Consider the following 57,671-nt stretch of genomic DNA (forward strand, 5'->3'; position numbering starts at 1 on the left):
AACGTAACACCGCAGGTAAAGAAATGCGCCCTGCAGTTAAGTTAGTCGATGCTAAAGGCAACGATGTGATGATCGCTGGTACTGAAATTCCAGCACAGTACTTCTTACCAGGTAACGCGATTATTAACCTTGAAGATGGTGCAGAAGTTGGTATTGGTGATGCGTTAGCACGTATTCCACAAGCATCGTCAAAAACTCGTGATATTACTGGTGGTCTGCCACGTGTAGCAGATTTATTTGAAGCGCGTAAGCCTAAGCTTCCAGCTATCTTAGCTGAGAAAACAGGTATTATTGCTTTCGGTAAAGAAACTAAAGGTAAAGTGCGTTTACTTATCACTCAACCAAGTGGTGAAGTATACGAAGAGATGATCCCTAAAATGCGTCAATTAAACGTGTTTGAAGGTGAATCTGTACTTAAAGGTGAAGTTATTGCCGATGGTCCAGAGTCTCCACATGATATCTTGCGTTTACGTGGTGTTGCACCAGTAGCTAACTACATTGTTAACGAAGTACAAGAAGTATACCGTTTACAAGGTGTTAAGATTAACGATAAACACATTGAAGTTATCGTACGTCAAATGATCCGCAAGTGTGAGATTTTAGACGCCGGTGATAGTAACTTCCTTAAAGGTGAAATCCTAGAAGTTGCGCGTGTGAATATCTCTAATCGTGAGTTAGAAGCTGAAGGCAAACAACCAGCTGAATACGAAATGCAAATGATGGGTATTACTAAAGCATCATTAGCAACTGAGTCATTCATCTCGGCGGCATCTTTCCAAGAAACGACGCGTGTACTTACGGAAGCAGCAGTAGCTGGTAAGAAAGACAAACTTCGTGGCTTGAAAGAGAATGTTATTGTTGGTCGCTTAATCCCAGCCGGTACAGGTTACTCTTATCATCAAGAACGCGCGCGTGCTAAAAACGCCGTTCCTGTTGAAGAAGTTACAGTATCAGCTGACGACGCAGCGCAAGCACTAACAGATGCTTTGAATGCAGATTTATCGTCATAGTATTGATAAATCGGTTAAGAGCAATGTTTAACCTGTCTAATGCGAGTAAAGCTTGACAGGTTAAAGCTTGACCTATAGAATTCCGCGACCCTATATTCCGTACATTTGTGTATTGAATCTAAGGTCGCGGATTTTCACGTTTATAAGGGTGTAAATTTCCCCATTGATTGGAATTTACACAAATTTAACTAATCGGGAGCTATTTAATGGCAACTATTAACCAATTAGTACGTAAACCACGTGTAAGACAAGTAACTAAAAGTAACGTACCAGCGTTACAAGCTTGTCCACAACGTCGTGGCGTATGTACTCGTGTGTATACAACTACACCAAAAAAACCTAACTCAGCATTACGTAAAGTTGCTCGTGTTCGTTTAACTAACGGCTTCGAAGTTACTTCATACATCGGTGGTGAAGGTCACAACTTACAAGAACATAGTGTTATCTTGATTCGTGGTGGTCGTGTTAAAGATTTACCGGGTGTGCGTTATCACACCGTTCGTGGCGCACTAGATTGTTCTGGCGTAAGCGATAGAAGACAAGGCCGTTCTAAATACGGTGCTAAACGACCTAAATCTTAAGTTTCCCTTTCTGTACTTATCAAAAGATAAGTAAAAGAATAGAAACGTTAAGTAAGGCCAAATAACATATTACATTTTGGGTTTATCCTGAATATAACGGAGAATTAAGATGCCAAGAAGACGCGTCGTAGGGCAACGTAAAATATTGCCAGATCCTAAGTTCCACAACGAACTTTTAGCAAAATTCATCAACATCCTTATGGTTGATGGTAAAAAATCTACTGCAGAAAAAATTGTTTACGGTGCATTAGACATTTTAACTGAGAAAAACACTGAGAAATCTCATCTTGAGTTATTCGAAACAGCGTTAGACAACATCCGCCCACAAGTGGAAGTAAAGTCTCGTCGTGTTGGTGGTTCTACTTACCAAGTTCCAGTTGAAGTTCGTCCAGTGCGTCGTAATGCTCTAGCCATGCGTTGGTTAGTTGAAGCAGCTCGTAAACGTGGTGAAAAATCAATGGCTCAGCGCCTAGCTAACGAAATGTTAGATGCGTCTGACAGCAAAGGTTCAGCGGTTAAGAAACGTGAAGACGTTCACCGTATGGCCGAAGCTAACAAAGCATTCGCTCACTACCGTTGGTAGATACTATTCACTAGCAAAAATTGCTAGTTGTATAGTAATAAGTGTAATGCCGTGGTTATCATCGAGTATCTGTAAAGATACAAAGTGATAGCCACAACTGTTTTATAATCTGGGAAAAAATTCTCAGAAAGAGGAAGAAATTGTGGCACGTATAACCCCTATTGAGCGTTACCGTAACATTGGTATTTGTGCTCATGTCGATGCCGGTAAAACGACAACAACAGAAAGGGTACTTTTCTATACTGGTCTTTCACATAAGATCGGTGAAGTTCATGATGGCGCAGCCACTATGGATTGGATGGAACAAGAGCAAGAGCGTGGTATAACCATAACCTCTGCGGCTACTACTTGTTTCTGGAAAGGGATGGAAGCACAATTTGAAGATCACCATATCAATATTATTGATACCCCTGGTCACGTAGATTTTACGATTGAAGTAGAACGTTCTTTACGTGTATTAGATGGTGCTGTACTAGTATTGTGTGCATCTTCAGGAGTTCAACCACAAACAGAAACTGTTTGGCGTCAAATGGAGAGATACTCTGTTCCACGTTTAGTTTTTGTTAATAAGATGGACCGTACAGGTGCAGACTTCTTAGCTGTTGTTGAGCAACTTAATTCTCGCTTGAAAGCCAATGCAGTACCTATTCATTTAGCAATTGGTGCTGAAGAAGACTTTACTGGTGTTATCGACTTAATAAAGATGAAAGCCATTAACTGGAACGAAAGTGACCAGGGAATGACCTTCACTTATGAAGATATTCCAGCAGAGATGCAAGAACAAGCCGACCATTGGCATGAAAACCTTGTCTCTGAAGCTGCAGAAGCCTCTGAAGAACTAATGGATAAATACCTTGAAGAAGGTGATTTGTCCGAAGCAGAAATAAAATCTGCGCTACGTACCCGTACGCTAAACAATGAAATTGTCCTTTGTTCTTGTGGCTCAGCTTTCAAAAATAAAGGCGTACAAGCAGTACTTGATGCTGTCATAGAATTTTTACCTGCACCAACAGATGTTGAAGCGATAAAAGGTATTAATAATGACAAAAACGAAACTGAAGGCTGTCGTGAAGCCGATGATAAAGCGCCATTTGCTGCTTTAGCATTTAAAATTGCGACAGACCCGTTTGTCGGTACATTAACGTTCTTTCGCGTATATTCAGGTGTAGTAAAAACTGGTGACAGTATATACAATCCTGTTAAAGGCAAAAAAGAGCGCTTAGGTCGTATTGTGCAAATGCACGCGAATGACCGCAAGGAAATTAAAGAAGTACGTGCAGGTGATATAGCTGCGGCTATTGGTCTTAAAGATGTCACCACAGGTGATACTTTATGTGATGCGAATCACGTGATCACACTTGAGCGCATGGAATTTCCTGAGCCAGTAATTTCTGTAGCAGTTGAGCCAAAAACTGTCGCAGCCCAAGAAAAAATGGGTATTGCGTTAGGTAAATTGGCCGCAGAAGACCCGTCATTTAGAGTAGTCTCTGATGAAGATACGGGTCAAACCATCATTTCTGGTATGGGGGAATTACACCTCGATATTTTAGTTGAACGCATGAAACGTGAATTTGGCGTTGAATGTAATGTCGGTAATCCACAAGTGGCTTATCGCGAGACCATACGTTCATCAGTAGAAGTGGAAGGTAAATTTGTTCGTCAATCAGGTGGTCGTGGTCAATTTGGTCATGTTTGGTTGAAATTGGAACCTTTACCTGAAGGTAAGGGTTTTGAGTTTGTTAACGAGATTGTTGGTGGTACGATTCCAAAAGAATTTATCCCCTCAATTGAAAAGGGCTGTAGAGAGCAAATGGACAGTGGTGTTTTAGCGGGTTACCCGTTATTAGACATCAAAGTCACACTCTATGACGGTTCTTTTCATGACGTTGACTCTAACGAAATGGCGTTTAAAGTCGCTGCATCAATAGGTTTTAGACAAGGTGTGCTAAAAGCATCTCCGGTAATTCTTGAACCAATGATGAAAGTCGAAGTTATTACGCCAGAAGCAAACATGGGTGATGTTGTCGGCGATTTAAATCGTCGCCGTGGCATGATCGATGGCATGGACGAAGGTCCAGCTGGTTCGAAGGTAGTGAATGCACTTGTGCCACTATCTGAAATGTTTGGTTACGCTACGGCATTACGTAGTGCAACTCAAGGTCGCGCATCATATGCAATGGAGTTTCAGCAATATAGCGAAGCACCAAAAGCAGTTGCCGACAAAATAATTGAATCTTAGTAAGGCTTTTTGAAAGTCTGGCTCGGTCTTTTGGCCGGGCTTTTAATAAACTTTAAGGTAATTGAAAAATGGCTAAAGCAAAATTTGAACGTAATAAACCGCACGTTAACGTTGGTACTATCGGTCACGTCGATCACGGTAAAACAACTTTAACAGCTGCTATCTCTGCAGTATTAACTAAAGTTCACGGTGGTGAAGTTAAAGATTTCGCACAAATCGATAATGCTCCTGAAGAGCGTGAGCGTGGTATTACTATTAATACTTCTCACATCGAATACGATACAGAAATCCGTCACTACGCCCACGTAGATTGTCCTGGCCATGCTGATTACATCAAAAACATGATCACGGGTGCTGCACAAATGGATGGCGCTATCTTAGTAGTTGCTGCTACAGATGGTCCTATGCCACAAACACGTGAGCACATCTTGTTATCACGTCAAGTTGGCGTTCCATACATCATCGTATTCATGAACAAATGTGACATGGTAGATGACGAAGAATTACTTGAACTAGTAGAAATGGAAGTTCGTGAACTTCTTTCTGAATATGACTTCCCAGGTGATGACTTACCGGTAATTCAAGGTTCAGCTCTTGGTGCTCTTCAAGGCGAAGAGAAATGGGAAGCGAAAATCATTGAACTTGCTGACCAATTAGATACATACATTCCAGAGCCAGAGCGTGCAATCGACGGTGCATTCATCATGCCTATCGAAGATGTATTCTCAATTTCAGGTCGTGGTACTGTTGTAACAGGTCGTGTTGAGCGTGGTATCGTTAAAGTTGGCGATTCAGTAGAAGTTGTTGGTATCCGTGATACTCAAACTTCAACATGTACTGGTGTTGAAATGTTCCGTAAGCTTCTTGACGAAGGTCGTGCTGGCGAGAACTGTGGTGTTCTTTTACGTGGTCTTAAGCGTGAAGACGTAGAACGTGGTCAAGTTTTATGTCAACCTGGTTCAATTTTACCTCACACTAAATTCGAATCAGAAGTATACGTGTTATCGAAAGATGAAGGTGGTCGTCATACTCCATTCTTCAAAGGATACCGTCCACAGTTTTACTTCCGTACAACAGATATCACAGGTGCTGTAGAGCTTCCTGAAGGTGTTGAAATGGTAATGCCAGGCGACAACTTAAAGTTTGTTGTAGAGCTTATCAACCCAGTAGCGATGGACGAAGGTTTACGCTTCGCTATCCGTGAAGGTGGTCGTACTGTTGGTGCTGGTGTTGTATCTAAAATTATTGCTTAATAATTTTTAGACACCAAACCTTAAAAAAGACGCTTCGGCGTCTTTTTTGTTTTCAGTAGAGCCAGTCTCAGAGCATATAGGACGAAGCTTGGCGTCGAGTTTTTGGTGCAGGTGGTGCTGGTGGTGCAGGTGTTGTATCGCTTTTACCTTAAAGGATGTATTGCTTAATAATTTTTAGACACCAAACCTTAAAAAAGACGCTTCGGCGTCTTTTTTGTTTTCAGCAGAGCCAGTTTCAGAGCTTATCCGACGAAGCTTGACGTTGTGTTGTTGGTTCTGTATCTGCTCTTAACCATTACATTGCTTAATGTTAATTCACATTAAAACAACGCTAGTAGAGTTAATGCTACGCTAGGCTTCGTCAGTAATGAATGTAACGCATTAGATGTTGTGCTTACATTAACGGAGTATTGCTAAATTTTTGCTTACGTAGCGTTCTAAAGAAATAAGGTTGGTGTGTTTTCTGTTAGAGCAAAAATTAAAATTTTAAAATGATATTCGATGACTTTCAGACAATAAAAAAGGATGCCGAAGCATCCTTTTATAAAAACACTAAAAGTAAGGGAATTACTTTTTAGCTTTAGCTGCTTGCAATTCTTTTACTTCTGCAATAACGGCTTCTGCTACGTTGTTTGGACATGGAGAGTAGTGAGAGAATTCCATAGAGAATTGACCACGACCTGATGTCATTGTACGTAATGATCCGATGTAACCGAACATTTCTGAAAGAGGCACATCAGCTTTAATGCGAACACCTGAAACACCCGCTTCTTGACCTGCGATCATGCCACGACGACGGTTTAAATCACCAATAACATCACCAACGTGATCATCAGGCGTAAACACATCAACTTTCATGATAGGTTCGATTAACTGAGCACCAGCTTTTGGAATTGACTGACGGAAAGCACCACGAGCAGCGAGTTCAAATGCAACAGCAGATGAATCGACAGCATGGAAACCACCATCGTATAATTCAACTTCAACGTCAAGTACAGGGAAACCAGCAAGAACACCAGTATCCATCATGCCTTTGAAGCCTTTCTCAATCGCTGGGAAGAATTCTTTTGGTACATTACCACCAACAACTTTTGATGAGAATGTAAAACCAGAATTTGGTTCACCTGGACGGATGATATAATCAATTTTACCAAATTGACCAGAACCACCAGATTGTTTCTTATGCGTATAGCTATCATCAATTTCTTGAGTAATAGTTTCACGGTAAGCAACTTGTGGTTTACCAACCGCTAATTCAACACCGTAAGAACGTTTTAGAATATCTACTTTGATATCTAGGTGAAGTTCACCCATACCAGATAAAATTGTTTCACCTGAATCTATGTCAGTTTCAACTTGGAATGTTGGATCTTCAGCAACCATTTTACCGATAGCAATACCCATTTTCTCAGTTGAACCTTTATCTTTAGGTGTTACAGAGATAGAGATTACTGGCTTAGGGAACACCATAGCTTCTAGGATGATTGGGTGCTTAGGATCACATAATGTGTGACCTGTCTGAACGTTACTTTTCATACCAACAATCGCGATGATATCACCAGCTTGTGCTGAAGTAAGTTCGTTACGGTCATCGGCTTGCATTTCACACATACGGCCAACACGTTCAGTTTTACCTGTTGCAGCGTTAAGTATGGTATCGCCTTTCTTCAATGTACCTGAATAGATACGTACGAAAGTTAAGGTACCAAAACGGTCATCAGTGATTTTGAATGCTAACGCTTTGAATGTTTCATCTGCAGAAACGATTGCGTATTCACCATTAGGCTCACCTTCTTCATCAGTAAGAGGTTGTGGGTCAACATCTGTAGGAGACGGTAAGTAATCAACAACGGCATCAAGTAATAATTGCATACCTTTGTTTTTGAATGCAGAACCACAGTATGTTGGGAAGAACATGATTTCACGTGTACCTTTACGGATACAGGCTTTTATTTGTTCATCAGTAGGTGTTAATTCACCTTCTAAGTATTCCATTAATAAATCTTCATCTGCTTCTAATGCAGTTTCGATTAATTGCTCACGATACATAGCTGCATCATCAACCATATCAGCTGGAATATCTTCAATTGTGTAGTTTTCTGGAAGACCGGTTTCGTCCCAGATGTAAGCTTTTTGAGTTAAAACGTCTACAACACCAACGAAGTCATCTTCTTCACCAATAGGTAAAGTCATAATAAGTGGGTGAGCACCTAGTACTTTTTTAACTTGATCAGTTACACGGTAAAAATTAGCACCTAAACGGTCTAATTTGTTAACGAAGATTAAACGAGATACTTTAGAGTCGTTTGCATAACGCCAGTTAGTTTCTGATTGTGGCTCAACACCACCAGAACCACAGAATACACCAACACCACCATCAAGTACTTTAAGTGAACGGTAAACTTCAACAGTGAAGTCAACGTGACCAGGAGTGTCAATTACGTTAAAACGGTGATCTTTCCAAAAACAGCTTACCGCAGCAGATTGTATAGTAATACCGCGCTCAGCTTCTTGTTCCATGAAGTCGGTAGTTGACTCACCATCATGTGTTTCGCCAGATTTATGGATCTGACCGGTTAATTTAAGGATACGTTCAGTTGTGGTGGTTTTACCAGCATCAACGTGAGCGAAGATACCAATATTTCTGTATTTAGATAAATCTGCCATTACGTTACTCTATTTATGAAAATGAATTGTTGAAATTTTGCGCGCGAGTATACCATTACTTAATTAAAATCGACATAAAAAATTTTTGAAGTTTGCTAATTTTAGCTAAACAAGGTGTAAAATTATACCTCAGAAGCTTATTTCGCCATTTTAAGTTAAATACTTCCAAAACATGAAATGCTTCACTGCTTATATTTTTACTGCTTATATATATGTTTTTTTTCTAGGTGTTTTTTATGCTTATATATAGGTATTTTTCTAGATGTTTTTTCTGCTTATATATAAGCATTAAAATAGACTTACAAACTAGGTCGTAAAACTGAAAATAATTGATGAATATATCGTTAATTTATCCCCTATTTATAAGGTTACTTTAACCGTATATACCGACCATAATAAAAGCCTGAAATAAACAGTTGAAATTACCAACAGTCTCTGTATAATTCGCCTCCACGTCGAGCTCGTCTCTTCGTGTTTATTCGTTAATTCATTAGTTTTTATTAATTAATAGTTAACATACAGCAGCTCCGATATGGAGTTGAATGGTAAATATAGCGATACTCCCCCCTTTTATATAAAAAGGTGATGGGCAGTATTTTGTTGTTCTTTAAAATGGGGATTTGTCTTAATGTCAAATCAAAGAATTCGCATTCGTTTGAAAGCGTTCGATCATCGTTTGATTGATCAATCAACAGCTGAAATCGTTGATACTGCTAAACGTACTGGCGCACAGGTTCGTGGTCCAATTCCACTTCCTACACGCAAAGAACGTTTCACTATCTTGACTTCACCACACGTTAACAAAGATGCACGTGATCAGTACGAAATTCGTACTCACAAACGCATGATTGATATCGTAGAACCAACTGAGAAGACTGTAGACGCATTAATGCGTTTAGATCTTGCAGCTGGTGTTGACGTTCAAATCAGCTTGGGTTAATAGGAGTTTTAACATGACTATAGGTCTAGTTGGACGTAAAGTGGGTATGACTCGCATCTTCTCTGAAGATGGCGTATCTACTCCTGTAACCGTCCTAGAAGTTGAAGCGAACCGTGTTGCTCAGGTTAAAACTGTTGACAACGATGGTTATTCAGCGCTTCAAGTTACTACGGGAAGCAAAAAAGCTAACCGTGTTAACAAGCCAACAGCCGGTCACTTTGCGAAAGCTGGTATCGAAGCAGGTCGTGGCCTGTGGGAATTCCGCTTAAATGCAAATGAAGGCGAAGGTCTTGTAACTGGCAGTGAAATCACTGTTGAGTTATTTAACGACACGAAATTAGTAGATGTTACTGGCACCTCAAAAGGTAAAGGTTTCCAAGGTGGTATTAAGCGTTGGAATTTCTCAATGCAAGATGCAACTCATGGTAACTCACTATCTCACCGTTCAAACGGTTCGATAGGTATGTGTCAAACACCAGGTCGTGTTTTCAAAGGCAAAAAAATGTCTGGTCACATGGGTGCTGCGAAAGTAACTACGCAAAACCTTGAATTGGTTCGTGTTGATGCAGAACGTAACTTGCTCCTTATTAAAGGTGCGGTTCCGGGTGCAATCAACGGTAGCGTAATCATCAAACCAGCTGTTAAAGCCTAGTCCAGGAGATTTGTGATGGAATTAGCATTAAAAGACGCTTCAGGCGCTCTTGAAGTTTCTGAAACAACTTTTGGACTTGAGTTTAATGAAGCTCTTGTACACCAAGTAGTAGTTGCTTATGCAGCTGGTGCTCGTGCTGGTACTCGTGCTCAGAAGACTCGTTCAGAAGTTAGTGGCGGTGGCGCAAAACCATGGCGTCAAAAAGGTACTGGCCGTGCACGTGCTGGTACTAGTCGTGGTCCAATCTGGCGTACAGGTGGCGTAACATTCGCTGCTAAGCCACAGGATCACAGCCAAAAAGTTAACCGTAAAATGTACCGTGGTGCGATTAAAAGCATCCTTTCTGAGTTAGTTCGTCAAGAACGCTTAGTTGTGGTAGAAAATTTTGCAGTTGAAACACCAAAAACTAAAGAATTAGTAGCTAAACTAAACGCTTTGGAGTTAAAAGACGTATTAATCGTTACTCCAGAAGTTGATGAGAACTTGTTTTTATCAGCACGCAACTTATACAAAGTTGACGTTCGCGATGTAGACGGTATTGACCCAGTTAGTTTAGTTGGTTTCGAAAAAGTTTTGATGACTGCGTCTGCAGTTAAGCAACTTGAGGAGATGTTAGGATGATAAACGAAGAACGTTTACTGAAAGTGCTTTTAGCACCAAACATTTCTGAGAAAAGCACTATGGCTTCTGAAGCAAACAACACTGTTGTTTTCAAAGTTGTTACTACTGCTACTAAAGCTGAAATCAAAGCTGCTGTTGAGAAACTTTTTGAAGTTTCAGTTGATGGTGTTCGCACATTAAATGTCAAAGGTAAAGTTAAACGTACTGGTGCTCGTTTTGGTCGCAGAAGCGATTGGAAAAAAGCATACGTTACACTTGCTGAAGGCAGCGACATCGACTTCGTCGGCGCGGAATCATAGGAGTTTACGAAAATGGCTATAGTTAAATGTAAACCTACTTCTCCGGGTCGTCGCCACGTTGTTAAAGTGGTCAACACGGAGTTGCATAAAGGTAAGCCTTACGCACCATTATTAGACACTAAGTCTAAGTCTGGTGGTCGTAACAATAATGGTCGCATTACTGTTCGTCACATTGGTGGTGGACATAAGCAGCATTACCGTATTGTTGACTTTAAGCGTAATAAAGATGGTATCCCTGCAAAAGTAGAACGTTTGGAATATGATCCAAACCGTAGTGCAAACATTGCACTAGTACTTTACGCAGATGGTGAACGTCGTTACATCTTAGCCCCTAAAGGCTTAAAAGCTGGAGATTCAATCCAGTCTGGTGTCGATGCTCCTATTAAAGCGGGTAACACTTTACCACTTCGCAACACGCCATTAGGTAGTGTTGTACACGCAATCGAACTTAAGCCAGGTAAAGGTGCTCAAATCGCACGTGCTGCTGGTACTTATGCTCAGTTAGTTGCGAAAGACGGTGCATATGTCACTTTACGTCTTCGTTCTGGCGAAATGCGTAAAATTGAGTCAGATTGTCGTGCTACTTTAGGTGAAATCGGCAACGCTGAACACATGCTTCGCTCTTTGGGTAAAGCTGGTGCTTCACGCTGGCGTGGTGTTCGCCCAACTGTTCGTGGTGTTGCCATGAACCCAGTTGACCATCCACATGGTGGTGGTGAAGGTAAAACATCAGGCGGTCGTCACCCGGTATCACCTTGGGGTGTACCAACTAAAGGTTACAAGACTCGTTCTAACAAGCGTACCGATAAATTTATCGTACGTCGTCGTACTAAGTAATAGTACTTATTAAATAAGAGGAATCACCATGCCACGTTCTCTCAAGAAAGGTCCATTTATAGACCTACACTTGTTGACGAAGGTAGAGACAGCGGTGGAAAGCGGGAATAAAAAGCCAATTAAGACTTGGTCCCGTCGTTCAATGATCATCCCTACGATGATCGGATTGACCATTGCCGTCCATAATGGCCGTCAACACGTACCTGTATTTGTAACTGATGAAATGATCGGACACAAATTAGGTGAATTTGCACCAACTCGTACTTACCGTGGCCATGTCGCGGACAAGAAAGCGAAGAGATAGGGGAAATAAGATGGAAGCTATTGCTACACATAAATTTGCCCGTGGCTCTGCACAAAAAGCACGTTTAGTTGTGGATCAAATCCGCGGCTTGCATGTTGAAAAAGCACTTGAAATCTTAACATTTAGCAATAAATCTGCTGCTGTTTTGGTTAAAAAAGTACTTGATTCAGCTATTGCTAATGCAGAACACAATGAAGGTGCAGACATTGATGAGCTTATCGTTAAAACTATTATGGTTGACGATGGCCCAACAATGAAACGTATTAAGCCTCGTGCGAAAGGTCGCGCGGATAGAATCCTTAAGCGTACAAGTCACATTACTGTGATTGTATCTGATAACTAGGAGATATTAGAATGGGTCAAAAAGTCCATCCAAATGGTATTCGCTTAGGTATCACGAAACCTTTCGCGTCTACTTGGTTTGCAAGTAACAAAGATTTCGCAGCTAATTTACACGGTGACCATTTGGTTCGTGAATATTTAACTGAAAAGCTTAAGCGTGCTTCATTATCAAAAATTGTAATTGAACGTCCAGCTAAATCTATCCGCGTTACAATTCACACGGCTCGTCCGGGTGTTGTAATCGGTAAGAAAGGCGAAGATGTTGAGAAACTACGTTTAGCAGTTTCTAAAATTGCTGGTGTTCCTGCTCAAATCAACATTGCTGAAGTGCGTAAACCAGAAATGGATTCGCAGCTTGTTGCTGACAGTATTGCTAGTCAATTAGAACGCCGTGTAATGTTCCGTCGTGCGATGAAACGTGCTGTACAAAATGCTATGCGTCTAGGCGCAAAGGGTATTAAAGTACAAGTAAGTGGTCGTTTGGGCGGTGCAGATATTGCACGAGCTGAATGGTATCGTGAAGGTCGTGTTCCATTACACACTTTACGAGCTGACATTGATTACTCAATTGCGCGTGCTGATACCACTTACGGTGTTATCGGTATTAAAGTATGGATCTTTAAAGGCGAAGTAATTGGCAACATGCCATTACAAGCAGAGCAACCAGCTGCTAAGCCTAAAAGAAAACCTAACCGCAAGACCAGTAAGTAGGGGAATAAGTAATGTTACAACCAAAACGTACTAAGTTCCGTAAGCAATTTAAAATGCGTAACCGCGGTCTTGCACAAGTAGGTAGTTCAGTAAGCTTCGGTACTTTCGGGTTAAAATCAATGGAACGTGGTCGTATGACTGCGCGTCAAATTGAAGCGGCTCGTCGAGCAATGACTCGTCACGTGAAGCGTCAAGGTAAAATCTGGATCCGTGTATTCCCTGATAAGCCAATTACTAAAAAACCTCTTGAGGTTCGTATGGGTAAAGGTAAAGGTTCAGTGGAATATTGGGTATGCCAAATTCTTCCTGGTCGTGTTCTTTATGAAATGGAAGGTGTTTCGGAAGAGATTGCACGCGAAGCGTTTGCTTTAGCAGCAGCTAAACTTCCGTTCAAAACAACTTTCGTAACTAGAACGGTGATGTAATGAAAGCTAGTGAATTGAAAGAAAAAAGCATTGAAGAGCTAAACGCTGAATTGCTTGAGTTGTTACGCGAACAGTTTAACTATCGCATGCAAGCAAGCACAGGCCAATTAGCACAAACTCATTTGCTAAGAACTGTACGCCGTAATATCGCGCGTGTGAAGACTATCATAACTGAGAAGGCAGGTAAGTAATGAGCGAAGCAAAAATTCGTACACTACAAGGTCGTGTCGTCAGTGACAAAATGGATAAGTCTATCACTGTCCTGATCGAACGACGTGTTAAACACCCAATGTACGGTAAGTACATGACGCGTTCAACTAAGTTGAAAGCGCATGATGAGACTAACCAATGTGCACCTGGTGATTTAGTAAGTATCCGTGAATGTGCACCAATTTCTAAGTCTAAATCTTGGACATTGGTAAGCGTATTAGAAAAAGCTTAATCGCTTAATCTAATTCACAATACTTCTTTGAAAAGGCTCTGCTTCGGCAGGGCCTTTTTTATTTCCGAAACAAAATTAATTAACGCTAACGCTATACCCTATATATGATACCAATCTCATTTATTATCTGATCATTTATACTGGTTAAAACGACCAATTACTGCGTTATTTATTTAATAATTAGAACAACTAGTTATTAAAATAAATGCCTTGTATTTGGCCATTTTTCCTACGGAGAAAATAGATCACCTAATTAATTAGATTGGTATTAGGTTAATTTTGCATTCATATTAAATTGTGAAATCGCGCTAAGATAACCGCCATATATAGATTGATTGTTTATTCAACACTCGCTCCATGCAAAGTGGTTAATTTTTAGCTAAATAAAGTATCACTTTTAAATGACTGGTGTTATAATCTCGCGCCCGCTCGTTGTGAGGGGGATTTAGAAGGCAGTGACGGGTCAAATTTCTGGCCTTGAATTTAATCTTTTATAAGATAATTTAGCGGAGACATATTAAATGATCCAAATGCAATCACAATTGAACGTAGCTGATAACAGCGGCGCTCGACGTGTACAATGTATAAAGGTTCTTGGTGGTTCGCACCGTCGCTACGCACGCATTGGTGACATCATTAAAATTGCAGTGAAGGAATCAAATCCTCGCGGCAAAGTTAAAAAAGGTGATGTCCTTACTGCAGTAGTGGTGCGCACTAAGAAAGGTGTTCGTCGTTCAGATGGTTCTACTATCCGTTTCGATGAAAATGCGGCTGTAATGTTAAATGCTAACTTACAACCAATTGGTACTCGTATTTTCGGTCCTGTGACTCGTGAACTTCGTAATGAAAAATTCATGAAAATTGTTTCACTTGCACCAGAAGTACTATAAGGAGTCACGATAATGGCATCTAAGATTCGTCGTGATGATGAAGTAATCGTACTTGCAGGCAAAGACAAGGGCAAAACTGGTAAAGTTACCAAAGTTCTTGTTGAAGACAGCAAAGTATTTGTTGAAGGTATTAACTTAATCAAGAAGCACACTAAGCCTGTACCACAGTTACAGCAGCCTGGTGGGATTGTTGAAAAAGAAGCACCTTTAAATGTATCCAACGTTGCGATTGTTAACCCAGCTACTGGCAAAGCAGATCGTGTTGGTTTTAGAGATGAAGACGGCAAAAAAGTTCGTTTCTTCAAATCTAACAACGAATTAATTTAATTGGAGTAAACGATGGCGAAACTGCATGATTTTTACAAAGATACAATTGTAACTGAACTTCAAAAGAAGTTTGAGTACAAAAGTGTCATGCAAGTCCCTCGGATTGAAAAGATCACCCTTAACATGGGTGTTGGTGAAGCTATTGCTGATAAAAAAGTACTAGAGCACGCCACAAATGATCTTACTGCAATCTCAGGTCAAAAACCTGTCACGACAGTAGCACGCAAATCAGTTGCGGGCTTTAAAATTCGTGAAGGCTACCCTATTGGCACGAAGGTAACTCTACGTGGCGAACGTATGTGGGAATTTTTAGAGCGTTTAATCTCTATTTCTATTCCTCGTATCCGTGATTTCCGTGGCTTAAATCCTAAGTCATTCGATGGTCGTGGTAACTACAGCATGGGCGTACGTGAGCAAATCATTTTCCCTGAAATCGAGTACGATAAAATCGATAAAATTCGCGGAATGGATATCACTATCACTACAAGTGCGAAGGACAACGAAGAAGGCCATGCATTATTGGCTGCCTTTAACTTCCCATTTAAGAAGAAGGTGTAGAGTTATGGCTAAAACGTCAATGAAAGCTCGTGAAGCTAAAAGAACCAAGTTAGTTGCACAATATGCTGAAAAGCGTAGTGCACTAAAAGCTATCATCTCTGGTGTTGATTCTTCTGAAGAAGAACGCTGGGATGCAGTATTGAAACTTCAAAGTTTACCTCGTGATTCGAGCAGTAGTCGTCAACGTAACCGTTGTAACATTACTGGCCGTCCACATGGTTTCTTACGTAAATTCGGTTTAAGCCGTATTAAATTACGTGAAACTATGATGCGCGGTGAAGTTCCAGGTCTTAAGAAAGCTAGTTGGTAATTCACGGGAGTAAATGGTTATGATGACTGATCCTATCGCGGACATGTTTACACGCATCCGCAACGGTCAATCTGCAGCAAAGACTGCAGTAAAAATGCCATCTTCTAAGGTAAAAGTTGCACTTGCCAACTTACTTAAAGAAGAAGGTTACATTTCAGAGTATTCAGTTTCAGGCGATGCAAAGCCTGAGTTAACTGTTGAATTGAAATATTTCGAAGGTAAAGAAGTAATTGAAGTGATCAAACGTGTTTCACGTCCAGGTCTTCGCGTATACAAAGGAGCTCAAGAGCTTCCTAAAGTATTAGCAGGCATGGGTATCGCTATTATTTCTACTTCTAAAGGTCTAATGACTGATCGCGCCGCTCGCAATGCGGGTCTTGGCGGTGAAGTTCTTGGTTTCGTAGAGTAAAGGAGCAGAATATGTCTCGTGTTGCAAAAGCACATGTCGCAGTCCCTGCAGGCGTTACTATTACGTTATCAGGTCAAGACATTACAGTTAAAGGTCCAATGGGCGAGTTGTCGCATACGATCCATAGCGATGTTGTTGTTTCTCAAGAAGAGAGCAATATTATCACTAATATCGTTGCTGAAGCTAAAGGCGCTTGGGCTCAAGCCGGTACTGTACGCTCTTTAATCAATAATATGGTTGAAGGTGTTAGTAAAGGTTTTGAAAAGAAATTATTGTTAAACGGTGTTGGTTACCGTGCTAAAGCTGCAGGTAAGAACTTAAACTTATCTTTAGGCTTTTCACATCCGGTTGACCACGCAATTCCTGAAGGAATTACTGTTGAAACTCCTAGCCAAACTGAAATCATACTGAAAGGTGCTGATAAACAGTTGGTCGGTCAAACAGCAGCGAACATTCGCGCATACCGTAAACCTGAGCCTTATAAAGGTAAAGGGATTCGTTATAGCGATGAGAATGTACGTCGTAAAGAAGCTAAGAAGAAGTAGGGTAATACTATGGATAAGAAAACATCTCGTTTGCGCAGAGCTAAACGCTCTCGTGCAAAAATTAGCGAGTTGGGTGCGAATCGTTTAGTTGTATTCCGTACTCCTCGTCATATTTACGCGCAATTGATCGCACCAACAGGTTCTGAAGTAATCGCAGCAGCGTCTACTTTAGACAAAGAAGTTAGTGCTCAGTTAGAAAAAACAGGTAACGTTGAAGCAGCTACGGCTGTAGGTAAGGCAATTGCAGAACGTGCAGTCGCTAAAGGCATCACTAGTGTTGCTTTTGACCGTTCAGGTTTCCGTTACCATGGTCGCGTGAAAGCGTTAGCAGATGCAGCTCGCGAAGCTGGTCTTCAGTTTTAGGGGTTGATAATGGCTAATCATAATCAAGAAAACTCACAACAAAGTGATATGGCTGAAAAGCTAATCGCAGTTAACCGTGTATCAAAAGTGGTTAAAGGTGGTCGTATTTTCAGTTTCACAGCACTTACCGTAGTTGGTGATGGCGCTGGTCGCGTTGGTTTTGGTTACGGTAAGGCGCGTGAAGTGCCTGCTGCAATCCAAAAAGCAATGGAAAAAGCACGTCGTAACTTAGTAACCGTTGATTTGAAGGGTACTACTCTTCAGCATGTCGTTATCGGCAAGCACTCTGGTTCAAAAGTTTACATGCAACCAGCTTCTGAAGGTACAGGCATAATCGCCGGTGGCGCTATGCGTGCAGTACTTGAAGTTGCAGGCGTACAGAACGTATTGTCAAAAGCATACGGTTCTACTAACCCAATAAACGTAGTTCGCGCTACTGTTTCTGCTCTTGCGAATATGCATTCGCCTGAAGCTGTTGCAGCAAAGCGTGGCAAAAGCGTTTCAGATATTCTGGGGTAATTGAGCATGGCTAAAACAGTTAAAATAACTCAGTTAAAAAGTTCTATCGGTCGTTTACCGAAGCATAGAGCTACATTAAAGGGTCTTGGTTTACGTCGTATCCGTCATACAGTAGAGTTAGAAGATACTCCATCTGTACGCGGTATGATTAATCAAGTATCTTATATGATTAAGGTGGAGGATTAATAATGCATTTAAATACTTTATCTCCTGCACCAGGGTCTAAGAAAGCCAAGAAACGCTGTGGGCGTGGTATTGGTTCTGGCATAGGTAAAACAGGCGGTCGTGGTCACAAAGGTCAGAAATCTCGTTCTGGCGGTAGTGTACGTCCTGGTTTCGAAGGTGGTCAAATGCCATTGAAACAACGTTTACCTAAGTTTGGTTTCACGTCACGTAAATCTTTAGTTCGCGCTGAAGTACGTTTACATGAACTAAACAACATCACAGGTGATGTTGTCGATATCTTTGCCCTTAAAGATGCTAACTTAATCACACGTAATATTGTTGCAGTGAAAATCATGCTTTCTGGTGAAATCACTCGTCCAATTACAGTACGTGGTTTAGGTGTTACTAAAGGCGCTCGTGCAGCTATTGAAGCTGCAGGCGGAAAAATCGAGGAATAGTACAGGTTATGGCTACACCAGGAATTGATAATAAAGCAAAGGGCGGATTGTCTGAGCTTAAACAAAGATTGTGGTTTGTATTCGGTGCACTTATCGTGCTTCGTTTGGGAACATTTGTGCCAATCCCTGGTATTGACGCCGCTGTATTAGCTCAGTTGTTTGAACAACAAAAGGGCACCATCGTAGAGATGTTTAACATGTTCTCTGGTGGTGCACTTGAGCGAGCCTCTGTATTGGCACTTGGTATTATGCCGTACATCTCAGCTTCAATCATAATGCAATTAATGACGGTCATGCACCCGAGAATGGCAGAATTGAAAAAAGAAGGTGAAGCTGGACGACGTAAAATCAGTCAATACACCCGCTACGGCACTTTAGTTCTAGCGACTGTACAATCAATTGCAATAGCAAGAAGTTTACCGGGGATGATGCCAGGTCTAGTAATGGACGCAGGTTTCGGATTCTACTTTGCTGCGGTAGTAAGTTTGGTTACTGGTACCATGTTTTTAATGTGGTTAGGTGAGCAAATTACTGAACGTGGTATTGGTAACGGTATCTCTATCTTGATATTCGCAGGTATAGTTGCTGGTATGCCGTCAGCTGTTGGTCAAACAGCAGAAGCGGCGCGTCAAGGTGAATTGCACTTATTAGTATTGTTGCTAATTGGCGTAATTATATTTGCTACGACTTTCTTTGTAGTATTTGTGGAACGTGGTCAACGACGTATTGTTGTTAACTATGCCAAACGTCAGCAAGGCCGTAAGGTTTTCGCTGCCCAAAGCACGCATTTACCACTGAAAGTTAATATGGCAGGTGTTATTCCACCAATTTTCGCTTCAAGTATTATCTTGTTTCCAGGCACGCTTGCGAGCTGGTTTGGTCAAGGTGAAGGTATGGTTGCTGATTTCCTACAAGAAGTATCAATTGCTATTTCTCCAGGACAGCCGCTATATGTCATGTTACTTGCAGCAGCGATAATATTTTTCTGTTTCTTTTACACGGCTCTTGTTTTCAATCCGCGTGAAACAGCAGATAACCTGAAAAAATCCGGTGCGTTTATTCCTGGGATCCGTCCTGGTGAGCAAACGTCAAAATATATAGATAAAGTGATGACTCGTTTAACCTTAGCTGGTGCGATGTATATTACCTTTATCTGTTTGGTACCTCAGTTTATTATCATGGCATGGGACGTTAATTTTTACTTTGGCGGAACATCACTACTTATTATTGTAGTTGTGATAATGGACTTTATGGCACAAGTACAGACCCATTTGATGTCTCATCAATATGACAATGTACTTAAGAAAGCAAACCTTAAGGGCTATGGTCGTTAGACTGAGTCATTAGGTAACGGAGTATATAAAATGAAAGTACGTGCATCCGTAAAAAAGATTTGTCGTAATTGTAAAGTTGTTAAACGTGCTGGTGTTGTTCGTGTAATTTGCGAAGAGCCAAAGCATAAGCAACGTCAAGGCTAAATCTTTAAGCAGTAGCATTATGCAGATAAGTCTGTATAATGCCGCTTCGATTTGCAAAGAAATGCGGCTGGTTGAGTATCCTAACGGGCTTTTCAACTGGTAAATTTTAATTTAAAAATAGGAGATGTGTTTAGTGGCCCGTATCGCTGGCATTAACATCCCTGATCGTAAGCATGCAGTAATCGCCATTACTGCGATCTTCGGTATCGGAGCAACACGTGCGAAAGCAATTTGTGTTGCAACTGGTATTGCAGAGTCAACTAAGATCAGTGAATTGGACGAAGCTCAAATTGATTTGCTTCGTGCAGAAGTGGATAAATACACCGTAGAAGGTGATTTACGCCGTGAAGTTTCAATGAACATTAAACGTCTTATGGATTTAGGTTGTTACCGTGGCATTCGCCACCGTCGCAGTCTTCCTTTACGTGGTCAACGCACTAAAACTAATGCGCGCACCCGTAAAGGTCCTCGTAAGCCAATTAAGAAGTAAGAGGAACTAGACAATGGCTAAAACACCTGTACGTACGCGTAAACGCGTAAAAAAACAAGTTGCTGACGGCATGGCTCATATCCATGCATCTTTCAACAACACAATCGTAACTCTTACAGATCGTCAAGGTAACGCCTTATCATGGGCGACTGCTGGTGGTTCAGGTTTCCGTGGTTCACGTAAATCTACTCCATTTGCTGCGCAAGTAGCTGCAGATCGTGCTGGTAAAGCTGCACAAGAGTTTGGCTTGAAGAATATTGAAGTGTTCGTTAAAGGTCCGGGTCCAGGTCGTGAATCTGCTATCCGTGCTTTAAATGCTGCTGGTTTTAAAATCACCAACATTACTGACGTTACACCTATTCCTCATAATGGTTGTCGTCCTCCTAAGAAACGTCGCGTTTAATCGTACTTTTTTTAGGATAGTTGGAGAAAGAAAATGGCTAGATATTTAGGTCCTAAGTTAAAGCTTAGTCGCCGCGAAGGTACAGATTTGTTCCTTAAAAGCGGTGTTAGAGCAATTGACACTAAATGTAAAATCGAAACAATACCAGGTCAACATGGCGCCCGTCGCGGTCGTTTATCTGACTACGGTATTCAACTTCGTGAAAAACAAAAAGTTCGTCGTATATATGGCGTACTAGAAAAACAATTCCGCAACTACTATAAAGAAGCGGCTCGTCTAAAAGGCAATACAGGTGAAAACTTGTTGCAACTTTTAGAGAAACGTCTTGATAACGTAGTATACCGTATGGGCTATGCAAGCACTCGTGCTGAAGCTCGTCAACTAGTTAGCCATAAAGCTATCGTAGTTAACGGTGTTGTTGTTAATATTCCATCTTTCACTGTTAAAGCCGAAGATGTAGTTTCTGTACGTGAAAAGTCTAAAACTCAAGCGCGTATTATCGCTGCTTTAGAATTAGCTGAGCAACGTGAGAAGCCAGTTTGGGTTGAAGTAGATAACAAGAAACTTGAAGGTGTTTTCAAACGCGTTCCTGATCGTTCTGACTTGTCTGCCGAAATTAATGAACAGTTGATTGTTGAACTTTACTCTAAGTAAAGTTGCACTTTAAGAGAGGACATAATGCAGGGTTCTGTAACCGAATTCCTTAGACCACGATTGGTAGATATTGAAACTATTAGTGCTACTCGTGCTAAAGTAACTTTAGAGCCATTAGAGCGTGGTTTTGGTCACACTTTAGGTAATGCGTTACGCCGCATTCTTTTATCTTCAATGCCGGGTTGTGCTGTAACTGAAGTTGAAATTGACGGTGTACTTCATGAGTACAGCAGTAAAGAAGGTGTGCAAGAAGACATCATCGAAATACTGTTAAACCTTAAGGGACTAGCTATAAGTTTAGAAGGCAAAAATGAAGCTGTTCTTACCTTAACTAAGTCCGGTGAAGGCCCTGTAACGGCTGCCGATATCCAACATGACGGTGATGTAGAAATTGCAAACCCAACTCATGTAATCTGTCATTTGACAGGTGATGGCTCTATCAGTATGCGTATAAAGGTTGAAATGGGACGTGGTTATGTTCCAGCTTCTGCCCGACGTGATGCCGAGGAAGAAGATCGTGCAATCGGACGTTTGTTAGTTGATGCTTCATTCAGTCCTGTTGTAAGAATTGCCTATGATGTTGATTCTGCACGTGTTGAACAGCGTACAGATTTGGACAAACTGGTCTTAGACATGGAAACTAACGGTACGTTAGATCCTGAAGAAGCAATTCGTCGCGCTTCAACAATTTTAGCTGAACAGCTAGATGCGTTTGTAGAGCTTCGTGATGTAACTGAAGTTGAACCAAAAGAGGAAAAACCACTGTTTGATCCTATTTTGCTTCGTCCTGTTGATGACCTTGAACTTACTGTTCGTTCAGCAAACTGCCTAAAAGCAGAAGCAATTCAATATATTGGCGATTTAGTACAGCGTGCTGAAGTTGAGCTTCTTAAAACACCTAATTTAGGTAAGAAGTCTTTAACTGAAATCAAAGACGTTTTGGCGTCTCGTGGTTTGTCTCTAGGTATGCGCCTAGAAAACTGGCCACCTGAAAGCATAGCTGATAACGACTAAGTCGATCATCGTTTTTTTAATAGTTGAGAGAAGGATTAACTTATGCGCCATCGTAAAAGCGGTCGCCAGTTAAACCGTAATAGCAGTCATCGTAAAGCGATGTTCCGCAATATGGCAAGCTCTTTAGTAAAGCACGGTTTGATTAAAACGACTGTAGCTAAAGCTAAAGAACTACGTATGGTCGTAGAGCCATTGATTACATTGGCTAAGACCGACAGTGTTGCAAATCGCCGTTTAGCGTTTGCTCGTACACAAGATAAAGAAGTAGTAGGTATTTTATTCAACGAACTTGGTGCACGTTACCAAGAACGTCCAGGTGGATATACTCGCATTTTAAAATGTGGTTTCCGTACTGGTGATAAAGCTCCTATGGCTTACGTTGAACTTGTAGACCGCCCAGCAGTTGAAGAAGCCGCTGAAGTAGTTGAAGAAGTTAACGCAGAAGCATAATTTAGTACTTGTACTAAATTAATTCTGACGGAATTGAAAGCGGAGCTTAGGCTCCGCTTTTTTGTTTTTATAAATGCCGTTGTTATAACAACATCAGCTAAAAGCTTGACCCTTCTAGTAATACCTCGTATAACAATTGTCCATCTATAATAAGGTTGAACCACTATGTCGTCACGCAATCCTATCATCGCTGTAACCGGTTCATCTGGTGCAGGTACATCAACGACAACAGAATCGTTTGAGCATATCTTTCGAACCCTGGGGATAACTTCCGCCACGGTAGAGGGAGACAGCTTTCATCGATACTCACGTCAAGAAATGGATATGGAAAAGCGTAAAGCAAAAGAGCAACAGCTTAAAATAAGCTACTTTGGCGATGCAGCTAATGATTTCGACGCCTTAGAAAAACTGTTTAAAGATTACTCTGAAACAGGTAAAGGTAAAATGCGACGTTATTTGCATACCTTTGATGAAGCCGTTCCTTATAATCAAATGCCCGGTACTTTTACTCCATGGGAGGAGTTAGGTGAAGGGACTGACTTGTTGTTCTATGAGGGGTTACACGGCGGTGTTGTTACTGAAAAAAATGATGTTGCAAAGCATGTTGACCTACTTATTGGCATGGTGCCGATTGTAAACTTAGAATGGATACAAAAAATAATACGTGACACCGATAAACGGGGCCATAGTCGCGAAGCCGTTACACAAAGCATCGTTAGGAGTATGGAAGATTATATCTCTTTCATCACACCACAATTTTCACGTACCCACATAAATTTCCAACGCGTACCCACTGTCGATACGTCTAATCCTTTTAGTGCTAAAGCGATACCGACGTTAGATGAAAGTTTTGTCGTAATTCGTTGCAGAGAATCAAGTCAATTAGATTTTCCTTATTATCTGAGCATGATTGATGGCTCATTTATGTCTCGAATGAACACTTTAGTTGTGCCTGGCGGTAAAATGGGCTTGGCGATGGAACTATTACTTACGCCGTTAATTAAAGACTTAATGTTAAGAAAGAATGAAGCGAACAAGCAATTAGATTGGATGAGTGATTTGTAGATGTAGACCAATGCTATATTTATTTTATTGTCACTTCTCTTGTCGTCCTCTTTCTTATCTCCCTGTGAAATATAATCTTATTTAGCTACAGGGAGGAAATAATAAGTAAAGAATGAGGTGAAATTTTAACATTGCAGTGAAGTGGGTATAAAAGTCAATTAATGCGGCCAGTGAATAAGCGTCATTACTTGTGGTTTGCTGTTTAATCGCCGCTAGGGTAATCAGATCGTTACCCCACCATTAGAACGATAAGAAATTATTTATATTTCAATAATCTCGAAATCATGAGTAATTTGAACAGACTTATTAAGCATCAATGCAACAGAACAATATTTATCAGCAGACAAGCTTACTGCACGTTCGACATGTTTTGCACTTATGCCTTCTCCTTCAACTACGAAGTGCAGATGTATATCTGAAAATAATTTAGGGACTGAATCGACACGTTTAGCTTCAATCTCTACTTTGCAGCCTTTAATTTTTTGGCGAGCTTTTTCCAATATGCTGACCACATCAACTGAAGAACACCCCCCTAAAGATATTAATACACTTTCTAGTGGGCTAGGTGCCAAAGCACCGGCGTTTGCATCTAATACAATCGTGTGGCCACTTTCAGAGGTACCCAAAAACATTTCTTCGCCGATCCATTTAACCTGAGCTTTCATTAATACTTTCCTGTGTTCGAATGTAAAGTCAATTTTAGCCATATATAACGACATTAGCTAGTAGTGAAAATGAAGCTTGATGATCAGCAAAAATAGCGGTTTGAGCTAACAGCAATATCAGTAAATATGAAGTCGACTTAAAAAGTGAAAAATAGCTAATTGTACGGGATATATTTACTAAATATTATTCATGACAATATCTTTCTTATTATCTAGTACTCACAATCACTACTTTGATAATGCCTAATAAATAACCTTGTAGTTAACCAATCAACTGACATAAATATTTAGATAATTAATCAGCTGCTTAACGGACATTAATCAGCTTACAATAGAAAAGACTCATCATTTATTATTTGTCAATAAAAGGATGGAAAATCTTTATATTTCACTGTAAATTTATCGCAACAATAATTATTTTATATTTCAAAATTAAAGGTGAAACAGTTGCGTCTCAATAAATATTTCCGGTTACACACTCTAGCTATCGCTATTAGCACATCAATTCCTTGCGTATCAACATTTGCAGCTACCGCAGAAGTTGTTGATGAAAATATAGAGTCAATTGCAATACTTGGCTCTCGTGTCTCAAGTCGAACGGCAACTGAATCAAGCTCACCTATTGATATTATTTCTAGTGAGTCATTAACTAAAGGTGGCTTTAGTGAATTAGGTCAAAGCCTGCAAGCAATGGCTCCGTCATTTAATTTCAGTCGAACACAAGTTTCTGATGGTTCCGATTTATTCAGGCCTGCAACTCTTCGTGGATTACAGCCTGATCAGACTCTTGTATTAGTTAACGGTAAACGTCGCCACAATCAAGCGATATTTGGCTTAAATGGTACGGTTGGGGCTGGTGCTGCCGGCACTGATATGAACTCTATCCCGATGTCAGCGCTTAAGAATGTGCAAATATTACGTGACGGTGCTGCTGCGCAATATGGCTCGGATGCTATAGCGGGTGTTATTAACCTTGAACTTAAAGATACGACCAATGTTACCTCAGGCTTTATTCAAACCGGTGCTACAGGAGAAGGTGATGGTGACGTTTTAGCGGCAGGCTTAAATACCGGCTTTGATTTAGGTAACGATGGTGGCTTTATTAATTTAACGGCAGAATATAGAGATTACGACGGCACCAACCGTGCACAAAGAGATACAGGTGGCGGATCAAACACAGCACCAGGCACATTATCTGAAAATGTTCGCTGGGGTCAAGGAAACGCTGAATCTACATTTAAGTCATTCTTTTATAATGCAATGATACCATTAGACGGCATGGAACTTTATGCTTTTGGTGGTTATTCAAATAGAACCGCATTAGGTAATGGTTTTTACCGTAGCTTTAATGAAGCTGAGAAGAATGTGCCGCAAGTATATCCTGACGGTTTCTTACCGCAAATCGATAATGAAGCTCAAGACATATCGACAGCCGTAGGCCTTAGGGGAGAAATTAATAACGACTGGAGTTATGATGTATCAGCCACCTATGGTGAAAATGAATATGACTTCTATTCTCAAAATACTATCAACGCTTCTTATGCTGCAGAATACCTTTCAAACAACCCTTCAGCAAGTGAGCAAGATATTGCCTCTAATTCTGGCCCGATAGCGGGGTATTCTGGTGGTTTTAGATACGATCAATTAACTTTTAATGCCGATATTTCAGGTTCAATTGATATTGATCATGGCGAAAACTTATTTGTATCTTTTGGTGCTGAATATCGCAAAGAGAATTACGAAATAGTTGCTGGTGAAGAAGCTTCTTATGCTTGTGGTGCAAGTAATAGTCCTACTTCTTTCCCTTCGGTAATCGACAGTGATGTCTTCGCGGGCTGTGGTTTCCAAGCCTATCCTGGTTTACGACCAAACGCAGCTAACGATGCAGATCGAAACAGCTATGCACTTTACCTTGATCTTGAAAAGCAAATAACTGAGCAATGGAACTTAGGCGCAGCTTTACGTTTCGAAGATTTCTCAGATGCGGGCAGTAAATTAATTGGTAAACTATCTTCACGTTATGAGCTTACCGACAGTTTGGCAATAAGAGGCGCACTTTCTACAGGCTTTAGAGCACCGTCACTTCAGCAAAGTGCCTATACTGCCTATACAACTAACTTAGGCGAAGGTGGCGTTTTACTATCGTCATTCACCGCAACAGCAGGTTCAGCATTTCCAGCAGCGTTAGGTGTACAGGGGTTGAACCTTGAAACTTCAAAAAACATAAGCTTAGGCTTGGTTTACGATGTTAACAGTGCATTGTCAGTTTCTTTAGATGCTTACAGAGTGAAAATTGATGACCGTATTACATTAGGCAGCTTACAAAATGCCGATGACGTATCTTTTAACCCTGAGGCAGTAGCGGCGCTAAACGCTACAGGTGCGGTGCAAGGTAACTATTTCTCAAACGCAGTTAACTCAACTACACAAGGGCTAGATGTTGTTATTACCTATCAAACAGAGCTACTAGCAGGAAACTTAGACGTAACGCTTGCAGGAAATTTAAATGAGACTGAAATTGATAGTGTCAACTCACCTGACGGTATTCCAGAAAGTGTCGCGCTAGACGATTTACAGCGAAGCTTCCTAACCGACGGACAACCGAAACAACGTGCTACGTTGACTTTTGACTATACGAGAGAAGCATGGAGTGGTGTAGTAAGAGCAAATTACTATGGTGAAACTGACATTATCTATTTTGGTAATGATCATATCGGGTTACCGGGGTTTTTATCTCCAACGGGGAGTTTTAAGCCAACCAGTGTTCTTGAGTCAGCGGTTCTTATTGACGTTAATTTAGCGTATCAACTTTCCGATAATTTACAGCTATCTGCCGGCATAAATAATCTATTTGATAAAACACCCGATGAGCTTGGTGAAGATGAAGCGTTAGACTTTATTACCAATGGTGCTTTTAAATATCCGGTAAGAGCGTTACCTTATGGCTTTGATGGCATGACGTATTACGCCCGAATAAACTTTAGTTTTTAATCTCTAAAGCTATAATTCATTCATCTTAAAGCACTACTTGGTAGTGCTTTTTTTATTTTAAAACTAGAAAAATAAGCTATGAAGGTTTGGCTCGAGCAAATTGTATAAATATAATGAGGAAGGTGGCCCACCCGACAGGACTTGAACCTGTGACCTCACGCTTCGGAGGCGTGAACTCTATCCAGCTGAGCTACGGGTGGTAATTGTCTTGAGGTCTAATATCGTGTAAATCGTGTAAAGAAAATTCCAATACTTGCAAAATAACGCGAAAAATTAGCAAGCCTATATTTTCTATCCCTTGTAGAAGTTTAGCTATCTGGCTGAACACGACAAGAAATCGAAAAGATTTAAGCGCGGCAAATACTATAGATTATCGCTGTTTATGTCTAGAAGATTACAGAATTTATTCCTTAAAGCGTTAACTTGTTAATAATTTCATCAAATTAGCGGTAAATACAGCATTAATCTCTTGGTATAACAATGAGTTTGGAGGGTTATTTTAGTGTCACTACAAGCTAGTTAGTTTAATTTATTGTCAGCTCAATTAGGGAAAAAGATGTACTTTCATCATGAAGATGCCTAAAGTAAAGGCTATAATATCTTTTATCTCAACACCCTATAAGTAAACACTTGGCTATGAAATTATTCTCGATTGTATTTACCATTCTACTTATCTCAATGGCTAAACAGGCATTGGCTCAATCATACGATACCGAAGTTGTCAGTGCGGAGCTGTATAGCGACACAATACAAAGAACCGGTAAACTCGATTATAAACGGACCTTAAGCCTTGCTTTTAAAAGTAGCGGTTACTTAACATTACTCAGTGTTGACGAGGGAGAACAGTTTAAGAAAGGGCAACTGTTAGCTTCGCTGGATATTACTGAATTAGAACAGCAAAAAAATTCTCTTAACGCACAATTGACTCAAGCTAAGCGTGAATTAAAACGCATTAGCCAGTTAATGGATAAAAATCTAGCGTCTGAACGTGATATGGACACTGCTTCTACGCAATTAGAAATTATCCAGGCTGATTACCAAGTTGCGGTTTACAATTTAAAAAAAGCGCAAATATATGCACCATTTACAGGTGTAGTTTTGTCCCGAAACACCGAACTTGGCGAATTACAAAACCCAGGACAAGAAGCCCTGAAGATCGCCAAACTTGAGTGGGTAATCAAAGTAGCATTAACCGGTCAAGAAGTTAGCGATGTTAAATTAAATCAAAAAGTCAGCGTTTCACTCAGTCATATTGGGCCTATTCAAGGCGTTATTAGTAAAATTCCGGCTATGGCTAGTACAAGCAGTAATTTATTTATTATTGAGGTTTTATTGCCAAAAACTAATATCACTGCCGGTATGATCGCAGGGCAACTTGCGAGTGTTAGTATTGCTTCAGAAAGTAATAAATTTGTTTATCGTTTGCCGATTGCTGCACTGGTTGCTATTGACGATACAGGTAAGGCCATTGTTATTGCACAATCACATAATAATGCGGTTTTTGAACAGCACAGTTTTGAAGTGTTTCAGTTAGACAATAATTATGTGTACTTAAAAGCAAATCGCGATGACCAACCGTTGAAAATAATTACCAAAGGTTGGCAAAACTATTCAGTGGCTGGGAATTAGTCATTATGCATCTCCCTCGCATTGCAATAAAAAATGCCCAGTTTACCTTTACCATTGTTGTACTTTTAGTACTGGTTGGCATTGTTTCATATTTCCACATGCCGCGTTCTGAAGACCCTCAATTTGATATTCCCATTACCTTGCTCGAAATTATCTATCCCGGGGCCTCACCAACAGACATCGAAACATTAGTGGTTGATCCACTTGAAGAAGAATTCGCTGAGATTGAAGGCATTAAAAAAGTTGAGTCGCAAATTAAAAATGGTGGTGCCCGCATTGAGGTGACATTTTTATATGGCAGTAATCCTAATGCGGCTTACAACGAGGTTAAGCAGGCGGTATCAACGGTAAAACCCACCTTACCTGAAGGTGTGCAAGACGTATTAGTGTTAAAAGCGACCCCAACCAGTGTTGCTATTATTCAGTTGGCGCTTTGGAGTGAAACAACTGACTATAAGAGTATGGAGTTTTATTCGAAACAGCTCGAAAAACGTTTGGAAGCTATTGAAGCAGTAAAAAAAGCTGATATTTGGGGTTATCCTACACAAGTGGTCGCCGTAGATCTAAATCTCGCGATGTTGAAACATTATGGTATCAGTATCGCAACCGTTAATGCCTTACTGCAAAAACGGGCTATTAACATTACTCCAGGTTTTGTTGACGCTAATATTCGACGATTTAACGTTAAAACTAGTGGTAACTTTCAACATATCGACGAGCTTAACAATACGGTCGTGTTTGCTAACGAAAGCGCCGTTATTCGTTTAAAAGACGTCGCGCAGGTGAGCTTTTCTAACAGAGAACCTAGTTACTTGGCGTACTACGATGGTAAGGCAGTTATATTTTTGACAGTCGAGCAAAGATCGAATACCAATATATTTGCGCTTACTGAAGCTATTGACACAGAAATTTCAGCGTTTAAACAGACGCTGCCAGACACCATTAAAATCGCGACACTTTTTAAACAATCAGACGGGGTTGAAAACCGCGTTAACGGCTTTTTTGATAACTTATGGCAAGGCTTAGTGCTTGTGGGAATAATGTCGCTAATATTCCTAGGAATACGCGAAGCTATTGTCGTTATTATCGCTATCCCCTTATCTTTCTTAGTGGCGATAGGTTGGTTAGACTTCGCAGGTTTTGGGTTGCAACAAATGTCTATCGTAGGTTTAATTATCGCGTTGGGTTTATTGGTTGATAATGCCATTGTCGTGACAGAAAGTATTCATCGAGAGAAGAAAAATACCGCTAATTTGGCTGATGCCGCAGCATCTGGCACCAGTAAAGTGGGTTGGGCTATTACCAGTGGCACAGTCACCACCATGCTAGCTTTTTTACCTATGTTGATGTTAGCGAGCGACACGGGTGACTTTGTACGCTCTATGCCAGTAACGGTTGTATTGGTACTACTCGCATCATTATTGATCGCATTAACACTAACGCCATTACTGGCCAGCAAGTTTTTTAGCCAAAAACCCAGTAAAGTAAAAGCGCTACAACATTATGCCAATATATTTGCAGAGCGTCATTATGTGCGCTGGCTAGGTCGCTTAATGAGCGCGAAAATTATCATGTTAGTGATCGCCTTTATTGCCTTATTTGCTATGGCTTCTCTCTTTGGGCAGGTAGGCGTTAGTTTATTCCCTAAAGCCGAGAAAGCCATGTTACTCATTGACGTAGAAACACCGGCTAACTCATCATTAGATTATACTCACGATGTTATGCAATCGATGACAGAGTTTATCGAAACACAACCCTATGTTGATAAAATTGCCCTTAACGTTGGTAACTCTAATCCTCGTATTTATTACAACGAAATACCTAAAAGGGGTGTAGCCAGTTATGGTCAAGTGCTATTGGTCTTAAAAGACTATGAGGAAAAAGAAGTTAATAGTTTAGTTACAGCCTTACGTAACGAGTTTTCAACATGGCATCAAGCAAAAGTTACCGTGAAAGAATTTACCCAAGGCCCAGTAACAGACCAACCAATTACCGTGAGATTAATCAGCGAGTCGTTAGCTGATCTTGAGCGTGTTGCGGGCGATTTACAAACGAAAATGTCATCAATTTCAGGTGCTATTAATTTAGATAATCCGATTGGTATCGCTAATACTGAACTGGCATTAGCGATAGATTACGATAAAGCGGCTCTGTCTGGCGTGGATATAAATCAGTTAGATAATAGTATACAAACAGCACTTTCAGGGACATTTGTTGGTCAATTTAATGATAGTAATGGTGAAAACTATCCTATTCTAGTACGTCGACCTAAAAGTGATTTATCTAGTCTTTCCGATATCACTATTGTTAATCAACAAGGCGAGAATATACCTTTAGGGCAATTTGTAGAGATAAAACTACAGAAAGGGCGAACAGACTTCTTTCATTATCAAAAACTACGCATGGCAAGGGTCTCAGCTGATGCTGGACAGGGTTATTCTGTGCAAGAAATAACTAGCGAAGTGGTGAATTACCTTGATAACTACTCATTACCAGCAGGTATGTATTACATTTTAGGTGGCGAAGAAGAATCTAGACAAGAATCTTTTGCCGGTCTGTCGCAAATTATGCTGATAACAGCGATTGGTATTTTTGCCATTTTAGTTTTGCAATTTAAATCATTTTTACAGCCATTAATCATTTTTACTTCCATACCTTTTGCAATGTCTGGCGCGGTATTTGGCTTGTTTTTAACCGGCTTATCATTTTCAATGATGGCTTTTATTGGTTTAATCAGCCTGTTTGGTATTGTGGTTAATAACGCTATTATTTTAATCGACACCACTAATCGAAATTTAGCGATGGGACTCGATAAAAAGCAAGCTATTTTAACCGCCAGTTCCACGCGCTTCACCCCGATATTATTAACAACTATTACAACTATTGGTGGCTTACTACCATTAACACTTTTTGGTGGTAGCTTATGGCAGCCGTTAGGTGTGGTTATTATTTCTGGTTTATGTATCTCGGCTATCGCGAGTTTTATTATTGTGCCAATACTTACCGAGCTCTTTACAAAAACAGATAATTCAGAAATTATAAAAGAATAAATTATGGATTTTATTGGCTTAATAGGCTTTTCTTTAGCCGTTGCGGTATATACCTTATTTGCATTGCTGATTATTGCTGCCCGTAATCGTAGCTTAGTTGCACGTGCAGTATTATTTTGTACTTTAGTCACGTTAACCAGTAATTTAATCGCAGCCCTGCAAATTAATTTAGGTTTTAGCCTACAATGGGCGATGTTTGCAGATGGCTTTAAAATTGCCTGTTGGTCGTTATTAATTATTCTCTTTAATACTGAGCATCGCAACTTTAAAGCGCTAATCAGTAATTACTATGTTCGTCAATATATCAGTGTTTGGTCATTGCTAATGTTGGTCTGTTGGTTGGCAAGTTACTGGTTAGATTCTGCCTACGAATACATATTTCTACTATTTATCGTACTTAATTTATGGATGTTGGTATTGCTTGAACAGCTTTATCGTAATGCTGACTTGCAAGTGCGTTGGGCTATTTGGCCCTTAGTCGTCGCGCTTGCGAGTGTCGCAATTTTTGATTTTGTACTTTACGCACAAGCCACTATGGTTGACGGTATTGATTTTGACTTTTGGTTTAGTCGCGGTTACCTAGCGTTACTTGTTGCGCCACTTTTATTGATCAGTATACGCCGTATAAAAAATGGCGAAGTGCGTGTTTTTGTCTCTCGCAATGTTGTCTTTTATAGCTCAATGTTGATGATAGCAGGCGCTTACTTACTCCTTATGTCTTTTACTGGCTATGTTATTAATTATCTTGGTGGCGAGTGGGGAGACTTAGTCAGCATTGGCTTCCTAATGCTCAGTGGCATAGTACTTGGTGTCTTACTTATTACAGAATCTTTACGCCGTCGCGTTAAGGTGTTTATAGCAAAAAACTTTTTTGCTAATAAATACGAATATCGTGATGAGTGGTTAAATCTCATTGAAAAAATTGAAACTACCAGCGGTGAAAGCCATTATCAAATGGCAACGCAAATTATGATGTCTAAAGTTGAGGCCTCTCGTGGTGCAATAGTTAAAAAATTCTCTAGCCAACATTATCAACTTCAATATAGTCATGGGCTTGATATCGATGAAGCGCTAGAAGAGTACTTACTAGAGGTTGGATTATTCTGCCACAAGAAAGGCTGGATTGTTGATGTAAATGAATACCAAACTTCACCTATGCTTTATCCTGACTTAACCTTAAATATTGATTTATTTCGGGCGAAAAACATTCAAATTATAGTGCCTATATTTATCGGTAAAGCTTTTTATGGGTTATTTTTGCTTGCAGATGAAAATGAACTCAAACGGTTGAATTGGGAAGACAGAGATTTACTATTTGCCATATCCAAACAACTGGGTAACTTTATTTCGCTATATGAAGCAACTGATAAATTAAGTGAGTCAAAGCAGTTTGACGCCTTTAACCGTATGTCAGCATTTTTGGTGCACGATTTAAAAAATGTGCAGGCGCAATTAGCACTAATTACCGCTAATGCAACAAAACATCGCAATAACCCTGAATTCATTGATGATGTTTTTGAAACGGTTGAATCAGCAACCCAAAGGTTAGAAAAAGTGCTGTCGCAACTGCGACAAAAGCAAGTGGAGCAGTCTTCGCATAGCCAAACAGATTTAACCTTAAGCATTAAAAAAGTTGTCGAACAATGTAATGTCAGACTTCCTAGAGTTGAATTAGCGCATCAAGGTGATTGTATTACTTTCATTGATAGCGAGTCTTTTCAATCCGTTATGCATCATTTAATACAAAATGCACAAGAAGCAACAGCCAATGATGGGTGGATAAAAGTTTCCCTAATCGAGAAAAAACGTACCATTAGAATTATTATTGCAGATAATGGCTGTGGAATGAGTGAAGAATTTATCAAAAACCGTTTGTTTAAACCTTTTGATACTACTAAAGGTAATGCGGGTATGGGTATTGGCGTATTCGAAGCCAAGCAATTCCTTGAAAACATGGCGGGTATAATTAAAGTTACAAGTACACCTAAACAAGGTACAGTTTTTACTATAGATCTGCCATTAAGAGCAGCAGGCGCAATCAGCGGTCAAGATTTACTATAAGGGTTCAATAAGTATGGAAAAGTTGTTAATCGTAGATGACGATAAAGGTATCCAAAAGCAATTAAAATGGAGCTTATCTGATTACGACGTAGTACTCGCAGGTGATCGTGAAACTGCCCTTGCTGCGGTTCGCCGTCATGAACCTAAAGTTATTACCTTAGATTTAGGGCTGCCGCCAGACGAAGCAAATGCTTCTGAAGGGCTCGCCGCTCTACAGGAAATTTTAACTATCGCACCACATACAAAAGTGATTGTAATAACCGGTAATGATGACCGCACAAATGCGTTAGCGGCAATTTCTGCTGGCGCATATGATTTTTATCAAAAGCCGATTGAAACTGACGTTATAAATGTCATTGTTGCACGGGCATTTAGTGTTGCCGCAATTGAAGAAGAAAATCGTAAAATGCGCGCTGTTGCGGGCAGTGATATTGGTATAATCGGTAACAGTGAAAGCATTGAGCGCTTGAGAATGATGGTAAAGCGTATTGCCCCAACGGGGATTACAGCTTTGCTGTTAGGGGAAAGTGGTACAGGTAAAGAAGTAACTGCTAATGCGGTGCATTTAGCTAGCGATCGTAAAAAGAAACCCTTTATTGCCATAAACTGTGCATCTATTCCTGAAACATTATTAGAAAGTGAATTATTTGGATTCGAGAAGGGGGCTTTTACCGGCGCGCACCGTACCACCAAAGGCAAGATTGAATGTGCAGAAGGCGGCACATTATTTCTAGATGAAATTGGCGATATGCCTTATAGCCTACAAGCAAAATTGTTACGTTTCTTACAAGAAAAAAGCATCGAACGTCTGGGCGGGCGACAAGAAATTTTAGTTGACGTGAGGGTTGTCTGCGCAACAAACCAAAACCTTGAACAAATGGTCGCGGATAAAACCTTCCGTGAAGATTTATTTTATCGTGTCAGTGAAATAACCTTAAACATCCCGCCATTGAGAGATCGAGACGAAGACGTGATTATCCTTTCTCAGTACTTTCTCCAACATTATGCTATAGAGTATAAGCGTAACGTTAAAAGCTTCTCTGAAGACGCATTAAGCGCCATTAAGAGCCATAAGTGGCCAGGTAATATACGTGAGTTACAAAATAAAGTGAAAAGCTCGGTGATTATGACTACAGGCACACAGGTAACCGCAATAGACTTAGGCTTCTTAGAACATCAAGATAAAAGCTTTGAACTGTCATTGAATTTACGTGTAGTGCGCGAACAAGCTGAATCAATCGCTATCCAAAAAGCCTATGCACTATCAGAAGGTAATATGTCAAAAGCAGCTGATTTACTGGGTGTGACTAGACCTACGCTCTATTCATTAATAGAAAAGTACGAGTTAAAAATTAATGCATAAATCTTAATGCAGGAATATTAATCCGCAAAAATTAAGCTTGTTCGAATCCCACACAAAAAACCGCCGTCATGGCGGTTTTTACTTTTCAATAGGGGGATTAACTGACAAAACCAGGCCATTTTAGGTGCAAGGAGTACCCTAAAGATTGCTATGTATGACAGTTGCTGCTTATTTCTATTGTAGGTCGGCCTTCAGGCCGTCAACAGATATGGATGCGATGATTTTTGTAGGTCGGCATTTATGCCGTCAATGTTAAGGCTAAAGCCCTACCTAGCATGTAATCTTCGTGTATCTATGCTGTAAACGGTTAAATTTCATTTAACATGATGGACTGAAGTCCAACCTACAAAGGGCTGCGTTCAAATGGGCTGCGGTGATATTGTAGGTCGGCATTTATGCCGTCAATGTTAAGGCTAAAGCCCAACCTAGCATGTAATCTTCGTGTATCTATGCTGTAAACGGTTAAATTTCATTTAACTTGATGGACTAAAGTCCAACCTACAAAGGGCTGCCAATGAGCTGCGGTGGTTTTTGTAGGTCGGCCTTCAGGCCGTCAACAGATATGGATGCGATGATTTTTGTAGGTCGGCATTTATGCCGTCAATGTTAATCTAAAGCCTACCTAGCATATAATCTGTGCGTATCTATGCTGTAAACGGTTAAATTTCATTTAACTTGATGGACTAAAGTCCAACCTACAAAGGGCTGCCAATGAGCTGCGGTGGTTTTTGTAGGTCGGCATTTATGCCGTCAATGTTAAGGTTAAAGCCTACCTAGCATCTAATCTTCGTGTATCTATGCTGTAAACGGTTAAATTTCATTTAACTTGATGGACTAAAGTCCAACCTACAAAGGGCTGCCAATGAGCTGCGGTGATTTTGTAGGTCGGCATTTATGCCGTCAATGTTAAGGCTAAAACCTTACCTACTATCTAATCTGTGTGGTAAAGCTTTGGCCGATGGGCGTATTATTTTTCGGTGCTCTGATCTGTTTCGGTATAGATACGGCTTTTATGTTTCAGCATTTTATCGACATAACGGGCCATTTTAATTTTTTGTTTAATATTACCTTCCAGTATTTCTTCAATTTCTCGTAATATTTCTTTAATGCTTTCAACTTTTTCAGCAGAATTTACCACCACTTGGTTTGGTTCGGTACTGGCCAATTCTGCAGTATTTAACGATCCGGTAAGCTCTACTTGCATCTCTTCTGCAACTTCGTTAATCGCATCGGTATCAATATTTTTGAGCTCTTCTAAAAAGCCAAACAATAGTAATCTATCGACAAAAATATTAATTTTGCGCGGAACACCTAGCGTTTTATCATAGATTAGGTCAAATGCAGCATTGGAAAATAAATCTTCTTTAATACAACCTGCTTGGTGCAATCTATGATTTATATATTCTTTAACTTCTTCTTTAGATAAAGGTTTTAAATGTGCAGAAGCGATAATACGTTGGCGAAATTGCTCCATGTTAGGAGCCTGTATTATACCTTTTAATTCTTCTTGACCGAGCAAAAAACTCTGAATTAACGGTTTATTATCTAGCTGAAAATTAGATAACATACGTAACTCTTCCACCGTTTCACTAGGGAGATTTTGCGCTTCATCAACAATTAATAACGCTCTTTTACCTTGTTGATGTAACTGAATAAGAAATTTTTCAATACCTTGTAATAAATCGGCTTTGCTATTCCCCACAACAGTAATATTAAACTCTGAAACTACTAATTCTAGTAACTCTTGCGGGTTAAGTTTGGTCGTAACAAGCTGCGCGGCTACGATACTTTTATCGGCTAAGTTATTTAATAAATTGCGCGCGATAGTTGTTTTACCGGTACCAATAGGGCCCGTTACCACAATAAAACCTTCGCCTTGATCTAAACCATACTGCAGATAAGACAGAGCCCTTTGATGATGGCTCGATGCAAAAAAGAATCTCGGGTCAGGACTTAACTGAAAGGGTCTTTCTTTAAAACCATAATAATTTTCATACATACTGCTAAAAGCCTTTGGTGATTTTGGCGCTAATGCGGTTTTCTTGGTAATTTAGAAGCGCGTTATCAGAGCCTCTGTTTAAATGGCTCAATGCTAAGTTGAAAGACAATTCACTATTTATCGATCTGTCATAGCTCAACTGATAACGTCGATAACGATCAGTTCGCTCGAATTCAGTATTAATTTGCAAACTAGTTTCAGTATAACTTAAGTCGAAACTAACATTAGACCGACCACTTACTTTCCGTTTAACGTTGAAACTTGCGCCACTTAATTGATCCTCGATACCACTGTCGATATTTTCTCTATTTTGCTGGTTTGTGTTAATGCTAATCGTGGTGCGGGGTAGTGCAAGTGTTGAATTCCAGCTAAAGGTTTTATTCAATGAATAAACGTTATCTTCTGCCAGGGTAAAATCTTGTATCGGTAATACTAGAAAACCAGGGCTATTTGGGTCATTAGAGTTGTTTAATGAAATGCTAGTATCATCCGTAATAATACATTCTTCAAGCTGGGTAATATTATTGGGACACAAATATAAACCAACAACATTCAGAACAAAGTTATTTCGAGTAAACGCCTGAACATCTTCTACATAACTCACCGTATTAGTTAAGCGTCTATTTCTATGGCTAAAGTCAAGTCCATAACTCGTGCCATAAAAGCGTTCAGAAATGTTGGCTGAAAGCTTAGTACGAGGAGACGGTTGCCATTGAACAGAGGCATCTACATAAGGTTTTTGTTCATCATTGTCCACATCTAACTTATCGCCAATCGGCTTGTTATACGACGCATCTAAGCGAAGTCTTGGTGAAATTAACCATCGTACCCCTAAACCGTAAGAATTTGACTCTAAAGAACGATTTGAATTATTTATAGCACCATTATTATCTTCGTTATAGTAACGTACAAAAGGATTGAAATTATAGTCACTAATTAAACCAAATATAGCTTCACTTTGACTTTGCTCGCTATTGAGGCCATTATTTTTTTGCTCTTGATAGCTATGTTGCAACTCCCAAAACATATGTCTGGCACCAGTACCATTTGTACTGCTTAGTTGCATAATTATACTATCTCGATTACCGATATCATCTTCAGAGTTAGTTTGTCTAAAACCCAGTGACGAGTTAATAATATAAACACTATTGTTAATATTATATTCAAGACCACCGTTATAGGTTTCTACTTGCACGGTATCCCCAGAAACAATATCAGCTAAAGCGTTTCTACTGCGATTGCGTGATTGATTTGAGATATTCATCCCCGCAAAAGCAACAATACCATTAGGCCAAAGTTCGAGTCGTAAATCACTCGCTAAGGTATGATAGTCATTATCAAGTTCATGGTTATGACTATATAACGCATAAGTACTTTGAGATGAAAAATTAAATACTGCCTGCTGAGCTTTATAGGTGGTAGCTAGATTTAATCCAGCTTGAGTCACCAAGCTAGATTCTTCATTGACAGCTGTTAACCCAACGTTATCAGAATAGGTTTCATTAACGGTAATGCTGGGATCAAATTGCCAATCACCTGCAAAAGCGAAATTAGAGCAAATCAATACAAGACAAACGGCACTGAGTTTAGTCTTTTGTGCCATACCCATAGCCGTAGTAGCCATACAAATCCTTATGAGATCTTATTGCTTTATTAAGTACTAGCCCCAACGCTAAATTTTCATTGAGGTGCTCAGTGGCTGCTTGTATATCAGCAATCGTAGTTTTTGACTCCTCAACAACAATCAGTGCTTGGCCCATTAAATTCGCCAATACTAATGTTTCTGTTGCACCAATCAGCGGCGGACAATCAAAAATTACAATGCGATCAGGGTAACGGTTAGCTAACTCATTAGCAAAGGTTGCCATTTTCTCGCTGGCTAATAATTCGTTAGATAAATGATGCGGCTTGCCTGCAGGGATTAGTTTAAGTTTATCGATGTCAGTATCGTAAATTATGTCGCTGACTTGTTCTGAGTCACCTAATAAATAGTCGATAATACCAGGGTTTTCTTGAACACCTAGCTCACGTACTACACTCGGACGTAATACATCGGCATCAATAAGTAATACAGTTTTATCTTGCTCCAAAGCAATGCTTAAAGCTAAGTTGATCGCAACAAAGGTTTTACCTTCATTGGGTTTAGCACTACTCACCATAATTAAATTACTATGATGAAGTGTTTTAGCCGCATTTCCGAATGCATTATTAAGGAGTTTACGCTTAATTTGCCTGAACTCGTCTTTGATACTGTGTCGGGTGCCATTATCAATTAAATAACCACGCTCGGATAAACTTTTCTTATCAAGTGTTAATGCCGTCTTGGGAGCGACATCCGCAATATTATTTTTAACTTGCTGTTGCCCAGAGGTTTGGTCAGAAGTACCCGTATTTTGAGTGTTTTTCTGCTGTTGTTTAGCTAGCGCTTTTTCAATGATGCTCATAAGTTATAAAACCCCTCTAATCGGCGCTAATATCACATTGGGCGCTATGGCATAAAGCATGAAAAAAGCCAACATTATCAATAATAAACTATTAGAAATAATAAAAAATATTGTTTTTCTTCTATGCCAACGCTTCAGGCCAAGATTTTCAGTCGCTGATACGATACCAAAGACAGGAATCCCTGTTATTTTTGATACCTGACTACTAGAAGTCACCACAGGATTAACTTGGCTAAATAATAATGAAAGGGCAACGCCAACACCAAAAGCAAAGACAGTTGAGCCAAGTAAAAATAGTACGCGTTTTGGCCCAGCTGGCTCGGTAGAAGCTCTTGGCGGATCAATAACTCTAAATTGAATTGGATTCGTTGTCTCATCGGCTTGTTGTGCTAATTGCGCGGTTTCCTGACGATTGAGTAACTCTTCATATTTCTTTTTAGTAATTTCATAACCGCGATTAAGCGAGGTTAACTCAGCTTCAATTTCCGGCAGTATATGAATTTTACTTTCTAGTTCATTAACTTGTTTACGATAATTTTTCACTCTCACCGTGGTTGAGGCAACTAAATTTTCTAATTGGTTTACTTGTATCTGTAATTGTTGAATAACAGGGTTTTGGCTAGTTGAGAGTTTATTGTTATCACTGCCATTGGTGGCGTTTAAATATTCACTAATCTCTTGGGAACGTTGATTATTCAAGTGTTCAAGTCTACGTTTAACTTCTTTTACGTCGGGGTGCATTTCGGTGTAACGCAACTGTAGCGAATCTAAATTGGCTTCTAATTCGGCAATACGCTCGTCATAAGTGGTTTGAATACTATTAGAGTTCATAATGTTATTTTGCGCATTATCGTTACTAGACGGCGATGAACTCAATTGTGCTTTTGCAGACTCTAATTGCGTTTCTTGTTCTAGTAAATTTAGCTCAGTAATTTTTAGCTGTTCTTTAACAATATTTAACTTTTGATAATAGCCGCCATATTGGCCTGGTAAAACACCGCTATATCTTTGTTTAAATTCAGTTAATCTAGACTCAGAAGCTAATAAACGATTTTCGTAGTCTTTAATTTGTGTGCTTATAAACTTCTGGGCAGAATTAGAATCACTACGATTTTCCCCCAGAGTATTTTCAATAAATACCGTTAAGGCTGCGTTAACTACATTTTTCGCCATTTCAGGATCTTTATGCTGGTAAGTAATGGTAAATATATTATCGTGTCGACCGCCAGTTTTTCTTATAATTATATTAGATTTTAAGCCATTAATTAATGACTCATAAGCTTCAGGGGTGCTAGCCCGCACGTCAAGGTCGGTCATACGGGTAATTCGCTCTAAATTTGGGCGACTTAGCAGCGTTTTAATCATTAGTCGAATTTGCACTTCAGGATTGGTCTTAACCGTTAAGCCTTTTAACAAAGGACCAAGGACAGACTGAGTGTCAACGTATATTCGGGCATCAGACTCATAGACATTATCGAGTTGGGAAATATAAATCCAGGCAAAAGGGCATATTAACCAAGTCGATATAATAATAAAGCGGCGCTTAAGCCAAATGCCTTTAAGATAATCTACAATTTGTTCTATAATTTCTTGCATTCCTGACCTCTAAAACAGGTAAAAAAAGGTATTACGTTTAAAACCATGTTTCAGGTATTACAATAATATCGCCAGGTAATACATCAACATTAGCTAATATTTCCCCATTTTTTATTAAGTCTTCAATAAATATGTTGTACTGCTTTTGCAGACCATTTTCGATTCGCACCAGTAGTGCACCGTTACCATTAGCAAACTCGGTTAAACCACCCACACGGATCATTACGTCTAATAATGTCATATGTTGAATATAGTTTACCGATTGGGGTTGAGCGGCTTCACCAATAATACGTATTTGCTCACTAAAAGGCCCGACAAAATTATTTACCGTTACCGTTACTACTGGATCGCGTAAATAAGTTGCCAATATTACTTCAATTGAGCGAGCAAGTTCTGTTGGTGTTTTCCCTGAGACAGGTATATCTTCTACCAGTGAAGTGGTTATCATACCGTCTGGGCGAACGACAAACGTGCCTGAAACTTCAGGGTTGCGCCAAACAAAAATATTGACCACATCGCCGGCACCTATTAAATATTTGTATGAATCAACATCAACAGTATTCGACTGATGAAGCTTAGCAGTGGGTAATGTAGATGAGCTACATCCAGTTACAATATAGCCCAGCGCAAGAAATAAAATTGCTTTTAATGTAGTAGTCATGCGTTTTTCCATGGTATTAACCTTCTTATTTACAACTGTTTTTTGTATAAGCTATCAGATTGTATTTGATTTTTACATTTGATGCACATTATTTAATTTCTGTAAATAGATTGTAATTGTAGTATTTTAAATAGTCTAATGTTTACATTTACCTGTTAATCAATTCTAATATACAACTAAAATAATAAAAGTATCTAATGCTTGTCTATTTTTCTCACCAGAAAGGAATTTTCTAACCTTATGTCTAGCCCTAAATTTCGTGATTTATCTGCGGGTAGCAAGTCTTTAGTGTTAATCGAGTTTGTCTGCTTTGCTGGCGCACTTCTGCTGAGTTTGTATTTTAATAGTTTTTTACATTTTGTTGAACATGATACTCAGGCTATCGCATTAAACGTTTTGTTTATTCACGCGGTAGTTTTTGCGTTAATTGTACAGCTATCATGTTTGGCAATGGGGCTTTATGACTCAAAACTTAGAGAAAACTTGCGCGGAGTATTCAGACGATTACTGGTGTCGGTAGCTATCGGCTTTTTCATCGTTTCATTACTAAACCCTATTTATGGCTCAGGCGCATTAGCTATTGAGTTACTGGCTACGGCATCTTTAATTAGTTTGTTTATGGTGAGTGGTGTTCGGTATATTACCCTTCAAATAGATTTTTTTGGTTTAAATAAACGTAATATTCTAGTATTAGGCGCAGGAGAGCGCGCCTCAATTATAGAAAAACGCATGCGACGTGATGTCGACCGACAAGGCTTTTTCATGCACGGCTTTGTTGTTATGAACGGCGATGCCGACCATGGCATAGTTAACGAAAATAGAATCACTTTAGACAGTTCTTTAGTCAATTACGCATTAGAACACCAAATTGACGAAATTGTGGTCGCTAACGATGAGCGTCGCGAAAATCTTCCTGTTGACGAACTTTTTGCCTGTAAAATTCGGGGAGTTGAAATAACTGAAATTCTCGACTTTATTGAGCGTGAAACGGGTCAAATTGCGGTAAATTTAATTTACCCAAGCTGGGTGATATATTCAAATGGTTTTGCTTCATCTAACCATTTGCGGAATACCTTAGATTGGGTGTTTAATGCTACTATGGGGTTTTTCTTATTTCTCGTTACATGGCCTGTAATGCTGATCACCGCGCTTTTAATTAAGCTTGAAGATGGTTTAAAAGCGCCAATTTTTTATTCTCAAGAGCGTGTTGGCTTAGATGGTCAAGCTTTTAATATTATCAAATTTAGAAGTATGAGAATTGATGCGGAAAAAAATGGTGCACAAATGGCATCGAAAAATGACGACAGAACAACAAGAATAGGTAAAGCTATTCGTAAATACCGCATTGACGAGTTACCGCAAATTTATAATGTAATGTTAGGTGACATGGGCTTTGTTGGCCCTCGTCCTGAGCGTCCAGAATTTGTCCAACAATTAATTAAGAATATCCCCTATTTCAACGAACGCCATAACGTTAAACCCGGCTTAACAGGTTGGGCTCAATTGAAATATCCATACGGTGCAACAGAAAAAGATTCGCTAGAAAAGCTGAAATACGACCTATATTACATAAAGCACCGCAGCTTTATGTTGGATTTACTAATTTTAATAAGAACCGTAGAAATAGTGTTATTCGGCAAAGGCCGTTAGTACTTTATTGACCTATCTTTATTAAATTCAAGCGTCCATTCGCTTGAATTTAAATTAATCCCCACCGATAAATAATCAACCATAGGCCTAATGTAGGTTGGACGTTAGTCCATCAAGCTTAATGTCTGTCTGTTTAGCCGCTTAACTGCTGACGGGCTGAAGCCCGACCTACAAAAAAATCAGTCTAACGCTGCATTATTTCCGCGACACCCTTGTAGGTTGGACTTTAGTCCATCAAGCTAAATGTCTGACTGTTTAGCCGCTTAACTGCTGACGGGCTGAAGCCCGACCTACAAAAAAATCAGCCTAACGCTGCATTATTTCCGCGACACCCCTTGTAGGTTGGACTTTAGTCTGAGGAATCCCCACAAGTTTAAGAAGTAAGCGCTTGATATCTGGTAAAATGTTAATCACCACAAAAAACAAATATACCAAATACAAGCGCTATGCCTTCATTATCAGACTTATTCACCTTTGATTCAAACACTTTAGATCCTAGAATTACAAAATCTCTTTTTACTGCTGCTGATAGTCTCATCAATGGTGCGGCATTGACCTTAACCTCGATGGGAAGACACGCTGCTAGCTTGCAGGGTAAATCAGAAAAACACGCGATAAAACGTATCGATAGACTGCTTGGGAGTCAGCCTTTATATCAGAATAGGCAGTCATTTTACCAGGACATTGCACGGCTGTTTATTACGACACCCCACCCACTTATTCATGTGGACTGGTCCACCGTCTACAACTATAACTTCGTCATGCTCAGAGCCGCCATTTCTATTGGAGGACGTGCAGTTACGATCTATGAGGAAGTTCATCCTGAAAGTAAACACACGAACCACCAAGTACACTTGAACTTCATTGCTAATTTAAAAAAGATATTACCTGAAGATATTCAGCCTATTATATGCACGGATGCGGGCTTTAAAATCCCGTGGTTTAAAGCGATCGAGGCTCAGCAATGGTACTGGCTTGCAAGGACAAGAGGCACTGTAAAATGCCAACGTCAAGGTGAAAGCGATTGGCATTATGTGAGCAAATGTCACCATCTTGCGCTCTCTATAGCAAGTGAGCTCAAAGGCGTAATCTTATCAAAGGCTCATCAATTTGTTTGTCGTGGTGTCTTATTCAAAGGACGAAAGATGTATCGCCATAAGCTTAATCGAAAGGGCGTAACCACAAAATGTAAAACCAATATAAAGAGTTCAAAGTCAGCTAAAGAGCCTTGGTTCTTAGTATCTAATTTACCTAGAAATACATTTAAACCGCAGCATTTAGTGAATATGTATAAACGAAGAATGGCCATTGAAGAATCCTTTAGAGACTGTAAAAATGAATACTATGGCTTAGGCTTGTCTCGTAGTTTAAGCCGTTCAGTAGAAAGGCTGCAGGTTATTTTACTGTTAAGTATGATGGTTCAATTTTATCTATATTGTGTAGGCAAGGCAGCGGAATCAGCAGGCTATCATCGGCAATTCCAAGCAAACTCGGTGAAAACTAAGCGTGTGCTATCTTATGGGTATTTAGCGCTAAGGATCCTACAACATAAGCGGTATTATATATCGGATAAGATGATAATCAGTGCAATGAAGGCACTGATTCATGAAAGTTTATATTGAGAAACTTGTGGGGATCTCTCAGACTTTAGTCCATCAAGCTAAATGTCTGACTGTTTAGCCGCTTAACTGCTGACGGGCTGAAGCCCGACCTACAAAAAAATCAGCCTAACGCTGCATTATTTCCGCGACACCCCTTGTAGGTTGGACTTTAGTCCATCAGGTTAAATGAAATTTAACTGTTTTAGCTATTATCGCATAATGACAAAAATGATATCTGTTGCGGGTGTTTTTTGGTCCATGAACTTGCTTGCTTGTACGCTTAACTGCTGACGGGCTGAAGCCCGACCTACAAAAAAAATCAGCCTAACGCTGCATTATTTCCGCGACAGCCCTTGTAGGTTGGACTTTAGTCCATCAGGTTAAATGAAATTTAACTGTTTTAGCTATTATCGCATAATGACAAAAATGATATCTGTTGCGGGTATTTTTTTGTCCATGAACTTGCTTGTACGCTTAGCGGTTGACGGGCTGAAGCCCGACCTACAAAAAAATCAGCCTAACGCTGCATTATTTCCGTGACAGCCCTTTTAGGTTGGACTTTAGTCGACCTACAAATGAATCGCCCATAAAAGTATTTTGGCTTGAATACTGATTTACTCTCTACTTCTACTCTTTAAGAAGTGGACTCCATAACCTAACAATAGTGTTGTGGAGCAGAGCCATTTTTTAACTTTACGCCGACAGATAGCAACTGTAAGCTCAAAGGTATTGAGCTCAATTAAAGTGTTGGCGCGTTTAGACACAACTCCATAAACTTCACTTCATTAAACGGCTCAGAAATAGAAAATCGTCCTAATTGAAACTTATTGGCGCTTACTTGTTGGTTGATAAAATAACAGAAGGAGAAAGCAAGTTGATAGCCTTGGCTTTCTATTTCGTCAAACATATATTTGTTATATGTTGACGCATTACCAACAGGGTAAGAAATGGAAAGTACTTTGTTAGTTAGTTTTTCTTCTAACAACATCTTCGCATGAGATAATTCATGTGACAGTTCTTTTGCACTTAAGCTAGAAAATATACGATGCGAATGCGAATGGGCACCAATAGTCATACCGGCAGAATCCATTTCTGCTATATTGTCCCAGCTCAAAAACTCACTTACATAGTCTGATAATACTAAGCCCGTTTTCTTACGTAATTCTATTAATTGCGCCTCTATAGGTGTCGATGACGACTTAAATTGACTCAGCACCTCTCGAATACCTTTGTTAATCGGTTTTGCTGATAATATGATTGTTTTATTCCACGAAGACAGCCTAAGTTCATTTAAATTAGACTGTTTTATATGCCATGCAATTTCATCCCACCAAGGGATTACTTTTGATTCGATCAGCCCTGTAGCGACAAAGAAAGTTGCCGGAATATTCATTGCGCTTAAAATAGGGAAAGCTAATTCGTAGTTATCTAAATAACCATCATCAAAGGTTATGTACGCAAGTTTTTTGTCAACTACTTGGTCATTATTTACTAATTCAATAAACTGTTTTTGATCGATAATTTCAAAATTATTTTTAATAAAATAAAGGTGTTTTTCTAAGTCGCCCTCACTACATGAGAATACATTAGGATCGTACTTACACTTTTCAGCGTCACCTATACGATGGAAATTAAAGCAATAAACGCCATTTTTACGGTAATGCCATAATGTTTTTGTCATCCCTAGATGACGAAAAACTCTAGTTTTAACTTTATTAAATAACATGAGCTACTTCGCAATAAAACTAGGTTTAGGTAAAATATAATCACGATATTGATGAGGAGAACCAATCTCATTGGCTTCAGCTGCTTTAATCATGTTGAACATTTCCCTACTATTAACGTAATGCAATTGGTGGCGCTCACCATCGTTATATTTGGCCTCTAAATAAGAAAACATATCATCGACAGGTTTCCCTAATAGCACGTCCATATCCCTTTCTTGTGTACCATGTGTGTGCACTTTAATAAAAACCCATTCAGGCTTGCCTTTGACATGCACATTTGCCTCTACCCACAAATCAACACGCTTTTCAGTTGGCTCCATACCTTTTCGAATATCAGAGTTTTCAATTTGTGGAAAAATACCTTTTTTTAATTTTTTCCAGTTCAACATCAATGGGCCATTTACCATCATCAGATCGCCCCAAGGGCTTCCTCCCACCGCAACATCAACCCCAGTGTTATGAGATTTAGGCTTAAGTGCATCATCTTTGGCGTAATATATGCTATTAATGGTTTTTGGTTGTGTCTCATGAGGGGCTGAAGGGTAAGTGAAGTCGGCGTAACAACCTGTTTCTTTTAAGACAATAAGTTCGTCGTTCACACCGCAAAGTTTGCCATTATGGCCTGAATTATCTAATGTCCAATTACCGTGGATAAAGCCATACATTAATTGCCCTGTATCCGGGTGATGTGACAAAGCACCATGATCATTATGTAAAACATGGCAAAACTGGGTAATAGAGGCTCTTAGATTATCAGAGGTATCATTATCATGATGTAAGTGTACTTCTATTTCACCAAAACCTTCACGGCACAATTTAGCAATTTTATCTAAATGTTCGACACGATATTCTTCCTCTGGGTAGAAAAAGGTATGCTGAGGGTGTATGCCGTTCGCGTCAACGTGTTTACTTGCCATTGCCGGATACTCTGCGCACCATCGGTCAACTCGGCTACGCTCAATATCAATGCTATCTGGCTTACCCCATTGTGGTTCGTAATGATCAACAAAGGAAAAAATAACATGTTTGGTAATTGCTGCATTGCTCACAGGCTTGTTGATTTGCTGCTTAATATATTGTGGTAGCCACTCCTGCATATTTTTCTTCTTTAAAATAAGAAAAAACAGATATAAAGCTATTATGAATAAAAATAAAATGATCACTAGCGAGTTGTCCTTTGCCAAGTCCCTTGCACATTGGAACTAAAATATTTAATAAATCCGCGCATTAATGCTAGGTTCATTGCCACAAAAAATGCTAAAAGTGCTATTAGTGTTGATGTTTTCTTGCCTTTGGCTTGTCGTTTTATACCGTAAAAAGCCATGAAATAAAATACTAGTTGTGCAGCTAATAGCACTTGATAAAAAGCACTATCGAGTAACATAACATTGGTGATCAGCGCTATCAACATTAAGTGAGGTACAAACCAGCGACAAACCTTATGGCTAACATAAGCAATAAAGCGCCAGCCTAATAAGGGATTTAAAGCCCAAGGCATCTTAAAAAAAGCTTGATAGTTGCCTAAGCCAATACGTACTCTTCTGCCTTCCTCTTCTTTAAGGTTAGGGGCTATTTCTTCAATGGCGATGGCTTCAGGGTCATACACTAAACGGAAACCTTGTTTAGCTACATTCATAGCAATTTGAAAGTCATCAACAATAGTATTGGCCGGTAAAGGAATAAAAAGAGATTTTCTAATGGCATAAATAGCACCATTGGCACCTTGCAGCGCGTTCAGTCTAGATTCATGGAATTTTAAAATTTGTTCGTAGCGCCAATATACATTGTCTTTATTGTCACCTGTGTCGCCATCAACTAAGTGCAGTTCGCCACAAACAGCACCAATTTTATCGTTGTTAAAATGGCGAGCTAATTGTTGAATAGTGTCCGGTTTAAAATGCGTATTAGCGTCAGAGAAAATAATGAGTTCGTCAGACGCTTTTTCAACTAAATCATTTAATACACTCATTTTACCGCGGTTAGTGGTAAAAATATGCACTTGTAAATTATCGATAGTAAAGGCAGACAAAATCTCTGCTGTAAGGTCACTACTACCGTCTGAGCCAATCAATATAGTGAGCTTTTCTTTTGGGTAATCTAAAGTTAATAAATTTTCTACTCTCGCTTTTATACAAGATTCTTCATTATATGCGGCAATAATAATAGTAACTGCAGGGTAATCTTTCGCGTCAAAAGTGCGGCGTTGATGTTTGCGCCATAAATATTTAGTATCACTAAAAGCTTGATTAATACCGCTAAAAGTAAATAACGCCAATGGGTAAATAAAATAGCTGTAAATAATTATGGCGACACTGACCCAAAATAACGTTTCCATTACTGGTTTACCCCGTTATTTGTTTTCATATATGCTTTTGCGGGTATTCCCAACATAGTTGCCCCTTTATTGGCATTTTTTGTCAGCACAGCATTAGCACCTATTTTTACATCGTCGGCTACGGTTAACTCACCAATTATTTTCGCCCCAGCACCAACAAAAATATTGTTGGCAAGAGTAGGAGAACGACCTTTCTCATCACCGATCACTACACCACTTTCTAGGGTAATATTATGACCACCACTCACTTTAGAATTAATAACGATGCCAACAGGGTGCATAATAACAAATCCAGCAGCAAAGTCGGCACCACTGCCAATAACACAACCATTTAAAAATTTATTAGCCCATTGAAAAAAATAAGCCACTAAACCAAGTCGATGCGTGGCACACCAACGCATGCATCGATACAAAACATTAGCGCTTGTCCCGTCAGCCATCCAAATTCTCAGCATACTGACATCTGCTCCATCTTGGGCAAATATTTGTTGTTTTCTTTTTAAGTCGGCTTTTAAATCACGCATCTTAATTCATATCTCGTTGAACGAGCGATAATAACTGCTCAGCGTTATGCTTCCATTGTCGTTCACGTTCAATATAAGCTCGGGCATTTAAGCCAACGGTTTTATGCGCTTTTTTGTCATTAACAATGGCGAAAACTTTATCTATACAGGCTTGTTTATCGCCTGCGGGGAATAACCAGCTTGTTTCATTGTCTTGAACAACTTCGGCAATGGGGCTAAAATTTGGAGCGATCATACCTTTACCCATCGCCATAAATTCGAATAATTTCATCGGTGAGCCATAATCATTTGAATCCGGTAATATACCTAAATCCATGGCTGACAAAAACGATGAAACTTCATGATGCGGAACTTTACCCGGTAAAATAACCTGTGATTCAACACCAGCCTCAATAACCTTGTTTTTAATACCTTCAAAAGCTACACCATCACCAACTAGCAATAGGACTAGTTCAGGAGTGTCTTTTAATCGTTGGCAAGCTAAATCAACAAACCAGTCAATACCATGCCAATGAACGAATGCCCCGACGTAACCCAACACTATTTTATCTTCAATACCGAGTTTATTTCTTAATGCTGTCCCTGAAGCTTCATCAATAATAAATTTATCTAAATCGGCACCGTTTGGTGACACAACAGAATTGGCAATGTCGCCGTAGGCTTGCTCGGCCACTTGCTTAAATCGTGTTGAAATAAACACCAAACCCGTAGCATTTTTAAAAATCCAAGCTTCTATTTTTGCAGCAAGCTTTTTAAAAGTTAATGAGCGAACACGCTGAACTTGGCAAGAGTCATTAATCTCTAGCACTATAGGTAAATTATGACGTTTTGCCCACCAAACGCTAGAAAACATAAATAACGAATAACGCTCATAAATAAGGGTTATGTTTTTTTCTTTTACAGTTTTTCGTAAACGTATTACCGCGATTAAATTGAACGCAAGTTCAAAAAGTTCGAAAACAAACTCGGGTACATGTTTTGTAAGATCGGAAAGTATAGAAAAGCTGCTTTTCTTTGTTGGCGCTTGCTTAACTTGTTCAGTCGATGTGTTTGTTTCTTCCGCTTCAGGCTCTGCGCCTGGTAGTGAAAGAATATCAACGTTATTGTTTAACTGTCTCAAGCCTTTAACAACTCCGCGGATATGCACACCTTCTGCACCTCTGCCACGGGTTCTATGATGAAATAGTATATTCACGAGTGTTTGTTCTCCAGTGCGCTAAAGCTATAACCTTGTGCAAGCCATTGTGGAATCAATACATCAAGTGCATCGATACAGCGCTCATGGTCGTCATGAAATAAAATAATATCACCAGACTTAACGGGATGCTTTAAAAAACGGTCTGCGATTTTATTGGCTGGTTCTTTTAAAAAGTCCATAGAGTCTCGACTCCAATGCACCGCGGTTATTTTTTTTAGTAGCAGTGCAAATATTAAATGCATATCCCAACGGCCTTGAGGTGCTCTAAATAATGTACAAGATTCACCCGTAACTTGTTTGATAATTAAATTGGTTTTTTCAACTTCTATCATTTTTTCAGCATGTGAAATTTTATGAAATTCTGGATGACTATACGAGTGGTTTGCAAGGGTGTGCGCGCGTTTATGTATCTCGTGAAGTAAATCAGGATTTTTTTCTGCGCGACTACCCAGAATAAAAAATGTCACTTTAACTTGATATTTATCGAGCAAATCAAGCAGTCGCTCTACAACACCAGGAACAGGTCCGTCGTCAAAAGTTAAATACAATGTTTTTTCTTTTTGAGTTTTGCTCAACAAAAATAAACGGTCGGGCAAGATAATAGCCCTGAGGAGATATTTTAATTTAAGCAGCATTCAAGCAGAGTTCCATTATTGAAAAATTTATATAAAATGACATTGTAACAGTAACGATTAATAATCATACCCTTGAATATTAACATTGATTAACACGCATTAACATTTTAAGCAGTTGATGTTTATTGTTTTGCCATGAAAATTGTTGGCTGTGCTGCTGTATTTTTTTATTATCCCATACGCTTGATAAAATATAATCCAAACCTTCAGCTACCGCTGTATCACTTCTAGCTACTATGATTTTGCCACAAATTTTTTCATTAACAACTTCAGGGATACCACCAACATCAGTGGCTAAAACAGGGGTGCCACAAGCCATTGCTTCAAGCACGACATTAGGCACACCTTCGTTATAACTCGGTAAGGCTAGTACACGAGCTTGGCTAATAAGTTCAGGCAATTGGTTATGATCAACACTACCTAATAAAACAACTTTGTTACTAATGGCTAAATTTTTTGCTTGGTTGGCAAGTTCACTACGTAAATTACCCGGCCCAGCATATAACAATTTAAGCGCGGGGTATTTTTCACTAATTGCAGCAAAGCCTTTAATTAGTTCAATTACCCCTTTCTCTTTCTTTAAATTTCCGACATATAAAATATAGTCATCAATTTTTTTATTTGTTATGAAATGCTTACTATTAAATATATCGTGATCAACGCCGTTATAAATAACACGAATTTTTTCTTTATCTATCCCCATCGTTATCATCTCATCAGCAAGTGCTTGCGAAACAGACAAAATACCTACAGCACGTTTACTGGCTGCAATTATTTGTTTAGCGCGGGCAGGAATTTTTCCATGCAAGTTAATGTCACTACCGTGAACTTTAAAATAGAAGTCAGCGCTAAATAACTTACTAATCCAACTAGCCGCAACAGCTTCAGGAAAAGCCCAGCTTGCGAGTATTTTTTCAGGCTTTTTACGCATTAGCCATAAGCCAGAATGTAGCATGATCGAGATAAACATCATTGCGCTATAAAGTCGGCGGCCAAATTTTGGTAGATAAAAGTAAGGCACATAACGTAAGTGTTCGGTTTGTTTAATCTCTTTTCTATGTGCAAACCAATCTGGAAAGGCAATGGGCACCAAAACACTTTTGACAAAGTCATCATCGAGTTGTGCAAACTGCTGGCGGTTAAATGTTGCCCGGTTAGGTTCCCAGGGTAACGGGTACAAATTAGTTAATATGACTAAAGAGGGTTTGTTGTCGCTACACTTCACAAATGGTAACCCTATGTTTACCACTGGCGGTTAGCGGAATTTCATCAACCTGACTAAACACTAATTGTAATTCATTGTCGGCATATTTATTTATCTCAGCGGAAATATCAACTTTGTTCTGTTCAGTAAAGTGCTTATTGGTCATTAACAATATCTGTAAACTCGTTATGTCACTTTGTTTAACTTGAAATTTATCTATACCAATAAATTCTTTAAATAAATGAGGAAAAAGTTCGCCAGGAATTGATTTACCCGACACAGTTTTAATAATGTCGAGTTTACGACCATCTATGCTACTCATGATCGGTAGCGGATTGTCGCACCCACAAGGTTGGTCAATTAAAGTCGCTCTATCGCCATTAACATATCGAATTAGTGGCATACCATAATTATATAAATCGGTAACCACTAAGTCGCCAGACTCACCGGTAATTGGCTGACCCGTTTCATTAACAGTTTCTACCACTAAATGGTCACTATTAATATGCAGATTTTTATGCTCTTGGCATTCTGCTGACATTAACATAAATTCACGACAGCCAAAGGTGTCGTAAACTTTACAATTAAACGCTTTTTCGATAACTTCTCTTTGAAATTCATGTAATGGCTCTGCACCCGTCAGAATTGTTTTTGGAGAAAATACCGTTAATTCTTCTGCAATAATATAGCGCGCTAATTCATATAAAGGATTTACATAAGAAACCAATGCGGTAGGCCTATAACTATTTATATCATCTACATAGGTATGCATGTTGTTAGAATTCATGGCGAAAGAATTAAGCATCTTCCTATTGTAAAATCTATGATATAGCGTGTTTTTTAAACTTTTTAATAATGTTGGTTGGCCAATGTCAGCGCCCCAAAGGTATAAAGTTTTTTGCCCTAATCCAGCGCCTAACCAGCCATAGCCACGCCACATAATAGCTTCTCGACGAGTGTTACTGTCTATATCTAGCTCGAAACGAAATGGTTGACCGGTCGAGCCACCCGTCGCTTTTTTGATGTTCTGACTTGAGTTAGTCGCAACAATATCCTGATAATGCTCGGTAATATCACTTTTAGTTATTAAAGGTAATTTGGCAAAATCTGACATTGAGGCTATGTCATCAATAGAATGTACGCCGACCTTAGCCCAAAGTTTGGGGTAGAAGCTAGTATGTGCGAAGGCATGCTCAAGTAGTTTTCGTAACTCTTGCCACTGATGTTGCTCTAACGCTTCAGGGGTCCACAATAAGTGTTGCTCATAATTGGATATGTGTTCAACAAGATTTTTACCTTTAAGAAGTTCATATGTCGGCATTAAAAAATGACGAAAAATTGAGGTATACATCAGTAAAAATTATCCTGTTATCATGAGTGGCGTTAATCGATTGAATTTAACAAATTAATTATAGAAAGTAACACTTTTATAGTAATATTCTCAGATAATAAAAACGCCCAATGTTTCATTGCTCAGAAAACAGCAGCAATTATTGCTTATTGTAGGTCGGACTTTAGTCTGACAATGTAAAGGGCTAAACCCAGCAAACACTCTAACCTGTATTGATAGTATATATAAATAAAAAGGAAATTTTGTGTCGCAAGTATTAGTTTCTGTTGTTGTGCCTGTATATAACGGTGCGCAATACTTAGAAAAAACGGTTCAATCGATATTAGTTCAAGATTATGAAAATATTGAACTAATTTTGGTTGATGATGGCTCCAAAGATAACTCAAAAGCTATTATTACCCAGCTTGCAATGCAAGACCCTCGGATTAAGCCATTTTTTAATAAAAATGGCGGTGTAGCAAACGCTAGAAACTTCGGTATTGCGCAAGCTAAAGGTGACTTTATCGCTTTTTGTGATCAAGATGACTTATGGCTACCAAAAAAACTTAGTCAGCAAATACCATTATTCAGCAATAATAACATTGGTCTAGTTTACTGTGGCGCAATTACTGATTATATTTTATATCAAAAACAATCAAAATCTGGTTTTAAAAATAAGCACAAAGGTCAGGTGTTTGAGCAATTAGTACAATTAAATATGCTAACTTGCTGTACCGCTGTTGTTCGAACAAGTTATTTACAGCAAGTCGATGGTTTTGACGATGACAGGGCTTTAATGGGAGTCGACGATTGGCATCTTTGGCTTAAATTAGCCATGGTTTGTGAATTCGATTTTGTTGCAGACTACCTCGCCGTTCACGTTTTTCATGGCGACAATTACTCATTAAACGATGAAAAAATGCATGAAGCAGAAGTGGTTTGCTTAAATAAAATTGAAACTATTGCCGCTACTCTCAATAAAAGTGCAAATTGGGCACTAATAAAGCAACAGTTGCATATTAGGTATGCTAAATCATACATCTTTTCAGGTTTTTATAATTTAGCCGGCGATACTTTTATTCGCGCGCATCGAACTAAAAAAAACATTCCTGTTTTATTAAAAGGTTGGTTCATAAAAGTAGTGCCAAATTTTGTTTGGAATATACTGCAAAAAACTAAACGTAAATTAGCCGCTTAATAATAGCTAACAATCCAAAGTCACAGGTCGTATTCTTTATGCACCATATATTATTTTCAGTAAGTGGATTGAAGCAATCAAGAAAAATAATAAAAGGTCTTCTTCGATGAATAAAATAAAGCTTATTAGTGTATTAGTTATCAATTTATTTTTTTATATGCTCAGTAAGGTGATCCCTAAAAATAAAGATCTGTGGGTATTTGGTGCATGGTTTGGCCAAAAATATAGTGACAACCCTAAATTTTTCTTTGAATTTGTAAATGTGAATCATAGTGACAACACTAAAGCCGTATGGATCACTAAAAATTCGAACATTGTTAAAAACCTTCAGGAAAAAGGTTACTGTGTTTATCATGAGAGAAGCATTAAAGGCATTTGGCACCAACTACGTGCGAGCAAGGCTATTATTTGTCAGTCGCTACATGACGATTTATTTTCTCCTTGTATAGGCAAGAGAACAGAAGTTGTTCAACTGTGGCATGGTATTCCCTTAAAGAAAATAATGTTTGATGCTTTCAGTAAAAATAAAAGGCGTAAAAACCTAATCGGTCGCTTATTTGATTGGCTTACCCCTTACAATGAGCACCGAAACGATATTGTTATCGCTACTGGCGAACTGACAAAAAATATGCTGGCTAAAGCATTTAAAGTCCCTACAAATAAAGTGTTAACCTGCGGTTTTCCTCGTAATGATGTTTTTTTTGAAAATGTTGAAAATGTTGAAAATGTTGAAAATGTTGAATTTAAATGTATTTACATGCCAACATTTCGAGGTGGAATAGCTTCTGAATGTGATTTGTTTGAAAAATATGGCTTTGAAATTAAGCAAATGGAAGCTGAATTGACAAAACATAATATTCACCTAACACTTAGAATGCATCCGGTTAATAAACCACCTAGTCGAATTGTTGAGCAAATCAAAAACTCAAAAGTTATAAAATTAGATAACGGTGATGACATATATCAAAGTATTCAACAATACGACTGTTTAATTACCGATTACTCAAGCATCTATTTTGACTTTTTACTGTCTAACAAGCCTATTGTTTTTGCACCGTTCGATTTGGAGTTTTATAAAAAATGCGAGCGTGCTCTTTATTTTGAATTCGAGGACGTAACGCTCAAGCCTTATTGTTATAGTTGGAATAATATTTTAGAAAGGCTGATTGAGCTCAAGAATGAAAGCCAATCGTCAGAGTATCAAAAGCAGTATACGTTTTTAAAAGCTAAGTTTCATAATGATAATGTACAAGGCTCTTCGCCATTCTCAAGTCAACTTTATAATGAATTAACCAAATAAAAAAAACAAGGATATAAGGTTATGAAAAAGGTACTTACCTTTGGTACATTTGATTTATTTCATATTGGTCATTTACAGATATTAAAACGTGCAAAAGCCTTGGGAGGATATTTAATCGTCGGTGTATCAACCGATGCGTTAAATTTCTCTAAAAAACAACGCAACCCTATATGTAGTCAGCAGCATCGCATGGAAATTATTCAAGAATTAAAATGTGTAGATGAAGTGTTTTTCGAAAATTCACTTGAATTAAAACGCCAATATATCATTGACACTAAGGCTGATATATTAGTGATGGGTGATGACTGGAAAGGCCGTTTTGATGAGTTTAAGGATATATGTGAAGTTATTTATTTGCCGAGAACACCTTCAATTTCAACCACTGAAATTATCGAAATAGTTAGAGATATTAGCTAGAAATAGTTAGAGAAAATAAACACAACTAGGCTTTAATACATTAGTGAACAATAAGTTATAAAAATACTTATTTAACTTTATATTTAAAA

Annotated in this window: 59 protein-coding genes and 1 tRNA gene (1 of these 60 cut by a window edge); 44 read left to right on the forward strand and 16 right to left on the reverse strand. The window is 39.2% G+C overall.

What is annotated here, in order from left to right:
- From rpoC to tuf, 5 genes are all read left to right on the forward strand, one after another.
- On the forward strand, window positions 1-1,010 hold the 3' portion of the coding sequence (gene rpoC, locus B5D82_RS09245; RefSeq protein WP_081151029.1) for a DNA-directed RNA polymerase subunit beta'. The gene continues 3,196 nt to the left of window position 1, outside the view; 1,010 of the gene's 4,206 nt are visible here — the last part of the coding sequence; the start codon falls outside the window, past its left edge; it ends in the stop codon at window positions 1,008-1,010.
- Between the two features lie 206 nt (window positions 1,011-1,216).
- Complete coding sequence (rpsL, locus tag B5D82_RS09250) at window positions 1,217-1,591, forward strand: 30S ribosomal protein S12 (protein WP_011045492.1); 375 nt, start codon at window positions 1,217-1,219, stop codon at window positions 1,589-1,591.
- A 109-nt stretch (window positions 1,592-1,700) separates the two neighbouring features.
- Entirely contained in the window at window positions 1,701-2,174 is a 474-nt protein-coding gene (gene rpsG, locus B5D82_RS09255) for a 30S ribosomal protein S7 (RefSeq protein ID WP_081151031.1), read from the forward strand.
- 142 nt (window positions 2,175-2,316) lie between these two features.
- Window positions 2,317-4,413 carry an elongation factor G gene (gene fusA / locus B5D82_RS09260; protein ID WP_081151033.1) on the forward strand — a complete coding sequence of 699 codons (2,097 nt, stop codon included), beginning with the start codon at window positions 2,317-2,319 and terminating at the stop codon, window positions 4,411-4,413.
- Between the two features lie 68 nt (window positions 4,414-4,481).
- Window positions 4,482-5,666: an elongation factor Tu gene (gene tuf, locus B5D82_RS09265; RefSeq protein WP_081151013.1), complete on the forward strand. Its 1,185-nt coding sequence runs from the start codon at window positions 4,482-4,484 to the stop codon at window positions 5,664-5,666.
- Between the two features lie 567 nt (window positions 5,667-6,233).
- Here the strand turns inward: tuf and fusA (B5D82_RS09270) are convergent.
- Window positions 6,234-8,333, reverse strand: a complete 2,100-nt coding sequence (gene fusA, locus B5D82_RS09270; RefSeq protein WP_081151035.1) for an elongation factor G — start codon at window positions 8,331-8,333, stop codon at window positions 6,234-6,236.
- A 628-nt stretch (window positions 8,334-8,961) separates the two neighbouring features.
- Here fusA (B5D82_RS09270) and rpsJ point away from each other — a divergent pair.
- The 29 genes from rpsJ to B5D82_RS09415 all read left to right on the forward strand — a co-directional run bounded on the left by rpsJ (window position 8,962) and on the right by B5D82_RS09415 (window position 24,004).
- Complete coding sequence (rpsJ, locus tag B5D82_RS09275; protein ID WP_070375080.1) at window positions 8,962-9,273, forward strand: 30S ribosomal protein S10; 312 nt, start codon at window positions 8,962-8,964, stop codon at window positions 9,271-9,273.
- Window positions 9,274-9,286: 13 nt separating this feature from the next.
- Complete coding sequence (rplC, locus tag B5D82_RS09280; RefSeq protein WP_081151037.1) at window positions 9,287-9,925, forward strand: 50S ribosomal protein L3; 639 nt, start codon at window positions 9,287-9,289, stop codon at window positions 9,923-9,925.
- Between the two features lie 15 nt (window positions 9,926-9,940).
- Window positions 9,941-10,546, forward strand: a complete 606-nt coding sequence (gene rplD, locus B5D82_RS09285) for a 50S ribosomal protein L4 (RefSeq protein ID WP_081151039.1) — start codon at window positions 9,941-9,943, stop codon at window positions 10,544-10,546.
- Window positions 10,543-10,845 carry a 50S ribosomal protein L23 gene (gene rplW / locus B5D82_RS09290; protein WP_081151041.1) on the forward strand — a complete coding sequence of 101 codons (303 nt, stop codon included), beginning with the start codon at window positions 10,543-10,545 and terminating at the stop codon, window positions 10,843-10,845. Before rplD ends, rplW begins: the two co-directional genes overlap by 4 nt.
- A 12-nt stretch (window positions 10,846-10,857) precedes the next feature.
- A complete protein-coding gene (rplB, locus tag B5D82_RS09295; RefSeq protein ID WP_081151042.1) occupies window positions 10,858-11,682 on the forward strand; it encodes a 50S ribosomal protein L2 in 825 nt (274 codons plus the stop codon).
- 28 nt (window positions 11,683-11,710) lie between these two features.
- Window positions 11,711-11,986: a 30S ribosomal protein S19 gene (rpsS, locus tag B5D82_RS09300; protein ID WP_081151044.1), complete on the forward strand. Its 276-nt coding sequence runs from the start codon at window positions 11,711-11,713 to the stop codon at window positions 11,984-11,986.
- 10 nt (window positions 11,987-11,996) lie between these two features.
- Complete coding sequence (gene rplV, locus B5D82_RS09305; RefSeq protein WP_081151045.1) at window positions 11,997-12,329, forward strand: 50S ribosomal protein L22; 333 nt, start codon at window positions 11,997-11,999, stop codon at window positions 12,327-12,329.
- Between the two features lie 11 nt (window positions 12,330-12,340).
- Window positions 12,341-13,039, forward strand: a complete 699-nt coding sequence (rpsC, locus tag B5D82_RS09310; protein ID WP_081151047.1) for a 30S ribosomal protein S3 — start codon at window positions 12,341-12,343, stop codon at window positions 13,037-13,039.
- 11 nt (window positions 13,040-13,050) lie between these two features.
- The gene (gene rplP, locus B5D82_RS09315; RefSeq protein ID WP_081151048.1) at window positions 13,051-13,464 is read left to right on the forward strand and encodes a 50S ribosomal protein L16; all 414 of its coding nucleotides are present in this window, start codon (window positions 13,051-13,053) and stop codon (window positions 13,462-13,464) included.
- Complete coding sequence (rpmC, locus tag B5D82_RS09320) at window positions 13,464-13,655, forward strand: 50S ribosomal protein L29 (RefSeq protein ID WP_077287489.1); 192 nt, start codon at window positions 13,464-13,466, stop codon at window positions 13,653-13,655. The genes rplP and rpmC overlap by 1 nt, the downstream gene beginning before the upstream one ends.
- Window positions 13,655-13,906 (forward strand): 30S ribosomal protein S17, encoded by a 252-nt coding sequence (gene rpsQ / locus B5D82_RS09325; protein WP_081151049.1) that lies wholly within the window; start codon window positions 13,655-13,657, stop codon window positions 13,904-13,906. The genes rpmC and rpsQ overlap by 1 nt, the downstream gene beginning before the upstream one ends.
- Window positions 13,907-14,427: 521 nt before the next feature.
- Window positions 14,428-14,796, forward strand: coding sequence for a 50S ribosomal protein L14 (rplN, locus tag B5D82_RS09330; RefSeq protein ID WP_070375069.1), 369 nt, complete (start codon window positions 14,428-14,430; stop codon window positions 14,794-14,796).
- A 12-nt stretch (window positions 14,797-14,808) separates the two neighbouring features.
- Complete coding sequence (rplX, locus tag B5D82_RS09335) at window positions 14,809-15,123, forward strand: 50S ribosomal protein L24 (protein WP_081151050.1); 315 nt, start codon at window positions 14,809-14,811, stop codon at window positions 15,121-15,123.
- 12 nt (window positions 15,124-15,135) lie between these two features.
- Entirely contained in the window at window positions 15,136-15,681 is a 546-nt protein-coding gene (rplE, locus tag B5D82_RS09340; protein WP_081151051.1) for a 50S ribosomal protein L5, read from the forward strand.
- A 4-nt stretch (window positions 15,682-15,685) separates the two neighbouring features.
- A complete protein-coding gene (rpsN, locus tag B5D82_RS09345; RefSeq protein WP_081151052.1) occupies window positions 15,686-15,991 on the forward strand; it encodes a 30S ribosomal protein S14 in 306 nt (101 codons plus the stop codon).
- 19 nt (window positions 15,992-16,010) lie between these two features.
- On the forward strand, window positions 16,011-16,400 hold the full coding sequence (gene rpsH / locus B5D82_RS09350) for a 30S ribosomal protein S8 (protein WP_094122865.1): 390 nt from the start codon (window positions 16,011-16,013) through the stop codon (window positions 16,398-16,400).
- An 11-nt stretch (window positions 16,401-16,411) separates the two neighbouring features.
- Window positions 16,412-16,945: a 50S ribosomal protein L6 gene (gene rplF / locus B5D82_RS09355; protein ID WP_081151054.1), complete on the forward strand. Its 534-nt coding sequence runs from the start codon at window positions 16,412-16,414 to the stop codon at window positions 16,943-16,945.
- Between the two features lie 9 nt (window positions 16,946-16,954).
- Window positions 16,955-17,308, forward strand: coding sequence for a 50S ribosomal protein L18 (gene rplR / locus B5D82_RS09360; protein ID WP_081151055.1), 354 nt, complete (start codon window positions 16,955-16,957; stop codon window positions 17,306-17,308).
- A 9-nt stretch (window positions 17,309-17,317) separates the two neighbouring features.
- Window positions 17,318-17,827 (forward strand): 30S ribosomal protein S5, encoded by a 510-nt coding sequence (rpsE, locus tag B5D82_RS09365; RefSeq protein WP_081151056.1) that lies wholly within the window; start codon window positions 17,318-17,320, stop codon window positions 17,825-17,827.
- 6 nt (window positions 17,828-17,833) lie between these two features.
- The gene (gene rpmD / locus B5D82_RS09370; protein ID WP_081151057.1) at window positions 17,834-18,013 is read left to right on the forward strand and encodes a 50S ribosomal protein L30; all 180 of its coding nucleotides are present in this window, start codon (window positions 17,834-17,836) and stop codon (window positions 18,011-18,013) included.
- A gap of 2 nt (window positions 18,014-18,015) precedes the next feature.
- A complete protein-coding gene (gene rplO, locus B5D82_RS09375; RefSeq protein ID WP_081151058.1) occupies window positions 18,016-18,450 on the forward strand; it encodes a 50S ribosomal protein L15 in 435 nt (144 codons plus the stop codon).
- An 8-nt stretch (window positions 18,451-18,458) separates the two neighbouring features.
- A complete protein-coding gene (gene secY / locus B5D82_RS09380) occupies window positions 18,459-19,784 on the forward strand; it encodes a preprotein translocase subunit SecY (protein ID WP_081151059.1) in 1,326 nt (441 codons plus the stop codon).
- Window positions 19,785-19,814: 30 nt separating this feature from the next.
- Complete coding sequence (gene rpmJ / locus B5D82_RS09385; protein ID WP_077287462.1) at window positions 19,815-19,928, forward strand: 50S ribosomal protein L36; 114 nt, start codon at window positions 19,815-19,817, stop codon at window positions 19,926-19,928.
- 133 nt (window positions 19,929-20,061) lie between these two features.
- Window positions 20,062-20,418, forward strand: coding sequence for a 30S ribosomal protein S13 (gene rpsM, locus B5D82_RS09390; protein WP_081151060.1), 357 nt, complete (start codon window positions 20,062-20,064; stop codon window positions 20,416-20,418).
- 13 nt (window positions 20,419-20,431) lie between these two features.
- The gene (gene rpsK / locus B5D82_RS09395; RefSeq protein ID WP_076420861.1) at window positions 20,432-20,821 is read left to right on the forward strand and encodes a 30S ribosomal protein S11; all 390 of its coding nucleotides are present in this window, start codon (window positions 20,432-20,434) and stop codon (window positions 20,819-20,821) included.
- A 33-nt stretch (window positions 20,822-20,854) separates the two neighbouring features.
- The gene (gene rpsD, locus B5D82_RS09400) at window positions 20,855-21,475 is read left to right on the forward strand and encodes a 30S ribosomal protein S4 (RefSeq protein WP_077287458.1); all 621 of its coding nucleotides are present in this window, start codon (window positions 20,855-20,857) and stop codon (window positions 21,473-21,475) included.
- 24 nt (window positions 21,476-21,499) lie between these two features.
- A complete protein-coding gene (locus tag B5D82_RS09405) occupies window positions 21,500-22,489 on the forward strand; it encodes a DNA-directed RNA polymerase subunit alpha (RefSeq protein WP_081151061.1) in 990 nt (329 codons plus the stop codon).
- Between the two features lie 42 nt (window positions 22,490-22,531).
- Complete coding sequence (rplQ, locus tag B5D82_RS09410; RefSeq protein WP_081151062.1) at window positions 22,532-22,939, forward strand: 50S ribosomal protein L17; 408 nt, start codon at window positions 22,532-22,534, stop codon at window positions 22,937-22,939.
- A 165-nt stretch (window positions 22,940-23,104) separates the two neighbouring features.
- Window positions 23,105-24,004, forward strand: a complete 900-nt coding sequence (locus B5D82_RS09415) for a phosphoribulokinase (protein ID WP_081151064.1) — start codon at window positions 23,105-23,107, stop codon at window positions 24,002-24,004.
- A gap of 260 nt (window positions 24,005-24,264) precedes the next feature.
- Here the strand turns inward: B5D82_RS09415 and B5D82_RS09420 are convergent, their stop codons facing one another.
- Window positions 24,265-24,669 (reverse strand): OsmC family protein, encoded by a 405-nt coding sequence (locus B5D82_RS09420; RefSeq protein ID WP_081151066.1) that lies wholly within the window; start codon window positions 24,667-24,669, stop codon window positions 24,265-24,267.
- A 447-nt stretch (window positions 24,670-25,116) separates the two neighbouring features.
- On the opposite strand from B5D82_RS09420, the gene B5D82_RS09425 reads away from it, so the two are divergent.
- Window positions 25,117-27,660, forward strand: a complete 2,544-nt coding sequence (locus B5D82_RS09425; RefSeq protein WP_081151067.1) for a TonB-dependent receptor plug domain-containing protein — start codon at window positions 25,117-25,119, stop codon at window positions 27,658-27,660.
- Between the two features lie 123 nt (window positions 27,661-27,783).
- On the opposite strand, the gene B5D82_RS09430 is transcribed toward B5D82_RS09425, so the two are convergent.
- Window positions 27,784-27,860: transfer RNA gene (locus B5D82_RS09430), tRNA-Arg, on the reverse strand.
- A gap of 436 nt (window positions 27,861-28,296) precedes the next feature.
- Between B5D82_RS09430 and B5D82_RS09435 the strand changes: the two genes are divergently transcribed.
- The 4 genes from B5D82_RS09435 to prsR are packed head-to-tail and all read left to right on the forward strand — an operon-like array spanning window position 28,297 to window position 35,763.
- The gene (locus tag B5D82_RS09435; protein ID WP_081151069.1) at window positions 28,297-29,289 is read left to right on the forward strand and encodes an efflux RND transporter periplasmic adaptor subunit; all 993 of its coding nucleotides are present in this window, start codon (window positions 28,297-28,299) and stop codon (window positions 29,287-29,289) included.
- Between the two features lie 5 nt (window positions 29,290-29,294).
- Window positions 29,295-32,339: an efflux RND transporter permease subunit gene (locus tag B5D82_RS09440; protein ID WP_081151071.1), complete on the forward strand. Its 3,045-nt coding sequence runs from the start codon at window positions 29,295-29,297 to the stop codon at window positions 32,337-32,339.
- A 3-nt stretch (window positions 32,340-32,342) separates the two neighbouring features.
- Window positions 32,343-34,400 carry an XrtA/PEP-CTERM system histidine kinase PrsK gene (gene prsK / locus B5D82_RS09445; protein ID WP_081151073.1) on the forward strand — a complete coding sequence of 686 codons (2,058 nt, stop codon included), beginning with the start codon at window positions 32,343-32,345 and terminating at the stop codon, window positions 34,398-34,400.
- Between the two features lie 13 nt (window positions 34,401-34,413).
- The gene (gene prsR / locus B5D82_RS09450; RefSeq protein WP_081151074.1) at window positions 34,414-35,763 is read left to right on the forward strand and encodes a PEP-CTERM-box response regulator transcription factor; all 1,350 of its coding nucleotides are present in this window, start codon (window positions 34,414-34,416) and stop codon (window positions 35,761-35,763) included.
- Window positions 35,764-36,730: 967 nt separating this feature from the next.
- Here the strand turns inward: prsR and B5D82_RS09455 are convergent.
- From B5D82_RS09455 to B5D82_RS09475, 5 genes are read right to left on the reverse strand one after another with little or no spacing between them, the layout of a single operon-like run.
- Complete coding sequence (locus tag B5D82_RS09455) at window positions 36,731-37,762, reverse strand: XrtA/PEP-CTERM system-associated ATPase (protein WP_081151075.1); 1,032 nt, start codon at window positions 37,760-37,762, stop codon at window positions 36,731-36,733.
- Window positions 37,763-37,766: 4 nt separating this feature from the next.
- Complete coding sequence (locus tag B5D82_RS09460; RefSeq protein ID WP_081151076.1) at window positions 37,767-39,386, reverse strand: TIGR03016 family PEP-CTERM system-associated outer membrane protein; 1,620 nt, start codon at window positions 39,384-39,386, stop codon at window positions 37,767-37,769.
- Complete coding sequence (locus B5D82_RS09465) at window positions 39,349-40,206, reverse strand: XrtA-associated tyrosine autokinase (RefSeq protein WP_081151077.1); 858 nt, start codon at window positions 40,204-40,206, stop codon at window positions 39,349-39,351. The genes B5D82_RS09460 and B5D82_RS09465 overlap by 38 nt, the downstream gene beginning before the upstream one ends.
- A gap of 3 nt (window positions 40,207-40,209) precedes the next feature.
- Window positions 40,210-41,802 (reverse strand): XrtA system polysaccharide chain length determinant, encoded by a 1,593-nt coding sequence (locus B5D82_RS09470; RefSeq protein WP_081151079.1) that lies wholly within the window; start codon window positions 41,800-41,802, stop codon window positions 40,210-40,212.
- A 37-nt stretch (window positions 41,803-41,839) separates the two neighbouring features.
- Complete coding sequence (locus B5D82_RS09475; protein WP_094122866.1) at window positions 41,840-42,463, reverse strand: XrtA/PEP-CTERM system exopolysaccharide export protein; 624 nt, start codon at window positions 42,461-42,463, stop codon at window positions 41,840-41,842.
- A gap of 240 nt (window positions 42,464-42,703) precedes the next feature.
- Between B5D82_RS09475 and B5D82_RS09480 the strand changes: the two genes are divergently transcribed.
- Together B5D82_RS09480 and B5D82_RS09485 are read left to right on the forward strand one after the other, a co-directional pair.
- Window positions 42,704-44,113, forward strand: a complete 1,410-nt coding sequence (locus B5D82_RS09480; protein WP_081151082.1) for a TIGR03013 family XrtA/PEP-CTERM system glycosyltransferase — start codon at window positions 42,704-42,706, stop codon at window positions 44,111-44,113.
- Window positions 44,114-44,559: 446 nt separating this feature from the next.
- On the forward strand, window positions 44,560-45,735 hold the full coding sequence (locus B5D82_RS09485) for an IS4 family transposase (protein ID WP_081148330.1): 1,176 nt from the start codon (window positions 44,560-44,562) through the stop codon (window positions 45,733-45,735).
- Between the two features lie 718 nt (window positions 45,736-46,453).
- On the opposite strand, the gene B5D82_RS09490 is transcribed toward B5D82_RS09485, so the two are convergent.
- The 8 genes from B5D82_RS09490 to B5D82_RS09525 form a co-directional block, all read right to left on the reverse strand.
- Window positions 46,454-47,440, reverse strand: coding sequence for a polysaccharide deacetylase family protein (locus B5D82_RS09490; protein WP_081151084.1), 987 nt, complete (start codon window positions 47,438-47,440; stop codon window positions 46,454-46,456).
- A gap of 3 nt (window positions 47,441-47,443) precedes the next feature.
- Window positions 47,444-48,538: a hypothetical protein gene (locus B5D82_RS09495; protein ID WP_245807598.1), complete on the reverse strand. Its 1,095-nt coding sequence runs from the start codon at window positions 48,536-48,538 to the stop codon at window positions 47,444-47,446.
- Window positions 48,539-48,603: 65 nt separating this feature from the next.
- On the reverse strand, window positions 48,604-49,776 hold the full coding sequence (locus B5D82_RS09500) for a glycosyltransferase family 2 protein (protein ID WP_081151086.1): 1,173 nt from the start codon (window positions 49,774-49,776) through the stop codon (window positions 48,604-48,606).
- The gene (locus B5D82_RS09505) at window positions 49,776-50,300 is read right to left on the reverse strand and encodes a serine O-acetyltransferase (protein ID WP_081151087.1); all 525 of its coding nucleotides are present in this window, start codon (window positions 50,298-50,300) and stop codon (window positions 49,776-49,778) included. Before B5D82_RS09505 ends, B5D82_RS09500 begins: the two co-directional genes overlap by 1 nt.
- Window position 50,301: 1 nt before the next feature.
- Window positions 50,302-51,495: a glycosyltransferase family 4 protein gene (locus B5D82_RS09510; RefSeq protein ID WP_245807599.1), complete on the reverse strand. Its 1,194-nt coding sequence runs from the start codon at window positions 51,493-51,495 to the stop codon at window positions 50,302-50,304.
- Window positions 51,492-52,094, reverse strand: a complete 603-nt coding sequence (locus tag B5D82_RS09515; RefSeq protein WP_245807600.1) for a polysaccharide deacetylase family protein — start codon at window positions 52,092-52,094, stop codon at window positions 51,492-51,494. The genes B5D82_RS09510 and B5D82_RS09515 overlap by 4 nt, the downstream gene beginning before the upstream one ends.
- A 118-nt stretch (window positions 52,095-52,212) precedes the next feature.
- On the reverse strand, window positions 52,213-53,358 hold the full coding sequence (locus B5D82_RS09520; RefSeq protein WP_081151089.1) for a glycosyltransferase: 1,146 nt from the start codon (window positions 53,356-53,358) through the stop codon (window positions 52,213-52,215).
- Window positions 53,348-54,688: a phenylacetate--CoA ligase family protein gene (locus B5D82_RS09525; protein ID WP_081151090.1), complete on the reverse strand. Its 1,341-nt coding sequence runs from the start codon at window positions 54,686-54,688 to the stop codon at window positions 53,348-53,350. The genes B5D82_RS09520 and B5D82_RS09525 overlap by 11 nt, the downstream gene beginning before the upstream one ends.
- Window positions 54,689-54,932: 244 nt before the next feature.
- Here B5D82_RS09525 and B5D82_RS09530 point away from each other — a divergent pair, with 244 nt between their 5' ends.
- From B5D82_RS09530 to B5D82_RS09540, 3 genes are all read left to right on the forward strand, one after another.
- Window positions 54,933-55,865, forward strand: a complete 933-nt coding sequence (locus B5D82_RS09530; RefSeq protein ID WP_081151091.1) for a glycosyltransferase family 2 protein — start codon at window positions 54,933-54,935, stop codon at window positions 55,863-55,865.
- A gap of 106 nt (window positions 55,866-55,971) precedes the next feature.
- Window positions 55,972-57,165: a CDP-glycerol glycerophosphotransferase family protein gene (locus tag B5D82_RS09535; protein ID WP_081151093.1), complete on the forward strand. Its 1,194-nt coding sequence runs from the start codon at window positions 55,972-55,974 to the stop codon at window positions 57,163-57,165.
- Window positions 57,166-57,186: 21 nt separating this feature from the next.
- Window positions 57,187-57,582 carry an FAD synthase family protein gene (locus B5D82_RS09540; RefSeq protein ID WP_081151095.1) on the forward strand — a complete coding sequence of 132 codons (396 nt, stop codon included), beginning with the start codon at window positions 57,187-57,189 and terminating at the stop codon, window positions 57,580-57,582.
- Window positions 57,583-57,671: the final 89 nt, after the last annotated feature.

Source organism: Cognaticolwellia beringensis, assembly GCF_002076895.1.
Lineage (GTDB): Bacteria > Pseudomonadota > Gammaproteobacteria > Enterobacterales > Alteromonadaceae > Cognaticolwellia > Cognaticolwellia beringensis.

What these genes read in the sequence shown, in the direction of transcription:
- B5D82_RS09470 (WP_081151079.1), bottom strand. Translation starts at nt 41,802, where the DNA reads ATGCAAGAAATTATAGAACAAATTGTAGATTATCTTAAAGGCATTTGG.
- B5D82_RS09405 (WP_081151061.1), top strand. Translation starts at nt 21,500, where the DNA reads ATGCAGGGTTCTGTAACCGAATTCCTTAGACCACGATTGGTAGATATT.
- rplF (WP_081151054.1), top strand. Translation starts at nt 16,412, where the DNA reads ATGTCTCGTGTTGCAAAAGCACATGTCGCAGTCCCTGCAGGCGTTACT.
- B5D82_RS09495 (WP_245807598.1), bottom strand. Translation starts at nt 48,538, where the DNA reads ATGCAGGAGTGGCTACCACAATATATTAAGCAGCAAATCAACAAGCCT.
- rplX (WP_081151050.1), top strand. Translation starts at nt 14,809, where the DNA reads ATGGCATCTAAGATTCGTCGTGATGATGAAGTAATCGTACTTGCAGGC.
- rpsD (WP_077287458.1), top strand. Translation starts at nt 20,855, where the DNA reads ATGGCTAGATATTTAGGTCCTAAGTTAAAGCTTAGTCGCCGCGAAGGT.
- rpsK (WP_076420861.1), top strand. Translation starts at nt 20,432, where the DNA reads ATGGCTAAAACACCTGTACGTACGCGTAAACGCGTAAAAAAACAAGTT.
- B5D82_RS09455 (WP_081151075.1), bottom strand. Translation starts at nt 37,762, where the DNA reads ATGTATGAAAATTATTATGGTTTTAAAGAAAGACCCTTTCAGTTAAGT.
- B5D82_RS09485 (WP_081148330.1), top strand. Translation starts at nt 44,560, where the DNA reads ATGCCTTCATTATCAGACTTATTCACCTTTGATTCAAACACTTTAGAT.
- rpsN (WP_081151052.1), top strand. Translation starts at nt 15,686, where the DNA reads ATGGCTAAAACGTCAATGAAAGCTCGTGAAGCTAAAAGAACCAAGTTA.
- rplB (WP_081151042.1), top strand. Translation starts at nt 10,858, where the DNA reads ATGGCTATAGTTAAATGTAAACCTACTTCTCCGGGTCGTCGCCACGTT.
- rplE (WP_081151051.1), top strand. Translation starts at nt 15,136, where the DNA reads ATGGCGAAACTGCATGATTTTTACAAAGATACAATTGTAACTGAACTT.
- B5D82_RS09440 (WP_081151071.1), top strand. Translation starts at nt 29,295, where the DNA reads ATGCATCTCCCTCGCATTGCAATAAAAAATGCCCAGTTTACCTTTACC.
- B5D82_RS09505 (WP_081151087.1), bottom strand. Translation starts at nt 50,300, where the DNA reads ATGCGTGATTTAAAAGCCGACTTAAAAAGAAAACAACAAATATTTGCC.
- B5D82_RS09540 (WP_081151095.1), top strand. Translation starts at nt 57,187, where the DNA reads ATGAAAAAGGTACTTACCTTTGGTACATTTGATTTATTTCATATTGGT.
- B5D82_RS09475 (WP_094122866.1), bottom strand. Translation starts at nt 42,463, where the DNA reads ATGACTACTACATTAAAAGCAATTTTATTTCTTGCGCTGGGCTATATT.
- B5D82_RS09420 (WP_081151066.1), bottom strand. Translation starts at nt 24,669, where the DNA reads ATGAAAGCTCAGGTTAAATGGATCGGCGAAGAAATGTTTTTGGGTACC.
- rplW (WP_081151041.1), top strand. Translation starts at nt 10,543, where the DNA reads ATGATAAACGAAGAACGTTTACTGAAAGTGCTTTTAGCACCAAACATT.
- prsK (WP_081151073.1), top strand. Translation starts at nt 32,343, where the DNA reads ATGGATTTTATTGGCTTAATAGGCTTTTCTTTAGCCGTTGCGGTATAT.
- rpsH (WP_094122865.1), top strand. Translation starts at nt 16,011, where the DNA reads ATGATGACTGATCCTATCGCGGACATGTTTACACGCATCCGCAACGGT.
- rplR (WP_081151055.1), top strand. Translation starts at nt 16,955, where the DNA reads ATGGATAAGAAAACATCTCGTTTGCGCAGAGCTAAACGCTCTCGTGCA.
- rplV (WP_081151045.1), top strand. Translation starts at nt 11,997, where the DNA reads ATGGAAGCTATTGCTACACATAAATTTGCCCGTGGCTCTGCACAAAAA.
- rpsG (WP_081151031.1), top strand. Translation starts at nt 1,701, where the DNA reads ATGCCAAGAAGACGCGTCGTAGGGCAACGTAAAATATTGCCAGATCCT.
- prsR (WP_081151074.1), top strand. Translation starts at nt 34,414, where the DNA reads ATGGAAAAGTTGTTAATCGTAGATGACGATAAAGGTATCCAAAAGCAA.
- rplO (WP_081151058.1), top strand. Translation starts at nt 18,016, where the DNA reads ATGCATTTAAATACTTTATCTCCTGCACCAGGGTCTAAGAAAGCCAAG.
- rpsQ (WP_081151049.1), top strand. Translation starts at nt 13,655, where the DNA reads ATGAGCGAAGCAAAAATTCGTACACTACAAGGTCGTGTCGTCAGTGAC.
- B5D82_RS09415 (WP_081151064.1), top strand. Translation starts at nt 23,105, where the DNA reads ATGTCGTCACGCAATCCTATCATCGCTGTAACCGGTTCATCTGGTGCA.
- B5D82_RS09490 (WP_081151084.1), bottom strand. Translation starts at nt 47,440, where the DNA reads ATGTTATTTAATAAAGTTAAAACTAGAGTTTTTCGTCATCTAGGGATG.
- rpmJ (WP_077287462.1), top strand. Translation starts at nt 19,815, where the DNA reads ATGAAAGTACGTGCATCCGTAAAAAAGATTTGTCGTAATTGTAAAGTT.
- tuf (WP_081151013.1), top strand. Translation starts at nt 4,482, where the DNA reads ATGGCTAAAGCAAAATTTGAACGTAATAAACCGCACGTTAACGTTGGT.
- B5D82_RS09500 (WP_081151086.1), bottom strand. Translation starts at nt 49,776, where the DNA reads ATGGAAACGTTATTTTGGGTCAGTGTCGCCATAATTATTTACAGCTAT.
- rplC (WP_081151037.1), top strand. Translation starts at nt 9,287, where the DNA reads ATGACTATAGGTCTAGTTGGACGTAAAGTGGGTATGACTCGCATCTTC.
- B5D82_RS09525 (WP_081151090.1), bottom strand. Translation starts at nt 54,688, where the DNA reads ATGTATACCTCAATTTTTCGTCATTTTTTAATGCCGACATATGAACTT.
- rplQ (WP_081151062.1), top strand. Translation starts at nt 22,532, where the DNA reads ATGCGCCATCGTAAAAGCGGTCGCCAGTTAAACCGTAATAGCAGTCAT.
- rpsJ (WP_070375080.1), top strand. Translation starts at nt 8,962, where the DNA reads ATGTCAAATCAAAGAATTCGCATTCGTTTGAAAGCGTTCGATCATCGT.
- rplP (WP_081151048.1), top strand. Translation starts at nt 13,051, where the DNA reads ATGTTACAACCAAAACGTACTAAGTTCCGTAAGCAATTTAAAATGCGT.
- rpsE (WP_081151056.1), top strand. Translation starts at nt 17,318, where the DNA reads ATGGCTAATCATAATCAAGAAAACTCACAACAAAGTGATATGGCTGAA.
- rpsL (WP_011045492.1), top strand. Translation starts at nt 1,217, where the DNA reads ATGGCAACTATTAACCAATTAGTACGTAAACCACGTGTAAGACAAGTA.
- rpsS (WP_081151044.1), top strand. Translation starts at nt 11,711, where the DNA reads ATGCCACGTTCTCTCAAGAAAGGTCCATTTATAGACCTACACTTGTTG.
- rplN (WP_070375069.1), top strand. Translation starts at nt 14,428, where the DNA reads ATGATCCAAATGCAATCACAATTGAACGTAGCTGATAACAGCGGCGCT.
- B5D82_RS09535 (WP_081151093.1), top strand. Translation starts at nt 55,972, where the DNA reads ATGAATAAAATAAAGCTTATTAGTGTATTAGTTATCAATTTATTTTTT.
- secY (WP_081151059.1), top strand. Translation starts at nt 18,459, where the DNA reads ATGGCTACACCAGGAATTGATAATAAAGCAAAGGGCGGATTGTCTGAG.
- rplD (WP_081151039.1), top strand. Translation starts at nt 9,941, where the DNA reads ATGGAATTAGCATTAAAAGACGCTTCAGGCGCTCTTGAAGTTTCTGAA.
- rpmD (WP_081151057.1), top strand. Translation starts at nt 17,834, where the DNA reads ATGGCTAAAACAGTTAAAATAACTCAGTTAAAAAGTTCTATCGGTCGT.
- B5D82_RS09435 (WP_081151069.1), top strand. Translation starts at nt 28,297, where the DNA reads ATGAAATTATTCTCGATTGTATTTACCATTCTACTTATCTCAATGGCT.
- B5D82_RS09465 (WP_081151077.1), bottom strand. Translation starts at nt 40,206, where the DNA reads ATGAGCATCATTGAAAAAGCGCTAGCTAAACAACAGCAGAAAAACACT.
- fusA (WP_081151035.1), bottom strand. Translation starts at nt 8,333, where the DNA reads ATGGCAGATTTATCTAAATACAGAAATATTGGTATCTTCGCTCACGTT.
- rpmC (WP_077287489.1), top strand. Translation starts at nt 13,464, where the DNA reads ATGAAAGCTAGTGAATTGAAAGAAAAAAGCATTGAAGAGCTAAACGCT.
- rpsC (WP_081151047.1), top strand. Translation starts at nt 12,341, where the DNA reads ATGGGTCAAAAAGTCCATCCAAATGGTATTCGCTTAGGTATCACGAAA.
- B5D82_RS09460 (WP_081151076.1), bottom strand. Translation starts at nt 39,386, where the DNA reads ATGGCTACTACGGCTATGGGTATGGCACAAAAGACTAAACTCAGTGCC.
- B5D82_RS09480 (WP_081151082.1), top strand. Translation starts at nt 42,704, where the DNA reads ATGTCTAGCCCTAAATTTCGTGATTTATCTGCGGGTAGCAAGTCTTTA.